Origin of the sequence: Rhodopseudomonas rhenobacensis (assembly GCF_014203125.1) — a bacterium.
Taxonomy (GTDB): Bacteria; Pseudomonadota; Alphaproteobacteria; order Rhizobiales; family Xanthobacteraceae; genus Rhodopseudomonas_A; species Rhodopseudomonas_A rhenobacensis.
This window is the reverse complement of sequence record NZ_JACHIH010000001.1, coordinates 1-56,196: the sequence shown is the minus strand read 5'-3', so window position 1 is coordinate 56,196 and position 56,196 is coordinate 1. Positions and strand designations below refer to the sequence as shown.

52 protein-coding genes, 1 tRNA gene and 1 riboswitch are annotated in these 56,196 nt (G+C 67.0%); of the genes, 33 read left to right on the top strand and 20 right to left on the bottom strand.

The window, feature by feature from the left end; translation table 11 throughout:
- The first annotated feature begins 209 nt into the window (after positions 1-209).
- The 3 genes from HNR60_RS00265 (at position 210) to HNR60_RS00255 (ending at position 3,602) form a co-directional block, all read left to right on the top strand.
- The gene (locus tag HNR60_RS00265) at positions 210-1,427 is read left to right on the top strand and encodes an aspartate aminotransferase family protein (RefSeq protein ID WP_184253025.1); all 1,218 of its coding nucleotides are present in this window, start codon (positions 210-212) and stop codon (positions 1,425-1,427) included.
- The gene (gene argF / locus HNR60_RS00260) at positions 1,424-2,356 is read left to right on the top strand and encodes an ornithine carbamoyltransferase (protein WP_184253023.1); all 933 of its coding nucleotides are present in this window, start codon (positions 1,424-1,426) and stop codon (positions 2,354-2,356) included. The genes HNR60_RS00265 and argF overlap by 4 nt, the downstream gene beginning before the upstream one ends.
- Before the next feature lie 247 nt (positions 2,357-2,603).
- Positions 2,604-3,602: an Hsp33 family molecular chaperone gene (locus HNR60_RS00255; RefSeq protein ID WP_184253021.1), complete on the top strand. Its 999-nt coding sequence runs from the start codon at positions 2,604-2,606 to the stop codon at positions 3,600-3,602.
- A 243-nt stretch (positions 3,603-3,845) separates the two neighbouring features.
- Here HNR60_RS00255 and apaG read toward each other — a convergent pair whose 3' ends face one another.
- Entirely contained in the window at positions 3,846-4,238 is a 393-nt protein-coding gene (gene apaG, locus HNR60_RS00250; protein WP_184253019.1) for a Co2+/Mg2+ efflux protein ApaG, read from the bottom strand.
- Positions 4,239-4,515: 277 nt separating this feature from the next.
- Between apaG and HNR60_RS00245 the strand changes: the two genes are divergently transcribed.
- The 3 genes from HNR60_RS00245 to HNR60_RS00235 are packed head-to-tail and all read left to right on the top strand — an operon-like array spanning position 4,516 to position 7,534.
- Positions 4,516-5,769 carry an OpgC domain-containing protein gene (locus HNR60_RS00245; protein WP_184253017.1) on the top strand — a complete coding sequence of 418 codons (1,254 nt, stop codon included), beginning with the start codon at positions 4,516-4,518 and terminating at the stop codon, positions 5,767-5,769.
- The gene (locus HNR60_RS00240) at positions 5,766-6,530 is read left to right on the top strand and encodes an SGNH/GDSL hydrolase family protein (protein WP_184253015.1); all 765 of its coding nucleotides are present in this window, start codon (positions 5,766-5,768) and stop codon (positions 6,528-6,530) included. Before HNR60_RS00245 ends, HNR60_RS00240 begins: the two co-directional genes overlap by 4 nt.
- Complete coding sequence (locus tag HNR60_RS00235; RefSeq protein ID WP_184253013.1) at positions 6,530-7,534, top strand: SGNH/GDSL hydrolase family protein; 1,005 nt, start codon at positions 6,530-6,532, stop codon at positions 7,532-7,534. The genes HNR60_RS00240 and HNR60_RS00235 overlap by 1 nt, the downstream gene beginning before the upstream one ends.
- A gap of 333 nt (positions 7,535-7,867) precedes the next feature.
- Here HNR60_RS00235 and HNR60_RS00230 read toward each other — a convergent pair whose 3' ends face one another.
- A complete protein-coding gene (locus tag HNR60_RS00230) occupies positions 7,868-9,073 on the bottom strand; it encodes an O-succinylhomoserine sulfhydrylase (RefSeq protein ID WP_184253011.1) in 1,206 nt (401 codons plus the stop codon).
- A gap of 68 nt (positions 9,074-9,141) precedes the next feature.
- Positions 9,142-9,221, bottom strand: a riboswitch (SAM riboswitch).
- Positions 9,222-9,331: 110 nt separating this feature from the next.
- Here HNR60_RS00230 and HNR60_RS00225 point away from each other — a divergent pair.
- A complete protein-coding gene (locus tag HNR60_RS00225; RefSeq protein ID WP_184253631.1) occupies positions 9,332-10,438 on the top strand; it encodes a 2'-deoxycytidine 5'-triphosphate deaminase in 1,107 nt (368 codons plus the stop codon).
- Between the two features lie 13 nt (positions 10,439-10,451).
- On the opposite strand, the gene HNR60_RS00220 is transcribed toward HNR60_RS00225, so the two are convergent.
- From HNR60_RS00220 to HNR60_RS00205, 4 genes are all read right to left on the bottom strand, one after another.
- Positions 10,452-10,865 carry a DUF5615 family PIN-like protein gene (locus HNR60_RS00220; RefSeq protein ID WP_184253009.1) on the bottom strand — a complete coding sequence of 138 codons (414 nt, stop codon included), beginning with the start codon at positions 10,863-10,865 and terminating at the stop codon, positions 10,452-10,454.
- Positions 10,862-11,125 carry a DUF433 domain-containing protein gene (locus tag HNR60_RS00215; protein ID WP_184253007.1) on the bottom strand — a complete coding sequence of 88 codons (264 nt, stop codon included), beginning with the start codon at positions 11,123-11,125 and terminating at the stop codon, positions 10,862-10,864. Before HNR60_RS00215 ends, HNR60_RS00220 begins: the two co-directional genes overlap by 4 nt.
- An 81-nt stretch (positions 11,126-11,206) precedes the next feature.
- Complete coding sequence (locus HNR60_RS00210) at positions 11,207-12,553, bottom strand: PQQ-dependent sugar dehydrogenase (protein ID WP_184253005.1); 1,347 nt, start codon at positions 12,551-12,553, stop codon at positions 11,207-11,209.
- Between the two features lie 99 nt (positions 12,554-12,652).
- The gene (locus HNR60_RS00205; protein ID WP_184253003.1) at positions 12,653-13,228 is read right to left on the bottom strand and encodes a methylated-DNA--[protein]-cysteine S-methyltransferase; all 576 of its coding nucleotides are present in this window, start codon (positions 13,226-13,228) and stop codon (positions 12,653-12,655) included.
- 64 nt (positions 13,229-13,292) lie between these two features.
- Here HNR60_RS00205 and HNR60_RS00200 point away from each other — a divergent pair, with 64 nt between their 5' ends.
- The 3 genes from HNR60_RS00200 (at position 13,293) to HNR60_RS00190 (ending at position 14,096) form a co-directional block, all read left to right on the top strand.
- Positions 13,293-13,607, top strand: a complete 315-nt coding sequence (locus HNR60_RS00200; protein WP_184253001.1) for a hypothetical protein — start codon at positions 13,293-13,295, stop codon at positions 13,605-13,607.
- A complete protein-coding gene (locus tag HNR60_RS00195) occupies positions 13,604-13,876 on the top strand; it encodes a type II toxin-antitoxin system RelE/ParE family toxin (RefSeq protein ID WP_184252999.1) in 273 nt (90 codons plus the stop codon). Before HNR60_RS00200 ends, HNR60_RS00195 begins: the two co-directional genes overlap by 4 nt.
- 146 nt (positions 13,877-14,022) lie before the next feature.
- A tRNA-Gly gene (locus tag HNR60_RS00190) sits at positions 14,023-14,096 on the top strand.
- A gap of 74 nt (positions 14,097-14,170) precedes the next feature.
- Here the strand turns inward: HNR60_RS00190 and HNR60_RS00185 are convergent.
- The gene (locus HNR60_RS00185; RefSeq protein ID WP_184252997.1) at positions 14,171-15,064 is read right to left on the bottom strand and encodes a LysR family transcriptional regulator; all 894 of its coding nucleotides are present in this window, start codon (positions 15,062-15,064) and stop codon (positions 14,171-14,173) included.
- Between the two features lie 123 nt (positions 15,065-15,187).
- Between HNR60_RS00185 and HNR60_RS00180 the strand changes: the two genes are divergently transcribed.
- Positions 15,188-16,183, top strand: a complete 996-nt coding sequence (locus HNR60_RS00180; protein WP_184252996.1) for an aldo/keto reductase — start codon at positions 15,188-15,190, stop codon at positions 16,181-16,183.
- Positions 16,184-16,236: 53 nt separating this feature from the next.
- Positions 16,237-17,292 carry an NAD(P)-dependent alcohol dehydrogenase gene (locus tag HNR60_RS00175; protein WP_210313141.1) on the top strand — a complete coding sequence of 352 codons (1,056 nt, stop codon included), beginning with the start codon at positions 16,237-16,239 and terminating at the stop codon, positions 17,290-17,292.
- A 316-nt stretch (positions 17,293-17,608) separates the two neighbouring features.
- Here HNR60_RS00175 and HNR60_RS00170 read toward each other — a convergent pair whose 3' ends face one another.
- Positions 17,609-18,205, bottom strand: a complete 597-nt coding sequence (locus HNR60_RS00170) for a hypothetical protein (protein WP_184252994.1) — start codon at positions 18,203-18,205, stop codon at positions 17,609-17,611.
- A 409-nt stretch (positions 18,206-18,614) separates the two neighbouring features.
- On the opposite strand from HNR60_RS00170, the gene HNR60_RS00165 reads away from it, so the two are divergent.
- The 3 genes from HNR60_RS00165 (at position 18,615) to HNR60_RS00155 (ending at position 22,769) form a co-directional block, all read left to right on the top strand.
- Positions 18,615-20,231 (top strand): alpha-amylase family glycosyl hydrolase, encoded by a 1,617-nt coding sequence (locus HNR60_RS00165; protein WP_184252992.1) that lies wholly within the window; start codon positions 18,615-18,617, stop codon positions 20,229-20,231.
- 76 nt (positions 20,232-20,307) lie between these two features.
- Positions 20,308-21,303, top strand: coding sequence for a glycosyltransferase family 9 protein (locus tag HNR60_RS00160; protein ID WP_184252990.1), 996 nt, complete (start codon positions 20,308-20,310; stop codon positions 21,301-21,303).
- 299 nt (positions 21,304-21,602) lie between these two features.
- On the top strand, positions 21,603-22,769 hold the full coding sequence (locus tag HNR60_RS00155) for a type I restriction endonuclease (protein WP_184252988.1): 1,167 nt from the start codon (positions 21,603-21,605) through the stop codon (positions 22,767-22,769).
- A gap of 99 nt (positions 22,770-22,868) precedes the next feature.
- Here the strand turns inward: HNR60_RS00155 and HNR60_RS00150 are convergent, their stop codons facing one another.
- Positions 22,869-23,531: a DNA-3-methyladenine glycosylase family protein gene (locus HNR60_RS00150; protein WP_184252986.1), complete on the bottom strand. Its 663-nt coding sequence runs from the start codon at positions 23,529-23,531 to the stop codon at positions 22,869-22,871.
- 36 nt (positions 23,532-23,567) lie between these two features.
- Between HNR60_RS00150 and gluQRS the strand changes: the two genes are divergently transcribed.
- The gene (gene gluQRS / locus HNR60_RS00145) at positions 23,568-24,446 is read left to right on the top strand and encodes a tRNA glutamyl-Q(34) synthetase GluQRS (RefSeq protein WP_184252984.1); all 879 of its coding nucleotides are present in this window, start codon (positions 23,568-23,570) and stop codon (positions 24,444-24,446) included.
- Positions 24,447-24,533: 87 nt separating this feature from the next.
- Positions 24,534-25,793: an ATP-binding protein gene (locus HNR60_RS00140; RefSeq protein ID WP_184252982.1), complete on the top strand. Its 1,260-nt coding sequence runs from the start codon at positions 24,534-24,536 to the stop codon at positions 25,791-25,793.
- Here the strand turns inward: HNR60_RS00140 and HNR60_RS00135 are convergent.
- Positions 25,720-26,613 (bottom strand): YhjD/YihY/BrkB family envelope integrity protein, encoded by an 894-nt coding sequence (locus HNR60_RS00135; RefSeq protein ID WP_184252979.1) that lies wholly within the window; start codon positions 26,611-26,613, stop codon positions 25,720-25,722. The genes HNR60_RS00140 and HNR60_RS00135 overlap by 74 nt on opposite strands.
- Positions 26,614-26,765: 152 nt before the next feature.
- Between HNR60_RS00135 and HNR60_RS00130 the strand changes: the two genes are divergently transcribed.
- From HNR60_RS00130 to HNR60_RS00105, 6 genes are all read left to right on the top strand, one after another.
- On the top strand, positions 26,766-26,960 hold the full coding sequence (locus tag HNR60_RS00130) for a twin transmembrane helix small protein (protein ID WP_184252977.1): 195 nt from the start codon (positions 26,766-26,768) through the stop codon (positions 26,958-26,960).
- A gap of 33 nt (positions 26,961-26,993) precedes the next feature.
- Positions 26,994-27,566, top strand: a complete 573-nt coding sequence (locus tag HNR60_RS00125) for a cob(I)yrinic acid a,c-diamide adenosyltransferase (RefSeq protein ID WP_184252975.1) — start codon at positions 26,994-26,996, stop codon at positions 27,564-27,566.
- A gap of 108 nt (positions 27,567-27,674) precedes the next feature.
- Positions 27,675-28,424, top strand: coding sequence for an electron transfer flavoprotein subunit beta/FixA family protein (locus HNR60_RS00120; RefSeq protein WP_184252972.1), 750 nt, complete (start codon positions 27,675-27,677; stop codon positions 28,422-28,424).
- Entirely contained in the window at positions 28,424-29,377 is a 954-nt protein-coding gene (locus HNR60_RS00115) for an electron transfer flavoprotein subunit alpha/FixB family protein (protein WP_184252970.1), read from the top strand. The genes HNR60_RS00120 and HNR60_RS00115 overlap by 1 nt, the downstream gene beginning before the upstream one ends.
- Positions 29,378-29,551: 174 nt before the next feature.
- Positions 29,552-30,433 (top strand): 3-hydroxybutyryl-CoA dehydrogenase, encoded by an 882-nt coding sequence (locus HNR60_RS00110; RefSeq protein WP_184252968.1) that lies wholly within the window; start codon positions 29,552-29,554, stop codon positions 30,431-30,433.
- A 134-nt stretch (positions 30,434-30,567) separates the two neighbouring features.
- Positions 30,568-30,768: a putative motility protein gene (locus HNR60_RS00105; protein ID WP_184252967.1), complete on the top strand. Its 201-nt coding sequence runs from the start codon at positions 30,568-30,570 to the stop codon at positions 30,766-30,768.
- A gap of 3 nt (positions 30,769-30,771) precedes the next feature.
- On the opposite strand, the gene tlpA is transcribed toward HNR60_RS00105, so the two are convergent.
- Complete coding sequence (gene tlpA / locus HNR60_RS00100; protein ID WP_184252965.1) at positions 30,772-31,443, bottom strand: thiol:disulfide interchange protein TlpA; 672 nt, start codon at positions 31,441-31,443, stop codon at positions 30,772-30,774.
- Between the two features lie 102 nt (positions 31,444-31,545).
- Between tlpA and argH the strand changes: the two genes are divergently transcribed.
- The 4 genes from argH (at position 31,546) to HNR60_RS00080 (ending at position 37,428) form a co-directional block, all read left to right on the top strand.
- On the top strand, positions 31,546-32,943 hold the full coding sequence (gene argH / locus HNR60_RS00095) for an argininosuccinate lyase (protein ID WP_184253627.1): 1,398 nt from the start codon (positions 31,546-31,548) through the stop codon (positions 32,941-32,943).
- Between the two features lie 87 nt (positions 32,944-33,030).
- Positions 33,031-33,288 carry an LPS translocon maturation chaperone LptM gene (gene lptM / locus HNR60_RS00090; protein ID WP_184252963.1) on the top strand — a complete coding sequence of 86 codons (258 nt, stop codon included), beginning with the start codon at positions 33,031-33,033 and terminating at the stop codon, positions 33,286-33,288.
- Positions 33,289-33,297: 9 nt separating this feature from the next.
- Positions 33,298-34,563 (top strand): diaminopimelate decarboxylase, encoded by a 1,266-nt coding sequence (gene lysA / locus HNR60_RS00085; protein ID WP_184252961.1) that lies wholly within the window; start codon positions 33,298-33,300, stop codon positions 34,561-34,563.
- A gap of 315 nt (positions 34,564-34,878) precedes the next feature.
- The gene (locus HNR60_RS00080; protein ID WP_184252958.1) at positions 34,879-37,428 is read left to right on the top strand and encodes a TIGR02302 family protein; all 2,550 of its coding nucleotides are present in this window, start codon (positions 34,879-34,881) and stop codon (positions 37,426-37,428) included.
- 179 nt (positions 37,429-37,607) lie between these two features.
- Here HNR60_RS00080 and HNR60_RS00075 read toward each other — a convergent pair whose 3' ends face one another.
- The 4 genes from HNR60_RS00075 to HNR60_RS00060 form a co-directional block, all read right to left on the bottom strand.
- Entirely contained in the window at positions 37,608-39,068 is a 1,461-nt protein-coding gene (locus tag HNR60_RS00075) for a pyridoxal-dependent decarboxylase (RefSeq protein ID WP_184252956.1), read from the bottom strand.
- Positions 39,065-40,303 (bottom strand): ATP-grasp domain-containing protein, encoded by a 1,239-nt coding sequence (locus HNR60_RS00070; RefSeq protein ID WP_184253625.1) that lies wholly within the window; start codon positions 40,301-40,303, stop codon positions 39,065-39,067. Before HNR60_RS00070 ends, HNR60_RS00075 begins: the two co-directional genes overlap by 4 nt.
- Positions 40,304-42,087: 1,784 nt before the next feature.
- The gene (locus HNR60_RS00065; protein ID WP_184252954.1) at positions 42,088-42,456 is read right to left on the bottom strand and encodes a response regulator; all 369 of its coding nucleotides are present in this window, start codon (positions 42,454-42,456) and stop codon (positions 42,088-42,090) included.
- 2 nt (positions 42,457-42,458) lie between these two features.
- On the bottom strand, positions 42,459-43,379 hold the full coding sequence (locus HNR60_RS00060; protein WP_184252952.1) for an MJ0042-type zinc finger domain-containing protein: 921 nt from the start codon (positions 43,377-43,379) through the stop codon (positions 42,459-42,461).
- A 207-nt stretch (positions 43,380-43,586) separates the two neighbouring features.
- Here HNR60_RS00060 and ftsE point away from each other — a divergent pair, with 207 nt between their 5' ends.
- The 4 genes from ftsE (at position 43,587) to HNR60_RS00040 (ending at position 46,886) form a co-directional block, all read left to right on the top strand.
- Positions 43,587-44,246, top strand: coding sequence for a cell division ATP-binding protein FtsE (ftsE, locus tag HNR60_RS00055; RefSeq protein ID WP_184252950.1), 660 nt, complete (start codon positions 43,587-43,589; stop codon positions 44,244-44,246).
- Positions 44,239-45,210 (top strand): cell division protein FtsX, encoded by a 972-nt coding sequence (locus tag HNR60_RS00050; protein WP_184252948.1) that lies wholly within the window; start codon positions 44,239-44,241, stop codon positions 45,208-45,210. The genes ftsE and HNR60_RS00050 overlap by 8 nt, the downstream gene beginning before the upstream one ends.
- Positions 45,211-45,357: 147 nt before the next feature.
- Positions 45,358-46,083, top strand: a complete 726-nt coding sequence (locus HNR60_RS00045; RefSeq protein WP_184252945.1) for a YdcF family protein — start codon at positions 45,358-45,360, stop codon at positions 46,081-46,083.
- Positions 46,084-46,094: 11 nt separating this feature from the next.
- Positions 46,095-46,886: a lysophospholipid acyltransferase family protein gene (locus HNR60_RS00040; protein ID WP_184252943.1), complete on the top strand. Its 792-nt coding sequence runs from the start codon at positions 46,095-46,097 to the stop codon at positions 46,884-46,886.
- 13 nt (positions 46,887-46,899) lie between these two features.
- Here HNR60_RS00040 and HNR60_RS00035 read toward each other — a convergent pair whose 3' ends face one another.
- A complete protein-coding gene (locus tag HNR60_RS00035) occupies positions 46,900-47,496 on the bottom strand; it encodes a gamma-glutamylcyclotransferase (RefSeq protein WP_184252941.1) in 597 nt (198 codons plus the stop codon).
- Between the two features lie 30 nt (positions 47,497-47,526).
- On the opposite strand from HNR60_RS00035, the gene HNR60_RS00030 reads away from it, so the two are divergent.
- A complete protein-coding gene (locus tag HNR60_RS00030) occupies positions 47,527-48,714 on the top strand; it encodes a DUF2125 domain-containing protein (RefSeq protein ID WP_184252939.1) in 1,188 nt (395 codons plus the stop codon).
- Positions 48,715-48,923: 209 nt separating this feature from the next.
- On the opposite strand, the gene HNR60_RS00025 is transcribed toward HNR60_RS00030, so the two are convergent.
- Entirely contained in the window at positions 48,924-51,440 is a 2,517-nt protein-coding gene (locus tag HNR60_RS00025) for a glycogen/starch/alpha-glucan phosphorylase (protein WP_184252937.1), read from the bottom strand.
- A gap of 361 nt (positions 51,441-51,801) precedes the next feature.
- Between HNR60_RS00025 and HNR60_RS00020 the strand changes: the two genes are divergently transcribed.
- Positions 51,802-52,233, top strand: a complete 432-nt coding sequence (locus tag HNR60_RS00020) for a hypothetical protein (protein WP_184252935.1) — start codon at positions 51,802-51,804, stop codon at positions 52,231-52,233.
- Between the two features lie 90 nt (positions 52,234-52,323).
- Here HNR60_RS00020 and HNR60_RS00015 read toward each other — a convergent pair whose 3' ends face one another.
- The 3 genes from HNR60_RS00015 to polA all read right to left on the bottom strand — a co-directional run.
- The gene (locus HNR60_RS00015) at positions 52,324-53,112 is read right to left on the bottom strand and encodes a DUF2865 domain-containing protein (RefSeq protein WP_184252933.1); all 789 of its coding nucleotides are present in this window, start codon (positions 53,110-53,112) and stop codon (positions 52,324-52,326) included.
- 107 nt (positions 53,113-53,219) lie between these two features.
- Positions 53,220-53,783 carry an orotate phosphoribosyltransferase gene (gene pyrE / locus HNR60_RS00010; RefSeq protein WP_184252931.1) on the bottom strand — a complete coding sequence of 188 codons (564 nt, stop codon included), beginning with the start codon at positions 53,781-53,783 and terminating at the stop codon, positions 53,220-53,222.
- Positions 53,784-54,033: 250 nt separating this feature from the next.
- Positions 54,034-56,196 (bottom strand): DNA polymerase I (gene polA / locus HNR60_RS00005; RefSeq protein ID WP_430694843.1); only part of this gene is annotated, 2,163 nt, incomplete at its 5' end.

Genomic DNA, 56,196 nt, shown 5'->3' with positions numbered 1-56,196 from the left:
ACTCGGTGGAGAGGCGGTGGTGACGCGGTGTCGCGCCGCGACGATTGCGGGAACTCTGACGCAGTCACAGGTTGACAGTCATCGCAGCGCACATAGAATAATGCCACGTGCCGCCTGGAAAGGCGGCACGTTTCGTTTCCGGGGTCCCTCAGCCCGATCGCGCGATCGCCGCGGATCGAGCCGCACCCCAACTTCCGATCGGATCAGCCATGTCGAAGAGCGCTGCGACCTCCCATCTTTTGCCGGTATTTGCCAGGGCGGATCTCGCCTTCGCGCGCGGCGAAGGGGTTTGGCTGATCTCGACCACCGGCGAGCGCTATCTGGATTTCACCAGCGGCATCGCGGTGAACGCGCTCGGCCATTGCCATCCGCATCTGGTGGCGGCGCTGCAGGAGCAGGCGACGCAGCTCTGGCACATGTCGAATTTGTTCAAGAGCCCGGACGGTGAGCGCTTGGCGGCGCGGCTGTGCGAGCAGAGCTTCGCCGACTTCGTGTTCTTCGCCAATTCCGGCGCCGAGGCGATGGAATGCGCGATCAAGATCACCCGCAAGCATCACGCAGCCTTGGGTCATCCCGAGCGCTACCGCATCATCACCTTCGAGGGCGCGTTTCACGGCCGCACCCTGGCGACGCTGGCGGCCACGGGCTCGGCGAAGTACCTCGACGGCTACGGCCCGCCGATGGACGGCTTCGACCAGGTGCCGCTCGGCGATCTCGATGCGGTGAAGGCCGCGATCGGCCCCGGCACCGCCGGCATCCTGATCGAGCCGCTGCAGGGCGAGGGCGGCGTGCGCTCGCCGCCGCACGCGTTCTTCCGCGCGCTGCGCGAATTGTGCGATCAGCACGGCCTGCTGCTGATCTTCGATGAGGTGCAGACCGGCATGGGCCGCACCGGCGCGCTGTTCGCGCATCAGCGGATCGGCGTGACGCCGGACGTGATGGCGCTCGCCAAGGCGCTGGGCGGCGGATTTCCGATCGGCGCTTGTCTTGCCACCGCTGACGCCGCCGCCGGCATGACGCCCGGCTCGCACGGCTCGACCTTCGGCGGCAATCCCTTGGCGATCGCCGCCGGCAACGCGGTGCTCGACATCATGCTGAAGCCGGGCTTCTTCGAGCGCGTGCAGCAGATCGCGATATTGGCCCGGCAGAAGCTCGCCTCGGTGGTCGACCGCTATCCGCAGGTGCTCGCCGAAGTGCGCGGCGAAGGTCTGCTGATCGGCTTGAAGGCGGTGGTGCCGTCGACCGATCTGGTGGCGGCGCTGCGCGAGCAGAAACTGCTGACCGTCGGCGCCGGCGACAATGTGGTGCGGCTGCTGCCGCCGCTGATCGTCTCGGAGGCCGAAATCGACGACGCGGTGGAGCGGATCGAGCGCGCCTGCGTGGCGTTGTCGGCGGCGCCTGCGTTGCAGCGGGAGGCCGGACGATGAGCACGCCGCGCCATTTCCTCGATCTCACCGAGCTGCCGACCAAGGAGCTGCGCCGCATTCTCGACGCCAGCGTGGCGATGAAGGCGAAGCTGAAGGCCAAGGATCCCAACGACAAGCCGGGCAAGCCGCTCGAGGGCAAGACGCTGGCGATGATCTTCGAGAAGCCCTCGACCCGCACAAGGGTGTCGTTCGACGTCGGGATGCGGCAGCTCGGCGGCGAGGCGATCATGCTGACCGGCGCCGAGATGCAGCTCGGCCGCGGCGAGACCTTCGCCGACACCGCGAAGGTGTTGTCGCGCTACGTCGATGCGATCATGATCCGCATCCTCAACCACGAGGCGCTGCTGGAATTGGCCGCGCACGCCACCGTGCCGGTGATCAACGGCCTGACCCGGCGCTCGCATCCCGGCCAGGTGATGGCCGACCTGATGACGTTCGAGGAGCATCGCGGCCCGATCGAAGGCCGCACCATCGCCTGGACCGGCGACGACAACAACGTGCTGGCGTCCTGGGTGCATGCCGCCGAGCGCTTTCACTTCAACCTGCGGATCGCCACGCCGCCGCAGCTCGCGCCGAACAAGGCGATGAAGGACTGGATCAAGGCCACCGGCGCTTCGATCCAGATCGGCAACGATGCCGAGGCCGCGGTGAAGGGCGCCGATTGCGTCCTCACCGATACCTGGGTGTCGATGGGCGACAAGGAAGGCGAGCATCGCCACAACCTGTTGAAGCCGTTCCAGGTCAACGCCAAGCTGATGTCGCTGGCCGACAAGGACGCGATCTTCATGCACTGTTTGCCGGCGCATCGCGGCGAGGAGGTCACCGACGAGGTGATCGACGGCCCGCAATCGGTGGTGTTCGACGAAGCCGAAAACCGCCTGCACGCCCACAAGGGCATCCTGGCCTGGTGCTTCGACGCGGTGGGGTGAGGCGGCGCTGAATTCAGCGTGCCCCGGACGCAGCGCAACGCGTCAGCGTTGCGGTGCGAGCCGGGGCCGTTCCAAGCGCAACATCGTCAAGCGCGGCGCTCCAGCGCAACATCCGTAACGGTCCCGGCTCACGGCGCGGCGCAGATGCGCCGCTCCGCGTCCGGGACACGATTGCCGCCAATGCCCTGCTTCACATTTCCCCGCCCCGGGGTTTTCATCGCCATAGCCCGACCCCAGATAGAGCGCCATGACCGAACAATCCCCCGATCCGAAAATCCATGTCGCGCCCCCCGAGCGCGCGCCGTCTCCGGTTCCCGTCGATGATGAGGTGCTGCCGTTCGAGGTGGGCTCGCTCGATCTGCGCGGCCGGCTGACGCGGCTTGGCCCGGCGCTCGACGACATCCTCACCAAGCACGATTACCCGGCCCCGGTCGGCAAACTGCTCGGCGAGGCCATCGTGCTGACCACGCTGCTCGGCTCGCAGCTGAAATTCGACGGCCGCTTCATCCTGCAGACCCAGACCGACGGCCCGGTGTCGTTTCTGATCGTGGATTTCCAATCGCCCGACCGCATCCGCGCCTATGCGCGGTTCGACAAGTCGCGGCTCGCCGAGGGACAGGATTCTGCGGCGCTGCTCGGCCGCGGCCATCTCGCCATGACCATCGACCAGGGCGCCGACATGAAGCGCTATCAGGGCCTGGTGGCGCTGGAAGGCGGCGACCTGGAAGACGCCGCGCATGAATATTTCCTGCGCTCCGAGCAGATCCCCACCAAGGTGCGGATCGCGGTCGGCGAGGAATGGCGCGGCGGCGAGGGGCCGAAACATCGCTGGCGCGCCGGCGGCATGCTGCTGCAGTTTCTCCCCAAGGCCGCGGCGCGGGCGCAGCGCGACCTGCATCCCGGCGATGCGCCGGAGGGCGCCGCGGTGAACGAGGTGCCGGAGGACGACGCCTGGGTCGAGGGCCAGTCGCTGATCTCAACCGTCGAAGACATCGAGCTGATCGATCCGGACCTCTCCGGCGAGCGCTTGCTGTATCGGCTGTTTCACGAACGCGGCGTCCGGGTGTTCGCGCCGCAGTCGATGCGGGCGAAATGCTCGTGTTCGCGCGAGGCGGTCTCGACCATGCTGTCGAACTTCGAAGCCAACGACCGCGCCGAAATGGTCAAGGACGGCAAGGTGGTGGTGACCTGCGAGTTCTGCTCGTCGGTCTATGAGTTCACGCCTGCGGAAGCCGGGGTGGAGTAAGCAGCTTCGCCGCGCTCGCGTCAGAGGCGACGCGACGGCGGAATGCCTTCGCAATTGTCAGGCGTCATTCCGGGGCACGAGCGGCGTGAGCCGCGAGTGAACCCGGAATCTTGCTGCGGGTGCAAGCGCCGGACCTGTTGCGAGATTCCGGGTTCGCTCGGCCTATCGGCCTCGCGCCCCGGAATGACAACCTGGTAGCGCTGCCCCGCCCATGAAACGCAAAGCCGCTGATCCAACGGCCCGCTAATTCAACGTCCGTTTCGCTTCCGGGCTGTCCAGCGAGAACGCCGGGACGTCGATCTCGAACGGCTCGCCGCTGGCGGTGACCATTTGATAACGCCCGGCCATGAAGCCCGAGGCGGTCGGCAGCGGCACGCCCGAGGTGTATTCGAAGCGCTGGCCCGGCTCCAGCACCGGCTGTTCGCCGACCACGCCTTCGCCGCGGACTTCCTGCTTGCGGCCGGACGCGTCGGTGATGATCCAGTGCCGGGTGCGCAGCTGCACCGTCTCGTCGCCGGAATTGATGATGACGATGGTGTAGGACCAGAAGAACTGGCGGTTTTCCGCCGAGGAGCGCTCCGGCAGGAAGTTCGGCTCGACGGTCACCTCGATCTGGCGGGTTACGGCACGGTACATAGCGGTGGTCTTTCGGTTTTTTGTCATCTTACGCCAAATCGGGTGCCGGAACCAGATTTGGCGACGCCGTCGTCGGGGCCGGATCGCCGTTTCAACACAGTTGCGTGGTAGCCGACGTCACATCAAATGATCCGGTCCGGTTCGGTTCCCTGACGCGTCGGGATCGGCACGGCCGGTGCCGACAAACCTTGCAAATCGCGGGCCGATCCGGGCATTTTGGCGCGGCCGCGCGATGCCAAAGGTCGCGCGCGACCCTGATCTTTCCCAACGGTGCCCCATGACGTCCGTCGCCGAATCCCCTGCCGGAGCGCCGTTCGGCCCCGTCGCCACCGACGCGGTGCAAGCTCAGCCCGCCAAGCCGCGCGCCGCCAGGCCGGAGAGCGCCGCCAGCAAGCGCGAGCTGCGGCTCGATCTGTTTCGCGGCCTGGCGCTGTGGCTGATCTTCATCGATCACCTGCCGCCGAACCTTTTGACCTGGCTCACCATCCGCAATTACGGCTTCAGCGACGCCACCGAGATTTTCATCTTCATCTCCGGCTACACCGCCGCCTTCGTCTATGGCCGCGCCATGGTGGAGCAGGGGTTTGTGGTCGCCGCGGCGCGGATCCTGAAGCGGGTCTGGCAGATCTATGTCGCGCACGTGTTCCTGTTCACGATCTTTCTCGCGGAGATTTCCTACGTCGCGACCTCGTTCGAGAGCCCGTTGTATTCCGAAGAAATGGGCATCCTCGATTTCCTCAAGCAGCCCGACGTCACCATCGTGCAGGCGCTGCTGCTGCGGTTTCGCCCGGTCAATATGGACGTGCTGCCGCTCTATATCGTGCTGATGTTCTTCCTGCCGCCGATCCTGTGGCTGATGCTGCGCAAGGCCGACCTGGCGCTGACGCTGTCGGTGGCGCTGTATGCGGCGACATGGCACTTCGATCTGTATCTCAGCGCCTATCCGAGCGGGGTGTGGGCGTTCAATCCGTTCGCCTGGCAATTGTTGTTCGTGTTCGGGGCATGGTGCGCGCTCGGCGGTGCACAACGGATGGCGCGGATATTGTCGTCCAACATCACCTTGGCGCTCTCTATCGCCTATCTTCTCGCGGCATTTTTTGTCACGTTGACCTGGTATGTGCCGCAACTGCATCCTCTGATGCCCCGGCTGATCGAACAGTGGATGTATCCGATCAACAAGACCGACCTCGACGTGCTGCGTTTCGCGCATTTTCTGGCGCTGGCTGCGATCACCGTGCGGTTTCTGCACCGCGATTGGCCCGGCCTGAAATCGCCGTGGCTGCGCCCGGTGATCCTGTGCGGCCAGCATTCGCTGGAGATCTTCTGCCTCGGCATCTTCCTGGCGTTCGCCGGCTACTTCATCCTGGCCGAAATCGCCGGCGGCACGCTGATGCATTTCGTGGTCAGCATGTCCGGCGTGGTGCTGATGTCGGCCGCGGCCTGGCTGTTCTCCTGGTACAAGCGGGTCGCCGCCAAGGCCGGACCGCGCGCGGCCAGCAACGACGCCGACCTGGCGGGAGGGGCAGCATGAGGGCGATATCGCGCGTCGGGCTCGGGCTGTGCCTGCTCGCCATGCTGGCGCCGGGCGTAGCGCTCGCCGACGACGCGCCCGGCAGCTGCAACGTGCCGGCCTATCTGTTGACCAGCGACGCCTCGCTGCCAAAGGTCGCGGAGGCCTTGAAAGCGTCCCGCCCGCTGGACATCTTGGTGGTCGGCAGCCGCTCCTCGACCATCATGACCGCCGACGCCACCTCGTATCCCTGGCGGATGCAGAGCGCGCTGCAGGAAAAGCTGCCGGCGGCGACCGTCAACGTGGCCGTCGAACTGAAGGTCAAGAAGACCGCCGAGGAGGCGATCGCCGGCTTCGCCAAGATGCTCGAGGAGCGCAAGCCGGTGCTGGTGGTCTGGCAGACCGGGACCTTCGACGCCACGCGCTCGGTCGATCCCGACGAGTTCCGCGACGCCGTCGACGAGGGCGTCGCGCTGATCAAGACGGCCGGTGCCGACGTGATTTTAATGAATCTGCAGTACAGCCCGCGCACCGAAACGATGATTTCGTCCGCGCCGTATTTGGACAATCTGCGCGTGGTCGCCCAGAAGCACGAGATTCCGCTGTTCGATCGTTTCGCGATCATGCGGGAATGGAATGAGAAGGGCGAATTCGACCTGTTCAGCCCGTCGCCCGGGATCGATTTGGCCAAGCGCGTGCACGACTGCATCGGTCGCGCGCTGGCGAGTTTGGTGATCGAAGCCGCCCGGATCAATCCGGGTGAATTGAGGATACAGCGTTAATGTTGCGTGATGGCGTGAAACAGGCGAGGGCGGTCGCGGCGGTTGCCGCGCTGCTGTTGCTGACGTGCGCGTCGCAAGCCGGCGCCCAAATGGCGCATGCGGCGACGCCGCCCGATCATTCGGCGATCTCCGCGGCCGCGGAACCTCAGGGGCCGCAGGCCCAGGCGCCCGACAAGGCGCAGGACCGTTTCCCCGACAAGGGCCTCGCCGACAAGGGCCTCGCCGGCAAGGCGGTCGACCGCGTCAAGGACGCCGCCAAACAGGCCGGCGATATTCTGACCCGGGTGCCCTGCCTGCCGCCGAAGGGCGGGCTGAAGCCGATGGGATCGCTGCCGCACGTCGCCGCCAAGCTGATTTCCGGCGCGCCGGTGGTGATCGTGGCGTTCGGCTCGTCGTCGACCCAGGGCTACGGCTCGACCTCGCCGGCCTTCAACTATCCGAACCGGCTCGCCGCGCAGCTGCACCGGCGCTACCCGACCGCCGACATTTCGGTGGTCAACCGCGGCCAGGGCGGCGAAGACGCCCCCGAGATGATGGCGCGGCTGAAGAGTTCGGTGCTGGATCTGAAGCCCGATCTGGTGATCTGGCAGGTCGGTACCAACGCCATCCTGCGCAATCTCGATCCGGCGGACACCGCCAAGATGGTCGGGGACGGCATCACCACGATCCAGGCCGCCGGCGCCGACCTGGTGCTGGTCGATCCGCAATACGCCCCGCGCGTCAACGAAAAGGCCGAGAAGGCCAGCCGCATGGTGCAGCTGCTCGGCCGCGTCGCCGAGTTGCGCAAGGTGGGCTTTTTCCCGCGCTTCGAAGTGATGCGGCAGTGGCACGAGAACCAGGCGATCCCGTTCGAGAGCTTCGTGATCGCCGACGGCCTGCACATGAACGACTGGGGCTACGCCTGCTTCGCGCAATTGCTCGGCGACGACATCATCCGCTCGGTCGGCCAGATCAAGCTCGGCGTCAACGTGCCGGCCGACGTGCGGACGTATCGGCCGATGTAGTAGCTCGCGCGGCGCTTGTCCCTCATGGTGAGGAGCATCGCGCAGCGATGCGTCTCGAACCATGAGCCGCATCCCTCGAGACGCCCGGCTTCGCGCTTCGCGCTGCGCCGCGCTCCTCGGGATGAGGGACGTACATGCCGATAAGGCGTGCATCCCGATAAAATGTTGAGTGCCGACAAAGTGAATCGCGTCCCGGACGCGGGGCGGCGCTTTGCGCCGCGCCGTGAGCCGGGACCGTTACGGAGACTGCCTTCGCGATGGCCCCGGCTCGGCCGCATCGCGCCGCTCGCGCGGCGCGCCGCATCCGTCCGGGGCAGGCGATAGCTCGCCTGCCTACGCCTTCTCCAGCGCCGCCAAGAGATCCGCGATCAGGTCGTCCTGGTGCTCGATGCCGGCGGAGTAGCGGATGAAGCCCTCGCTGATGCCGAGTTCGGCGCGCACCTCCGGCTTCAGCCTTTGATGCGTGGTGGTCGCCGGATGGGTGACCAGGCTGCGCGCATCGCCGAGGTTGTTGCTGATCAGCGTCAGCTTCAGCGCGTTGAGGAAGCGGAACGCGCTTTCCTTGCCGCCCTTGACGTCGAGGCCGACCAGCGTCGAGCCGGCGCGCATCTGCTTCTTCACGGTGGCGGCCTGCGGATGGTCGTCGCGGCCGGGGTAAATCAGCCGGGCGATCTTCGGATGGCCGGCCAACGCGTCGGCCACCGCGGCGGCGTTGCTGGTCTGCTTCTCGACCCGGATCGCCAGCGTCTCCAGCCCCTTCAACAACACCCAGGCGTTGAACGGCGACAGCGACGGTCCGGTCTGCCGCAGATACATCTGGATGTGTTCTTCGATGAAGGCGGTCGACGACAGCACCACGCCGCCGAGACAGCGGCCCTGGCCGTCGATGTGCTTGGTCGCCGAATACACCACGACGTCGGCGCCGAGTTCGAGCGGGCTCTGCCACAGCGAGGTCGCGAACACGTTGTCGACCACGAGGCGCGCGCCGCCGGCGTGCGCGATCTTGGCGATCTCGGTGATATCCAGCACGTCGAGCGTGGGGTTGGTCGGGCTTTCGAGAAAGAACGTCTTGGTGTTGGGCCGCAGCGCCTTTTCCCACTGCGCGAGGTCGAGGCCGTCGACCAGCGTGGATTCGATGCCGTAGCGCGGCAGCAGGTCTTCCACCACGTAGCGGCAGGAGCCGAACATCGCCTTCGAGGCGACGACGTGGTCGCCGGCGCGCAGCGGCGCCAACAACGCCGCGGTCACCGCCGCCATCCCGGTGGCGGTGGCGCGGGCGGTTTCGGCACCTTCGAACTCCGCCATGCGCTGTTCGAACGCCGACACCGTCGGATTGGAGAATCGCGAATATTGGAAGCCGGGGTCGTCGCCGGTGAAGCGCGCCTCGCATTGCTCGGCGGACTCGTAGACGAAGCCCTGGGTGAGAAACAGCGCGTCGGAGGTCTCGCCATATTGCGAGCGCAGCGTGCCGGAATGCACCAGCCTGGTCTCGCGGCGATAGGCGGAGGTCGATGGTGCGGTGGTCTTGGTCTCGGACATGTGGTCTCCCTCGTGACCGCATCTCCGCGGGCACAAAAAAACCGGCCTGGAAAATTCCACAGGCCGGGATCACACTGTCCCCGGCCTGTTTAGCGATTTATTTAACGTGGCTGCAAGCCGGCCGGCTCAAATCACCACGGGATAAGTCTTGCTCTTAATCCTGAGCGCTCTTTCCGTCAAGCCGGGCATCGGATAACCGATAAAAGCGCGTGATTTAAGCGCCAGGAGGGCATGGCTGCCATCCGAAGGATCGACACCGTGCCATTTACATTACCAGCCGACGCCAACGGAATTCTGCCCGACCGCATGATCGCGGCGATGGCCGATGCCGGGCTGATCCTGCCGGACTATCCGTTCGTGGAAAGCCAGATCCAGCCCGCCAGCCTCGACCTGCGGCTCGGCGACATCGCCTATCGGGTACGCGCCAGCTTCCTGCCGGGGCCGGATTGCACCGTCGCCGAGCGGATCGACGAGCTGAAGCTGCACGAGATCGACCTCTCCGACGGCGCGGTGCTGGAGACCAACTGCGTCTATATCGTGCCGCTGTTGGAGAGCCTGGCGCTGCCGAAGAACATCGTCGCCGCCGCCAATCCGAAAAGCTCGACCGGCCGGCTCGACGTGTTCACCCGGGTGATCGCCGACGGCACCAGGCGCTTCGACATGATCGGCGCCGGCTATCACGGCCCGCTCTACGCCGAAATCAGTCCGAAGACCTTTCCGGTGCTGCTGCGCGAGGGCTCGCGGCTGTCGCAGGTGCGCTTCCGCACCGGCGCGGCGGTGCTCGATGCCGACGAATTGCAGGCGCTGCACGATACCGAGCGGCTGGTCGATTGTGACGACGCCGACCTCGTGGGCGGCGTGGCGGTGAGCGTCGATCTGTCCGGCGAGAATGCCAACGGCTTCGTCGGCTATCGCGCCAAGCGCCACACCGGCGTGGTCGATATCGATCGCCGCGGCGGCTATCCGATCGGCGAGTTCTGGGAGCCGATCGCGGCGCGTCCCGACGGCGCGCTGATCCTCGATCCCGGCGAGTTTTACATTCTCGCCTCGAAAGAAGCCGTGCAGGTGCCGCCGGACTACGCCGCCGAGATGGTGCCGTTCGATCCCTTGGTCGGCGAATTCCGCGTGCATTACGCCGGCTTCTTCGATCCCGGCTTCGGCTACGAGGGCGCCGGCGGGCTCGGCTCCCGCGCGGTGCTGGAAGTGCGCTCGCGCGAGGTGCCGTTCATCCTCGAGCACGGCCAGATCGTCGGCCGCCTGATCTACGAGAAAATGCTGGCGCGCCCCGCCGCACTGTACGGCCAGCGCATCGGCTCGAACTATCAGGGCCAGAGTTTGAAGCTGAGCAAGCATTTCAAGGCGTAGGCCAGCAAAGCGATCACCAGAGCGGCTTGGCGATATGGCCGATATCGTGACCCTCAGCGTTCCAGCTGCGGAGATGGACGCTGCCGTCCGACGCGACTTCAATCAGCGTGTTGATCAAGTCCGCGTTTCTGGCGATGAACACCTCCAACACTTTGCCGAACAATCTGATCTGCTCGTCGCGCTTGGCCAGGGGAATCAACACCACCAAGCCATCATGGATCTCCAGCTTGGCATATTGTTTCAGGAAGTCGCGGCGGTTGTTGGTCACCATGACGTAGTTATGGGCGACCGCAAAGCGCACCAAATTCCAGTCCTGCCAGCCGGCTTTCCCGATATGCGTCACGTGGTCGGCCTCGAAGCCGCGCGCCTTTGCAGCGGCGACCAGCGCCACGCTCAAGCATTCGTCGATCAGAAAACGCGCGTTCAATGCGCAGCCGGGTTCGGCACGATGGATTTCCAGCCGGGTCCGTAGGTCGCCTCGGCCCAGCGGATCACTGCATCGATGCCGTCGATTGGCAGGCTGGGATAATCTTCAAAAATCTCGTGAGCGCTATGGCCGCCGCGCAGATAGGCGACGATGGTCTCGGCCGGCACGCGCGTGCCCTTGACGACCGGATCGCCGCTCATGATCGACGGGTCGCTCGTCACCTCAGCTTGTATCGGCGGGGCTTGGCGCAAAACGCTCATCATTTCGCTCCGGCAGGCGGCCGCACGCGCGACCGGCAAGCCCGCACGTTATATCAATTGCCGGGGTCGGGGAATGGCAGCCTACTGCCCCGCCTCCGCCGCCTTCGCGGCGGTGTCCGGCGTCACCCGCCACACCACATTGCCGACGTCGTCGGCGACCAGCAGCGCGCCGGTTTTGTCGATCTTGACGCCGACCGGGCGGCCCTGGGCTTCGTCCTGGTCGTTGAGGAAGCCGGTCAGCACGTCCTGCGGCTTGCCCGACGGCTTGCCGTCCTTGAACGGCACGAAGATCACCTTGTAGCCGCTATATGGATTGCGATTCCACGAGCCGTGCTGGCCGATGAAGGCGCCGCCCTTCATGGCTTCCGGAAACAGCTCGCCGGTGTTGAAGGTCAGCCCCAGCGACGCCGTATGGGCGCCGAGCGCGTAGTCCGGTACGATCGCCTTGGCCACCAGGTCCGGTCGTTGCGGCTCGACCCGGACGTCGACATGCTGGCCGTAGTAACTGTGGGGCCAGCCGTAGAAGCCGCCGTCCTGCACCGAGGTCATGTAGTCCGGCACGAGGTCGCTGCCGATCTCGTCGCGTTCGTTCACGACGACCCACAGTGCGCCGCTTTGCGGCTGCCAGGACGGGCTGTTCGGGTTGCGCAAGCCCGAGGCGAACACCCGCGTGGCGCCGCTCGCCCGGTCGATTTCCAGAATCCCGGCGCGGTCTTTTTCGGCCGCGATGCCGTTCTCGCCGACATTGCTGTTGGAGCCGACGGTGGCGTAGAGCTTGGCCCCGTCCGGGCTTGCGGTGAGATCCTTGGTCCAGTGATGGTTGATCGGCCCGCCGGGCAGGTCCGCGACCTTCACCGCGGCCGCCGTGATCTTGGTATCGCCGCTGCGGTAGGGGAATTTCACCATCGCGTCGGCGTTGGCGACATAAAGCTCGTCGCCGACCAGCACCATGCCGAACGGCGACTTCAACCCCTCCAGAAACGCGCTGCGGGTTTCGGCGGTGCCGTCACCGTCGGCATCGCGCAGCAGGGTGATGCGGTTGGCGCTCGGCGTCGCCGCGCCGGCGCGCTTCTGGAACAGCCGCTGCACCCAGGCGCGGATGCCCTTGCCGTCCTCCGGCTTCGGCGGCGCGTTGCTCTCCGCCACCAGCACGTCGCCGTTGGGCAGCACGTAGAGCTGGCGCGGATGGTCGAGCCCGGTCGCGAAGGCGTTGACCGCCATGCCGGCGGCCGGCGTCGGCTTGGCGCCGTCGGGCCAGCGATTGACGGTGGCGACGTTGATGGTGGGGATCAGCGAGGACTTCGGCTGCACCAGCGTCGGCGAGGGGCCGAAATCCTGTCCGTCGGCGACGGTGGCCTTTTCATTGCAGGCGGCGAGCGGCAGCGTCAGTGCGGCAAGGCAGCTCGCGACAAGATACTTGCGATGCATCGGGGCGATCCTCGGGTTGCCGACACAAATGCCGCAACGCCACGAATGTTCAGCGCAACGGCGTGAACTTGCTGTGACAAGTTGCGGCAGGGGAATGAGCTATCCGGGCGCGCGCGGCGGCGCGAACAATAGTGCGTCGAACAGCGTCGGGCCGCGGCCGGCCAGCGCGCCCTCGATCGACAGCAGCCGGTAGCGGCTGACGATGCCGCCGCAGGCCGGCGCGCCGCCGGTGTCGCCGCGCGCCGGCACCGCGCGGTGGCACGGCACCAGCAGGGCGAACGGATTTTTCGAAAGCGCCTGGCCGACCGACAGCACCGCGCCGGAAGCGCCGAGCCTCGCCGCGATCTCGGCGACGGTCAGCGTCTCGCCGCGCGGGATCGTCCGCACCAGCTCGTAGATCCGGCGATGCAACGGCGCGACGTCGCTCATATCGAGCGCCAGGTCGGACAGATCGACCGGCTCGCCGCGCAACAGCGCCTTGAGGCCGTCGATCGCGGCTTCGATCTCCGCCGAGGGCTTGGTGTCGCGGGCGTCGGGAAAGCGTCGCAGCAGATGGCGGCGGGTGTCGATCTCGCGGGCGTCGGCGAGCTGCACGCCGACAATGCCGGCCACGCTCCAGGCGATGGCACATCGCCCGACCACGGTGTCGAAAACTGTGTACGCCCGCCCACCCATTCTACGACTATAGCAGGGGGCCCGGTCGGCGCATCAGGAAAATTGTCAGAAAAGTGTCGGGAAAATGTTGACGATGGGTGTGCTGAGCCCGGCAGCCAGCCGGTCGGCTGTAACCGCGCTGAACTCGTGCTATTCTGCGAGCATGAGCAGCAAGGCGCTTCAAGAGATGATGCAGCGGGCTGAGTCCTGGCCGGAGGCGGCTCAGGCGGAGCTCGCCCAGATCGCCAGGGAAATTGACGCCGGGCTATCGGCAGGTTCCTACCACCCGACCGCGGCCGAGCGCGACGGCATCGCCCGCGGCCTGAACGACGCCCGGGCTGGCCGGTTCGCTTCCGACGACGAGGTCCGGCGGGTTCTGGAAAAGCGTCGGCCGGCATGAGGGTGGTGTTCACCGCCGCCGCGTTGGACGACCTCGACCGGATTCTCGATCATATCGCCGAAAATTTCCCCACTGTGGCAGAGCCATTTCGAACCCGGCTGACGGCGGTGTTGGCTCGGATCGGCGAGTGGCCGCAGAGTGCTCAGCACGTGGCGGACGATCCTGGCGTGCGCCTGGCGCCTCTCATCCGCTATCCTTACAACGTCTTCTATCGCGTCACCGCAGATGCGGTTGAAATCTTGCATATCCATCACGTCGCGCGCGAGTGATGGCAGCGTCCCGCGACTGGCACATTTGGCACAAGGGGATGGCCGTCATCGGAAATTGCCAACGCCGCCAGCTTTGTCTATCGTTGCCCCGCAATCGATGATGCGCCGCCGGCATTCGTTACGGATGCTGGTAACTCATTGATTTCGCGGGCGTAGTTCAATGGTAGAACGGCAGCTTCCCAAGCTGCATACGAGGGTTCGATTCCCTTCGCCCGCTCCAGCCCGCCGCATCACCCACGCCATCGCCAGATCGCGCATCGCGTCGTCTGGCGGCTGTGGTGGCAAGTCCCTCGCTCACCCCTTATACCGCAGCGCCTCGACCAGCAGGGCGAAGGCCGGGGTCGGCTTCCGGTTCGGGTAATACAGATGATAGCCCGGAAACGGCGGGCACCAGTCCCCGAGCACACGGACCAGCCGCCCCGCGGCGAGATGGGACGTTGCCAGATCCTCCGGCATAAAGGCGATGCCGAAGCCGTCCAGCGCCGCCTGCAGCGCCAGCGGCAAAGTGTTGAACACCAATTGGCCTTCGACCCTTACCTTCAGCTCGCGGCCGGCCTTCTCGAACTCCCAGGCATAGAGGCTGTGATAGGTCGGCAGCCGGATATTGATGCAGGCGTGAGCGGTGAGGTCCTGCGGACGCTTCGGCTTCGGCCGCTGCGCGAAATAGCCGGGTGCTGCGACCGCCGCCATCCGCATGTCGGGGGCGATCCGCAGTGCGATCATGTCCTTGGAGACCTGTTCGCCGAACCTGACGCCAGCGTCGAAGCGCTCGGCGACGATGTCGGTGAAGGTGTTGTCGGAGCAGATCTCCACCTTGATCTCGGAGTAATCCTTCAGCAGCCGCGCCAGCGCCGGCCACAGCACGGTTTCGGCGGCGTGTTCGCCGGCGGTGATGCGGATGCTGCCGGCGGGCTTCTCGCGCAGATCGTTGAGGCCGGCGAGTTCGGCGTCGATCTCGGCCAGCCTTGGCGCCACGGTGCGCAGCAGCCGTTCGCCGGCCTCGGTCGGCGCCACGCTGCGGGTGGTGCGGGTCAACAGCCGGATGCCGAGCCGGGCTTCCAGCTCGCGGATGGTGTGGCTCAGCGCCGATTGCGACACCCCGAGCGTGGCGGCGGCGCGGGTGAAGCTGCGCTCCTCGGCGACCGCCACGAACGCCGCAAGGTCGCCGAGCGAGGCCCGGTTATTCATGAAATATCCTCATAAGCACATGCCGATTATAGCGGCTAGTCGCACAGCGGCAAAGCGCTAGATTGCCCGCAACGCCGCCGGCGAGGCTGCCGCGGCGCGCCATCGAAGCGACAGGAGACGACAATGCAGACACGCAAACTCGGCAACAGCGGCCTTGAGGTCTCGGCGTTGGGGCTCGGCTGCATGGGGATGAGCTTTTCCTATGGCCCGCCGAAGGACAAGGCCGAGATGATCGCGCTGCTGCGCGCGGCGGTGGAGCGCGGCGTCACGTTGTTCGACACCGCCGAGGTCTATGGCCCATTCACTAACGAAGCGCTGCTCGGCGAAGCCTTGGCGCCGCTGCGCGACCGCGTGGTGATCGCCAGCAAATTCGGCTTCAAGCTCGATCCCACCGGCCGCGAGCGCTGGACCGGGCTCGACAGCCGGCCGCAGCACATCAAGGAGGTCGCCGAGGCCTCGCTGAAGCGGCTGAACACCGACCGCATCGACCTGTTCTATCAGCACCGCGTCGATCCCGAGGTGCCGATCGAGGACGTCGCCGGCGCGGTGAAGGATCTGATCGCGGAAGGCAAGGTCAAGCATTTCGGGCTGTCCGAAGCCGGCGCGCAGACCATCCGGCGGGCGCATGCGGTGCAGCCCGTCACCGCGCTGCAAAGCGAATATTCGCTGTGGTGGCGCGGCCTGGAAGCCGAAACGCTGCCGCTGCTCGCGGAGCTCGGCATTGGCCTCGTGCCGTATAGCCCGCTCGGCCGCGGCTTCCTCACCGGGGCGATCGACGCCTCGACCAGTTTCGACAGCAGCGACTTCCGCGCCTCGTTGCCGCGTTTTACCCCGGAAGCTCGCGCGGCCAACCAGGCGCTGGTCGATCTCTTGGGCCGCATCGCCGCGCGCAAGCAGGCGACGCCGGCACAGATCGCGCTGGCCTGGCTGTTGGCGCAGCAGCCGTGGATCGTGCCGATCCCCGGCACGACCAAACTCAACCGACTGGACGAAAACCTCGGCGCGGTCGCAATCGAACTGACCGCCGACGATCTGCGCGAGATCGACAGCGCGGCCTCGCACATCACCGTGCAGGGCGAGCGCTATCCCGAACAGATGGAAGTTCTGACCGGCCGCTGACGCGGCCGGTTCGCCCCGCAAGTCCCCCTGCAAGATTTCTTGGAAAGTCAAACATGATTCACGTCAAAGCCTATGCCGCGCAGAGCGCGGCTTCGCCGATCGCGCCGTTCAGCCTCGACCGCCGCGATCCCGGTCCGCACGACGTGCAGATCGACATTCTGTATTGCGGCGTCTGCCACTCCGACCTGCACCAGGCCCGCAACGACTGGGGCAACTCGCTGTACCCGATGGTGCCCGGCCACGAGATCGTCGGCCGCGTCAAAGCCGTCGGCGCCCACGTCAAACGGCTGAAGATCGGCGATCTCGCCGGCGTCGGCTGCATGGTGGATTCCTGCCGGCATTGCGCGCCGTGCGAGGCCGGGCTCGAGCAATATTGCGTCGAGGGCGCCACCTGGACCTACAACGCCCATGAGCGCGGCTCGCAGCAGCTCACCTTCGGCGGCTATTCGGAAGCGATCGTTTCCGACGAGCGCTTCGTGGTGAAGATCCCGCCCACCATGGATCTCAAGGCGGTGGCGCCGTTGCTCTGCGCCGGCATCACCACCTATTCGCCGCTGCGGCACTGGAAGGTCGGTCCCGGCCAGAAGGTCGGCGTGATCGGGCTCGGCGGCCTCGGCCATATGGGCGTGAAGTTCGCCAAGGCGTTCGGCGCCCATGTGGTGATGGTCACCACCTCGCCGGGAAAGGGCAAGGACGCGATCCGGCTCGGCGCCGACGAGGTGCTGGTGTCGAAGGATCTCGATGCGATGGCCAAAGCCAAGGGCTCGTTCGACTTCCTGCTCAACACCATCCCGGTCGGCCACGACGTCAATCCGTATCTGGAATTGCTGAAGCTCGACGGCGCCATGGTGCTGGTCGGCGCGTTGACGCCGCTCGATCCGGTGCTCGGCGGCAACCTGATCCACGGCCGCCGCAGCCTCGCCGGTTCGGGGATCGGCGGCATGCCGGAGACCCAGGAGATGATCGATTTCTGCGCCGAACACGGCATCGTCTCCGACGTCGAAATGATCCGCATCCAGGACATCAACAAGGCCTACGAGCGGCTGCTGAAGAACGACGTGCACTACCGCTTCGTCATCGACATGGCGTCGCTGAAGGACGCGGGCTGATCGTGACCGCACGCGGCGTCTGCTGATAGAGCCATCAGCAAACACCAAGCGTCATTCCGGGGCGCGAGAGCGATAGCTCGCGCGAACCCGGAATCTCGCAACAGCCGCGGACGCTTCATCGCGGCTTTGTCTCTGCAGCAAGATTCCGGGTTCGCTCGCAAGTGCTCGCGCCCCGGAATGACCGGCTGTGAATTGTGACGCGCATCGAAAACCAATCGAGCGAGCCCACACCGCAAAACGCCGGGGGAATCCCCCCCGGCGTTTTGTGACGTCGTCCGCTGAGTTCGCCTCGGCACGCGCGAGGCGAGGGTCCCGCTTAGCCGCGCAGCAGCACCGGCAGGCCGAGCATCGAGGAGAACGGCGCCGGGTCGTTGATCAGCGAGGCCGAGCCGCGCTGGTTTTCCGACAGCGAGGAGAACGGCGCCTGGCTCTCGGTCAGCGAGGAGAACGGCTTCTGGCTGTGGCTCAGCGACGAGAATGCCTGCTGGCTCCTGGTCAGCAGCGGAAAGCCGGAGAAGAAGCTGTCGGAGCTGATTATTTCCGGCAGACCCAGCCACGACCCGGTGGTCTTGGATTCGGTGATGCGCGGCGCGCCGGTCAGTCTGGTCGACGACGAGGTCAGCGTCGGGGCGCCGACCGCGCTCGACAGCGGCGCGGCGGTATCGGGATGTGCGTGACCATTGCCGGTGCGGGCATAGCCGTTGCCGCTGCCGTTGGTCGCCTTGCTCGGCCCGGCGCTGTTGAGGATCTGCTCCGCCTTGGCACCGCGGCCGAACGGCGCGCTGACCGCCACCACGCTGCCGCCCTTGCCGTCGGACACCAGCTCCACGTCATCGTAATCGGCGGCCTTCAGCTGCGCGACGACCGCTGAAGCGGTGCGGGGGTTGTCAAACGTCCTGATCATCTGCGCCATTAGTCTTCCACTCCTTGGTTGGGTGCGGGCACGTTATCGGCCCGATGTGAAATTCGTTGTGTCTGCTGGCCGCGAGAGTAAGTTTCGCGGGAGTAAATCGGTTCTGTGGCGATCGGTTCCAGCCTCACGCGCTTGTCATTGCAGTGCAAGGCTTTTCGGGAACTGGATACCGCCATCTGCGTTTAAGGGTCGGCTTTGACGCGCCTCCGGTAACCGCCTCTTCCTTAAGCCGCCGTTAAATCCGGAAATTCCCGCCCAACTCGCGCGTGGTTGTCGGGCCGTCACGGCTCGCCGCTACACCGCCGTGTCGAGACCGAACGGCGCGGTGCTGAGTTCTGAGTGCCAACAAGCCAACCGGCTTGGAACCGGGACCACGCCTGCGACGTCATCTCCGGGGAGGAAGCTGAGGATGCCGAGTCCTGCGATCACGTCCTGGTGGGCCCTGGGCGTGCTGTACCAGATCTATCCGCGCTCGTTTCAGGACGCCGACGGCGACGGCGTCGGCGATCTCAAAGGTATCATCGCCCGGCTGCCCTATCTGGTCGACCTCGGCGTCGACGCCATCTGGCTGTCGCCGATCTTTCCCTCGCCGATGGCGGATTTCGGCTACGACATCGCCGACTATGTCGGCATCGATCCGCTGTTCGGCACCATGGACGATTTCGACGCGCTGGTCGCCGCCGCGCATGGCGCCGGGCTGAAGCTCATCCTCGACCTGGTGCCGAACCACACCTCGGATCAGCATCCGTGGTTTATCGAAAGCCGGTCGTCGCGCGACAACCCGAAACGCGATTGGTATCTGTGGCGCGATCCGGCGCCGGATGGCGGCCCGCCGAACAATTGGCTATCGGAATTCGGCGGCTCCGGCTGGCAGTACGACGAGCGCACGCAGCAATATCACTACCACGCCTTCCTGGCACAGCAGCCGGACCTCAACTGGCGCAACCCCGACGTGCGCGCGGCGGTCTATCAGGTGATGCGGTTTTGGCTGCGCAAGGGCGTCGACGGCTTCCGCGTCGACGTGATCTGGCACCTGATCAAGGACGACCAGTTCCGCGACAATCCGCCGAACCCCGACTTCAGGCCGGGGATGCCGCCGCACGCCGCGCTGCACCCGGTGTATTCCGCCGACCGGCCGGAAACGCTGCAAGTGGTGGCCGAGATGCGCCGGGTGATCGACGAATTCGACGCCCGCGTGCTGATCGGCGAGATCTATCTGCCGATCGAGCGGCTGGTGGCGTATTACGGCGAAGGTCTCGCCGGCGCGCAGCTGCCGTTCAATTTCGCGCTGCTGTCGGCGCCGTGGCACGCCCGCACGCTGGCGGCGCTGATCGAGCGCTACGAGGCGGCGCTGCCGCCGGGCGCCTGGCCGAACTGGGTGCTCGGCAATCACGACCGGCCGCGGGTCGCCAGCCGGGTCGGTCCGGCGCAGGCCCGCGTCGCCGCGATGCTGCTGCTGACGCTGCGCGGCACGCCGACGATGTATTACGGCGACGAAATCGGCATGCAGCAGGTGCCGATCGCGCCCGATCAGGTGCGCGATCCGTTCGAGAAGAACGTGCCCGGCATCGGGGTTGGCCGCGACGGTTGCCGCACCCCGATGCAATGGGATGCGACCGAGCACGCGGGATTTTCGTCGGCCGAGCCGTGGCTGCCGCTCGCCGCCGACTCCGCGCAGGAGAACGTCGCCAATCTCAACCCCGACGCGCAGTCGATCCTGAACCTCTATCGCGCGCTGATCGCGCTGCGCAAACGGCTGCCGCAGCTCGCCCATGGCGACTACGCGCCGCTCGCCGCCGACGGCGACCTGTTGCTGTATCGCCGCCACGACGCCGAAGGCTCGGTGCTGATCGCGCTCAATCTCGGCGCCGAGCCGGTGTCGGTGGTGTCCGAAACCATCGGGCTCGACGGCGAGATCCTGCTGTCGACCGCGATGGACCGCGGCGGCGAGCGGGTCGGTAGCGAACTCAGCCTGCGTGGCCATGAGGGCGTGATCGTCGGCCCGGCGCCGGACGACGTCGTGTAGGCAACGACAACGCGCCGCGATTGCCTGCGGCCGGACTTGGCTTATAGAAGGACATCCGCAACGCCCGGCCTTCGCCATGACCTCCACCGCCGTGATCCAGACCAAGCAGGGCATCGGCGACGTGATGTGGCATCTGCCGTTCATCCGCGCCATCGCGGCGTCGACGCCCGAGCGCGCGGTGACCTTCCTGACGCTGCCCTCCAGCTTCGCCCGCGATCTGTTGAGCGGCGAAGCCTGCGTCGCCGAGACGATCTATTATGAAAATCGCGGCTCGGAGTTCGCGCGCGGGCTGCATCTGGCTCGACTAATAGGCACGCTGCGGGCGCGGCGCTTCAAAGCGCTGTGGATCCTCGACCGCTCGGTGCGGCCGGCGATCGCCGCCCTCGCCGCCGGCATTCCGAACCGGATCGGGCTCGGCTTCGGCCAGCAGCAGCTGTTCATCACCAACCCCGGCATCGACGCGCGCTACCGGCCCGAACACCCGATCGAATGGCTGAAGGCGCTGATGGCGGCGATGGCGCTGCCCTTGCCCGACACCGAGCCGAACCTGACGCTGCCGCCTTCGCTGCTGGCCGACATGCTGCAGCGTTACGGCGATCGGCCGCGGCCGTGGACCGTGCTCGGCATCGGCGCCTCGCGGCCGAACCACGACTGGTCGGACGCGCAATGGAGCGCGTTCCTCGAAGGCCTGCGCGCGCGCAGCCGCGGCACGGTGTTTCTCGTCGGCGGTCCCGCCAATGCCGCGCGCGCCGAGGCACTGATCGGCGCCGGCGGCGGCGCCGAGGTCAATGCCTGCGCGCTGTCGATCGTGCAGTCGGCGGCGCTGATCCGCCACGCCGATCTCTATGTCGGGCCGGATTCCGGGCCGCTCAACGTCGCCGCCGCGGTCGGCACGCCGGCCTACGGCCTGTTCGCCACCACCTCGGTGCTGAACTACTCGCGCTTCATCCACCCGATCCTGCCCGACGACGGCCGCTGCGCCCCCGACGGCATGACCCGCACCTCGCCGTCCCGGGTGCTCGACGCCATCGCGCCGCAGCTCGCCAGCCCGGCGGCGTCGACGCCGGGCTGAGCGGCGGGCGCCGCTTCGTCACAACAGAAGAGGTGCGGCAAACTACGCGCCGTGTCCCGGACGCGGGGCAGCGTGCTTACGCTGCCACGCGAGCCGGGACCGTTCCAAAGCCGGCATCCGTAACGGCCCCGGCTCTGCAGCGCATCACGCCGCCAATGCGGCGCGATGCACTGCGTCCGGGGCGCTTTCCCCGAGCAAGGCCGGCATCTGACTAATGACGCAACAACCCATGGTTGCCGACGCCGGTGATTCGCCATAGATTGCCGTGTCGGCGGCATTCATGGTGGGGGAGACGTACAATGTCTGATGAGTTCGGTGACAAGTTGATTGCGTTTGCAAAGCGCTACGTCGGAATTGCTGAGCGGTGCAATAACGAAGAATCCACCAAGATGTTTCTGGTGCTTCCTTTCATCAGTTTTCTTGGGTTTGACGTCCAAAACCCATTTGAAGTCTGCCCCGAGCACGCCGCGGACTTTTCCGATAAGTACAAGAATCGAGTCGACTTCGCGATTCTGCAGAACGATCTACCGATCGTCGCCATCGAGTGTAAGTGTTGCGGGGCGGCGCTGAAGGACGAACGCGGGCAGCTTCGCAGCTATTTCAACGCGGCGCCAACGGTGAAAATGGGGCTTCTGACCGATGGCGTCGTGTTTGAGTTCTATGCAGATTCTGACGAACCCAACATGATGGATGAAAAGGCCTTCCTCACCGTCAACCTTCGCGACATCGCAAACGGCAGACTGGATGAAAGCGTCGCCGATGGGTTGAAGTCACTCCAGAAGGGGCAGTTTAATCCCGAGAACATCGGCGCAGAGGCCAAGCGCAAGCTCGTATTCCAGAAATTCTTGCAGGAGATCACGCTGCTCGCGGAGCGGCCGAGTGAGTCATTTACGCGAATGCTGCTGAAAGCCGTCAATATTCAACACGTGCGCGATAAGTCGTTGCCTGAATATCAGGACCTGGTCGGGACGGCATTTCGCGAATTTGTTAACGTGAAGATCCTGCAGCGCCTGGAATTGACCAAGGCGACGCCACCGGCGGCTTTGGTGCCGGCGGAAGCAACTGCGGCCCCTGAGAGCGCGAAGGAATCGGGCGTTGTTTTGCCGTCCGATACAGAGCTGGAGGTGCTCGCCTTCGTGAAGCGTCGGCTCTCCTATTTGGCGGAAGACGAGCTGCTTTTCGATGCCGCGCAGAAGATTGAGTTCAGCAATTATAAGGGCAAATTGGTCGTCTTCTTTGGTCGCGAACGCCGCGGACGCCTCTTCGACTTTTTTGAAGGCGGGGCTAGGGGGCCGAAGTATTGCTTTGTATTCGCTGATAATCCGGAATCAGTTGCAACTGATAAGCTCGCCGGCTCGATACTCGATGGACCACTGCTTCAGGTCTTCAAGAAGCGAGTTATTGGTGAGGCCGCGCCGCAGCCCGATGCACCGACGTCAACGGTCATCGTCATGAATCCACGTTGAAGAGTTCTGCATCGCGCCGCGTCACCGGGTTTGCGGAGCGGCGTGAAGAACGCTGCACCGCGCCCGGGAGCCAGCCGCATCTGGGAGTAATTTTGCGCTTCAAGCTGTGCCGGCAGCCTTCCCGATCACGCCTTCGCGCTGCTTGAGCACGTGGTAGTACGCCCACCACAGATGCGCGGCGGCGCCGCGCAGCGGACGCCAGGGCTCGGCCAAAGGCGCCATCTGCTTCGGCGTCGGCCGCGTCGCAAGCCCGAGCCCGACCCGCATCGCCTCCTGCAGTGCGAGGTCGCCGGCCGGCCAGGCGTCGCCATGGCCCAGACAAAACAGCAGATAGATGTCGGCGGTCCACGGCCCGATGCCGTGCAGCGCGATCAACCGGGCGTGCGCGGCGTCGGCGTCCTGATCGGCCAGCGCGTCGAGGTCGAGCCGCGCGGCGGCGAGCTCGCGCGCCAAATTCTTCAGCGTCTTGATCTTGGCCACCGACAGCCCGAGCCGGCCGAGCCGGTCGGCGCGGGCGCGGCGCAGCGCGTCGTGGTGGAACGGATCGAACGCCGCCGACACCCGCGTCCAGATCGCCGCCGCCGAGGCCACCGACAATTGCTGGCCGCAGACGATCGCCGCCAAGCCGGCGAAGCCCGGCTCGCGCCGCCGCAGCGCCGGCATCCCGGCCCGCTTCAACACCGGCTTCAGCCGCGGGTCCTGCTTGACCAGCGCCTTGATGGCGGCGTCGAGGTCGGCCTGGCTGTTGAGGTGAACGGTCATCGCGGATTAAACCATCATGTCCGCGGAAAGAGATCAATGCCACCCGTTTTCCGTTTCGCGCCGTCGCCCAACGGCCTCTTGCATCTCGGCCACGCCTTTTCGGCGTTGCTGAATTTCGACCTGGCGCGAGCCGCCGGCGGGCAGATGCTGCTGCGGATCGAGGACATCGACGCGACGCGCTGCCGGCCGGCGTTCGAGACCGCGATCCGCGGCGACCTCGGCTGGCTCGGCGTTTGCTGGGACGGCGAGGTGCGGCGGCAGTCCGAGCATTTCGAGCTCTATCGCCAGGCGGTGACCCGGCTCTCCGAGATGGGGCTGCTGTATCCGGCGTTCGAGAGCCGCAGCGAGATCTTGCGGCTGGTGGTCGAGCGCGAGCGCTCCGGGCCATGGCCGCGCGACCCCGACGGCGCGCCGCTCTATCCGGGCGACGCCAAGGCGCTGTCGGCCGCCGAGCGCGCGCGCTTGATCGGCTCCGGCGCGCCCTATGCGTTGCGGCTCGACATGCAGGCTGCGGTCGCCCGGGCCGGCGATCTGAGCTTCATCGAACACGGCGCAGGCCCCGACGGCGAGACCGGCTCCGTGCCGGCCCGCCCGCAGGCCTGGGGCGACGTCGTGCTGGCGCGCAAGGACACGCCGACCAGCTATCACCTCGCGGTGGTGCTCGACGACGCGCTGCAGGGCGTCACCGAGGTGGTGCGCGGCCGCGACCTGTTCTTCGCCACCAGCGTGCACCGGCTGCTGCAGCAGTTGCTCGGTCTGCCGCGGCCCTCCTACCGGCATCACCGGCTGATCGTGGACGCGGCCGGACGCAAGTTGTCGAAGTCGAATCGCGCAACCTCGTTGGCCGAGTTGCGAGGTAGCGGGGTCACGCCGCAGGCGATCCGGCGCCAATTGGGGCTGCCGCCGTCTGCCTGAAGTTTGCCGCAAGCCGAAAAACCTGCTGGCTTCGTGACTTCAACCCTCGTGTCGTGGCATGGTGCGCGCGGGGCGGTCGGGGGATTGATGGCAGTAACATCGCGCCAGCTGCGAAGCGGGCGGACGCTGGTGAAGCGGACGGCGAACAAGCGCGTGCGCAAACCCGCGGCGAAGTCGCCGAAGCGCCGCGCCGCGCCGCGCCCCGATCCGGGCATCGTCGAATTGGCGCTGGCGGCGTTTGCGCACGAAGTCCGCACCCCGCTGACCGGCATTCTGGCGGTCAGCGACCTGCTCGCCACCTCCGATCTCGACGCCCGCGAACGCCGCTGGGTCGACACCATCAAGGCCGGCGCCGAGCATCTCGCAGGCCTCGCCACGCTGTTCGTCGACGCCGCGCGCTCCAGCGCCTCCGGCCTCGGCGTGCGCGAGGACTTCTTCGATCTGCGCGCGCTGGCGCGCAACGCCGCCGACTCGCTGGCCGGTCGCGCCGCCGCCAAGGGCCTGCAGGCGACGGCCAAGATCAGCGAAAAGCTTCCCTCCTTCGTGGTCGGCGACGCGGTCCGGCTACGCGCCGCGCTGGAAAACCTGGTCGACAACGCGGTGAAGTTCACCGAGCAGGGCTCGGTCGCCATCAAGGTGTCGACCACGCGCGCGACCCGCGGCAAGGTCGGCATCGTGTTCGCGGTGTCGGACAGCGGCATCGGGCTGTCGCTCACCGAGATCAAGCGGCTGTTCCGGCCGTTCTCGCAGGCCAACGTCACTATCGCGACGCGGTTCGGCGGCGCCGGGCTCGGGCTGTCGTCGGTGCGGCAGATCGCGCGGGCGATGGGCGGCGACATCGCGGTGGCGCAACGCCCCGGCGGCGGCACCACGTTCACGCTGACGGTGGCGCTGACCCGTGCCAGCGGTGCGCCGTCGATCACGCCCGGTGGCGTCGCAGATGGCGAGAGCCCGGAGGATCGCGGGGAGCCGCTGCATATTCTCAGCGTCGAGGACAATCCGTTCGGCCGCGTGGTGCTCAACGCGGTGCTCACCGAACTCGGCCATCGCACCGAATTCGTCGGCCGCGGCGAGCTCGCGGCGAGCCGCGTCGCCGATGGTCAGTTCGACGCGGTGCTGATGGACATGGTGCTGCCCGGCATCAGCGGCATCGAGGCGATCCGTCAGATCCGCGCGCTGCCAGGCTCCGTGGGCCGCATCGCCATCATCGGGGTGTCCGGCCGCGACGACGACGAGATCGCCTCGCGCGCCGCTGGCGCCGACGCGTTCCTGCTCAAACCGGTGTCTCCTCGGGGGCTAGCGACTGCGCTGCTTGAAGCGACACGCCGTGAGGCAGTCGCGACTTGATGATCGCGGCGTTGAGTTCGCCGCCGAACACGAAGATCGCGGCGATGAAATACAGAAACACCAACGCGATGATCACCGAGGCGAGCCCGGCATACATCGACACGTAGTTGCCGGCAAAGCGCGCCAGATACATCCCGAACACGATGCTGGAGGCGAGCGACGCCACCAGCGTGAAGATGATTCCCGGGAAGATCTGCACCAGCGTGCGCCGCCCGGCCGGCAGCCTGGCGTGCAGGATGAACAGCGCGGCCACCAGCGCGATGATGGTGATGCCGTAGCGCGCGACGTTGAGCAGCGGCACATTGTCGTCGACCACCAACGGCAGAAAGTATCGCGCCGTCGCCAACAGCAGCGGTCCGAGCACGATCAGGAACGCCATCGCCAGCGCGGTGAAGGCGGCAACCAGCGTGTAGCCGATCGATTCCAGCCGCAGCCAGTACCAGCTCCGCGGTTCGATCACCGCATAGGCGCGGTTCAGCGCCACCCGCAGGCTCTCGACGCCGTTGGAGGCGAAGTAGATCGCCAGCAACAGGCCGATGGTCAACGCGTCGCCGCGCGTCGTGGTCAGTACGTCGTGAATTTCGCTGGACAGCGCGTCGGCGACCTGGATCGGCCACACCTGCAGCATCAGTTCCGCGGCCTGGTCGGCCAGCCCCTTGGATCCGAAAAACCCCGCCAGCGAGGTCAGCACGATGAGGAACGGGAATAGCGCCATCAGGCTCGACAGCGCGATATGGCTGGCGATCGCCCAGCCGTCATCGGCAAGGAACGTGTAGAAGGCGTCCATCCCGACCAGATAGGCGTAGCGCAATTGCCTCACGATTCACCTGGGTCTGAAGCGGGTTGAGGCCGCACAATACTATCATCCGACGCCAAGAGGGAAGCAGACCGAGCAAAGTAGACCAGAGCCCCGGCGCCTCGGTGCACGAGGTCGGCATTGGCTCAGTGGGCTCTGTGGTGTTATGAGACCCCATGGCAACGTTCCTGAGCACGATTCTCCTTCCCGTCGCAGTCGGCGCCGTGGCGATCGTTCTGCTGCTTGGCCTCGTCAATATGATGCGGGGCGGCTCGCCCAACCGCTCGCAGACGCTGATGCGATGGCGGGTTCTGCTGCAGTTTGTCGCGATCGTGATCACCATGCTGGCGGTCTGGGCGTTGGGACGCTAAGCGGAACCTGAGGCGAAGCAACAAGGGACGGCCATGGTAGTGCTCAACCGGATCTATACCCGCAGCGGTGACGACGGCACCACGGCGCTGGCCAATGGCGAGCGCAGGCCGAAATACGATCTGCGGATCTGCGCCTATGGAACCGTGGACGAGACCAACGCCGCAATCGGCGTGGTGCGGCTGCATCTGGCGGGCGCGCCCGCGGTCGACGCCATGCTGGGGCGGATCCAGAACGATCTGTTCGATCTCGGCGCCGACCTCGCGGTGCCGCAGCGCCAGGGTAGCGCCGAACGGCTGCGCGTGCTGGAAACCCAGGTCGAACGGCTGGAGCGCGAGATCGATGATCTCAATGCGTCGCTGGCGCCGTTGAATTCCTTCGTGCTGCCGGGCGGCTCGCCCGCCGCGGCGCACCTGCATGTCGCCCGCACGATATGCCGCAGGGCGGAACGCGCCATGGTGGAACTGGCAGCGCGCCCTGATGAGACGCTCAGTCCGGCCGCGATCCACTATATCAACCGCTTATCGGACTTCCTGTTCGTCGCCAGCCGCACCGCCAACGACAACGGCGCCGGCGACGTACTTTGGGTGCCGGGGCAAAACCGCTGATCTTTCCCCGACCCGACTTTTTGGCTTTGCCGCGTTGACCGCTGATAGCGGGCGCTTTAGGTTCCGCGGCCACGAGATTCAAACTTAACTTAACACGAAAGAGGATCGATGAAGGTTCTGGTGCCGGTTAAGCGGGTCGTCGATTACAACGTCAAGATCCGGGTCAAGAGCGACGGCTCGGGCGTTGAACTCGGCAACGTCAAGATGTCGATGAATCCGTTTGACGAAATCGCGGTCGAGGAAGCGCTGCGCCTGAAGGAAGCCGGCAAGGCAACCGAGGTGGTGGTGGTATCGATCGGCCCGGCCCAGGCCTCCGAAACCATCCGCACCGGCCTCGCGATGGGCGCCGATCGCGGCATCCTGGTCAAGGTCGAGGGCAACGTCGAGCCGCTGGCGGTCGCCAAGATCCTCAAGGGCATCGTCGACGAGGAGAAGCCCGGCCTGGTGATCCTCGGCAAGCAGGCGATCGACGACGACTCCAACCAGACCGGCCAGATGCTGGCCGCGCTGCTCGGCTGGTCGCAGGCCACCTTCGCCTCCAAGCTCGAGGTCGACGGCACCGATTTCCAGGTCGCCCGCGAGGTCGACGGCGGCTCGCAGATCGTCAAGCTGAAGGGCCCGGCGATCGTCACCACCGACCTGCGGTTGAACGAACCGCGCTATGCCAGCCTGCCCAACATCATGAAGGCGAAGAAGAAGCCGATCGCAGAAGCGACCGCCGAGCAATACGGCGTCGACCTCACCCCGCATCTGGAGATTCTCAAGACCGTCGAACCCGGCGGCCGCAAGGCCGGCGTCAAGGTCAAGGACGTCGCCGAGCTGGTGTCGAAACTCAAGAATGAAGCCGGGGTGATCTGATGACGACGCTGCTGATTGCCGAACACGACCACGCCATCCTCAAGGACTCCACCAACAAGGCGCTGACCGCGGCGAGCCAGCTCGGCGCCGAGGTTCACGTCCTGGTGGCCGGCGGCGGCGAGGGCACCAAGGCCGCGGCGGAAGCAGCCAGCATGCTCGCCGGCGTGACCAAAGTGCTGGTCGCCGACGACGCGCTCTATGCCCATGATCTGGCGGAGCCCTTGGCCGCGCTGCTCGTCGCGCTGGCGCCGAACTACGACGCCTTGGTGGCGCCGGCGACCTCGCGGTTCAAGAACGTGATGCCGCGCGTCGCAGCCCTGCTCGACGTCATGCAGGTGTCGGAAATCATCAAGGTGATTGCGCCCGATACCTATGAGCGGCCGATCTATGCCGGCAATGCGATCCAGACCGTGAAGTCGAAGGACGCCAAGAAGGTCATCACGGTGCGCACCTCGACTTTTGCGGCTGCGCCCGGCGAGGGCGGCAGTGCGGCGATCGAGAGCGTGGCGGCGGCGGGCGATCCCGCGGTGTCGAGCTTCGTCGGCGAGGAGGTCGCGAAAAGCGACCGCCCCGAACTGACCTCGGCCAAGATCATCGTCTCCGGCGGCCGCGCGATGCAGAGCCGGGAGAACTTCACCAAATATATCGAGCCGTTGGCCGACAAGCTCGGCGCCGGCGTCGGCGCCTCGCGCGCCGCGGTCGATGCCGGCTACGCCCCCAACGATTGGCAGGTCGGCCAGACCGGCAAGGTGGTGGCGCCGGAGCTCTACGTCGCGATCGGCATTTCCGGGGCGATCCAGCATCTCGCCGGGATGAAGGATTCCAAGGTGATCGTGGCGATCAACAAGGACGAGGATGCGCCGATCTTCCAGGTCGCCGACTATGGTCTGGTCGCCGACCTCTATCAGGCGGTCCCCGAACTGACCGAGGCGCTCGGCAAGCTCGGAAAGTGACGTTGAGGCCAGCGCGTCGGCCCATCGCCGATGGACGACGCGCTGGTTTTGTTTGAAGGTGCTTCGCGCGCCGCCGCCGTGACCCCGGCTTGGCGGCGCGACGGACACCGACTTGGATCTGTGCGAGGATGCGATGTCGCGAGCCGCGGCACGGCCCTCCGGTGAGATGACAATATGGCGGTAGCAATCAAGAAAGTCGGCGTCATCGGCTCGGGCCAGATGGGCAACGGCATCGCCCATGTCGCGGCATTGGGCGGATTCGACGTCGTGCTGAACGACATTTCCGCCGATCGCACCAAATCGGCGATGGCCACCATCAACGGCAACCTGTCGCGGCAGGTGGCCAAGAAGATCATCACCGAGGAGGCCCGCAAGCAGGCGCTTTCGCGAATCACCGGCGCCGACCGGCTCGAGGGCCTGGCCGATTGCGATCTGGTGATCGAAACCGCGGTCGAGAAGGAAGAAGTCAAGCGCAAGATCTTCCACGATCTGTGCGCGGTGCTGAAGCCGGAGGCGATCGTCGCCTCCAACACCTCGTCGATCTCGATCACAAGGCTCGCCGCCTCCACCGACCGCCCGGAGCGCTTCATCGGCATTCACTTCATGAATCCGGTGCCGCTGATGGAGCTGGTCGAGCTGATCCGCGGCATCGCCACCGACGACGCGACCTTCGAGGCCGCCAAGACCTTCGTCGCCAAGCTCGGCAAGCAGATCGCGGTGTCGGAGGATTTCCCGGCCTTCATCGTCAACCGCATCCTGCTGCCGATGATCAACGAGGCGATCTACACGCTGTATGAAGGCGTCGGCAACGTCGAGGCGATCGACGCTGCGATGAAGCTCGGCGCGCATCACCCGATGGGGCCGCTCGAGCTCGCCGATTTCATCGGTCTCGACACCTGCCTGTCGATCATGCAGGTGCTGCACGAAGGCCTCGCCGACTCGAAGTACCGGCCGTGCCCGCTGCTGGTGAAATACGTCGAGGCCGGCTGGCTCGGCCGCAAAACCAGCCGCGGCTTCTACGATTATCGCGGCGACAAGCCGGTGCCCACGCGCTGAGGCGCGGACCGGAATCGCTATAATTATCATAGATTTAGCTTCGTCTTGCAGGCCGAATTATGGCTCCGTGGGTGAATCCCGCAGAGGGATCGTTAACCCCGCCCGGCTAGACTGCCGGCTCGGAGTATCAGTCGATGGACATGAGTTTGATCAGCGCCGCGCTCGGCGCAAAGGCTGGCCAGGTGCAGATGCAGGTGGCCGCCAGCATCATGAAAACCAACGCCGACGCGGAGAAATTCGCGGTGTCGACGCTGCTCGGCGCCGCCCAGCAGAGCGCCGATTCGCTCGCCAATGTCGCCTCCGGCATCGGCGGCAATCTCGACATCTCGGCCTGAATTTTACGGCGCCGTCGCCGCGTTGATCAGCTTCAGCGCGTCGTCGCTGTCCCATTCGGCCGGGCCGGCGATAGTGGCGATCTCGCAGCCGGCGCCGTCGACCAGCACCGAGGTCGGCATCCCCAGCGCGCGGCCGACCGCCTTGAGATCCTGGAACACTTTTGCGTTCGGATCGGCGAAATAGCCGAGTTTGGTGAGCCCGCCGTCTTTCAGGAAATTCTTCGGCTTGTCGGGGTCGCGGGTGTCGATGTTGATCGCCACCACTTCGAATTTGTCGTTGCCGAGCTTGCCCTGCAGATTGTCCAGCGCCGGCATTTCCTTGCGACACGGCACGCACCAGGTCGCCCACAGGTTGACCAGCACCGTCTTGCCGCGCCAGTCCGCCAGCGTCTTCGGCTGCCCTGCGGCGTCTGAGAACGCCAGTTGCGGCAGCCGCAGCGGCGCCGTCGCCATGGTCAGCGCCGCGACCTCGCCCTTCGCCAAGGGCGCGAGTTTCTGCGCCAGATCGACCGCCGGGCGGCACGCCGGATCGCCCGGCGCATTGCGCTTCATGGCGCCGATCCCGTATACCCCGGCAAATCCCAGCACCGCGCCAAGCAGGATCGCGGCGAGGATGATCGGGACGCGGCGGGATGCGCGGCGCGGCGCGGCGGATGGCTGATTGTCGTCGGTCATGGGAGATCGATATTCCGGGACGCAGGCGCCGGCGGGATGCGGCGGGTGACGGGTTCAGGCATACAACAAGACACGCAACAGGACATGATCGTGGCGAAAGACATGAGTAACAAGATGTGGGGCGGCCGGTTCAGCGAGCGCCCCGACGCGATCATGGAAGAGATCAACGTCTCGATCGATGTCGATCGCCACCTCTATGCCCAGGACATCGCCGCCTCGAAGGCGCACGCCGCCATGCTGGCCGCGCAAGGCATCATCGCGGCGAAAGATGCGAAAAATATCGCCAAGGGTCTAGACACGATCTTGTCAGAGATCGTCGCCGGATCGTTCGACTTCAAGCGCGCGCTGGAAGACATCCACATGAACGTGGAAAGCCGGCTCAGCGAGCTGATCGGCCCGGCCGCGGGGCGGCTGCACACCGCGCGCTCGCGCAACGATCAGGTGGCGACCGACTTCCGGCTGTTCGTGCGCGACACCATCGACGGCATCGACGCCGCGCTGGCCGGCTATCAGCACGCGCTGGCGGAGCGGGCGCTGCAGCACGCCGATACCGTGATGCCCGGCTTCACCCATCTGCAGACCGCGCAGCCGGTGACCTTCGGGCATCACCTGATGGCTTACGTCGAAATGGCGGCGCGCGACCGCGGCCGGTTCCGCGACGCCCGCAAGCGGCTCAACGAAAGCCCGCTCGGCGCAGCAGCTTTGGCCGGCACCTCGTTTCCGATCGACCGCGACGCCACCGCAAAGGCGCTCGGCTTCGAGCGGCCGATGGCGAATTCGCTGGATGCGGTGTCGGATCGCGATTTCGTGCTGGAAACGCTGGCGGCGGCCTCGATCGCCGCGGTGCATCTGTCGCGCTTCGCCGAGGAGATCGTGCTGTGGACCTCGCCGCTGGTCGGCATGGTGCGGCTCTCCGACAAGTTCACCACCGGCTCCTCGATCATGCCGCAGAAGCGCAATCCGGACGCCGCCGAACTCGCCCGCGCCAAGACCGGCCGGGTGATCGGCGCGCTGACCGGGCTGTTGATCGTGATGAAGGGCCTGCCGCTGGCCTATCAAAAGGACATGCAGGAAGACAAGCAGGGCGCGATGGAAGCCTTTGCCGCGCTGTCGCTGGCGATCCGGGCGATGAGCGGCATGGTCAGCGACCTGGTGCCGGACGAGGCGCGGATGAAGGCCGCCGCCGGTGAGGGCTACGCCACCGCCACCGATCTCGCCGATTGGCTGGTGCGCGAATTGAAGATGCCGTTCCGCGACGCCCACCACGTCACCGGGCGGATCGTCGCCGCGGCGTCCACGCAAAACCTGCCGCTGCACGAATTGCCGCTGGCCGAGATGCAGGCGATCGAGCCGCGCATCACCCAGCAGGCGCTGTCGGTGCTGAGCGTCGAATCGTCGGTGAAAAGCCGCGTCAGCTATGGCGGCACCGCGCCGAAGAACGTCCGCGCGCAGGCCAAGGCCTGGCTCAAGCGGTTGGAAAAAGAACAGAATTCAGGCTGAACCGGGTCTTGCGAAATTGCTCCCGTTCGGCCTCTCGCCAGAGCGCGGCAATCTTTGTATGGTGCCCGCGCAATTGGGGACTTCGCCGTGAACCGCTCGATCCGCCCGACCTGGGCCGTGCTTGCTCTGACCCTTGCCGCCCTGACGCTGGCGGGCTGCGGTCGCAAATCCGGGCTGGATCTGCCCCCGGGCGCGTCCGCGCAAGTGTTGCCGACCGAGCCGCTCGACAACAATCCGGCCGCGCAAAGCGGGCTGTTCGACCAGTCGCCGAGCTCGAGCGCGCCGCCGGTCGCCTCCAAGGGGCGCAAGAAGCCGTTCATCCTCGATCCGCTCCTCAACGACTGAGCCATCCCGATGCATCACTTCGACTATCGCAACGGCGTGCTGCACGCCGAGGCGGTGAATTTGTCATCGCTGGCGGAGGCCGTCGGCACGCCGTTCTATTGCTACTCGACCGCGACGCTGGAGCGGCACTACCGGGTGTTCAGCGAGGCCTTCGCCGGCGTCGATGCGCTGGTGTGCTACGCCATGAAGGCGAATTCCAACCAGTCGGTGCTGCGGACCCTGGCCAAGCTCGGCGCCGGCGCCGACGTGGTCTCCGGCGGTGAGTTGAAGCGCGCGATCGCCGCCGGCATTCCGCCGCAAAAAATCCTGTTCTCCGGTGTCGGCAAGACCGCGACCGAGCTACGCGCCGCGCTCGCGCACGACATCCTGTGCATCAACGTGGAATCCGAGCCCGAGCTGGACTTGCTGTCGCGGATCGCCAGCGAGATGGGCCGCACGGCGCGGATCTCGGTCCGGGTCAATCCGGATGTGGACTCAGGAAGTCACGCCAAAATCTCCACCGGCAAATCCGAAAACAAATTCGGCATTCCGATCAGCCGCGCCCGCGCGGTCTATGGCCGCGCCGCGCAACTGCCGGGCATCAAGGTCACCGGCGTCGACATGCATATCGGCAGCCAGATCACCGATCTGGCGCCGCTGGAAGTCGCGTTCCGGCTGCTGGCGGATTTCGTCACCGTGCTGCGCGGCGACGGCCACACGATTTCCCATGTCGATTTCGGCGGCGGCCTCGGCATTCCCTATTTCGAAGAGCCAGGCTTACCGCCGGAGCCGCAGGCCTACGCGGCCATGGTCAAGCGGGTGACGCACAATCTCGGCTGCACGCTGATGTTCGAGCCCGGCCGGCTGATCGTCGGCAATGCCGGCATTCTGGTGGCGCGGGTGACCTACGTGAAGCGCGGCGACGCCAAGAATTTCGTCATCATCGACGCGGCGATGAACGATTTGATCCGGCCGACGCTGTACGAGGCCTATCACGACATTCTGCCGGTGCAGCAGGCGGCGCCGGGATCGCGCGAGATCGTTGCCGACGTGGTCGGGCCGGTGTGCGAGAGCGGCGACTATCTGGCGCTGGCGCGCTCCATGCCGGAGCCGAAACCCGGCGACCTCGTCGCGATCATGACCGCGGGCGCCTATGGGGCGGTGCAGGCCGGCACCTACAACACCCGCGCGCTGGTGCCGGAGGTGCTGGTCAAGGACGATCAGTACGCCGTGGTGCGCCCGCGGCTCGAGGTCGAGCAACTGATCGCGCTGGACCAGCCGGCGCCGTGGCTGTGAGCTCAACGGGCGCGCCGCGCACGAAAGCGAAGTGGGACCGCCAGACGCAACGAAACAACCGGCGGTCCCGATCGCGCCATTGAAATCTTGGACGGGAAGGGCGGCTTCGCCGTCCAACTGCGCGATGAAGCTACGCTAGCAAAGCGCGGGTGCCCCGCAACGCAATCCGCCGCTTAACCTAACCAATCAACCTTACCGGCGCTGTTCCGCGCTGCGCCTGTGGGCTTGCGGCGTCACGCTATCGTGTTGGTTGCCGCAAGGTGCCTCATTGCCGCCGTTGTGGTAGGCTGCAGTTCGCACAACCCGGAGAGCTCATTGAGCGGCGCACCCCCCGACCCCGCACAGAAGGCGCGCGATCCCGAGGCCGCCACAGGTCTGCATCTGGCGCAAGCGTTGCGGCGGGCCAAGTGGGCGATCGCCTGGGAGCGCGGTTGGCCGTCGCTGGCGCGGCTGCTGAGCGTCGCCGGGCTGTTCCTGGCATTGTCCTGGGCCGGGCTGTGGCTGGCGCTGCCGTTCGTCGGTCGCGCGATCGGGCTGGCGCTGTTGCTGGTCGCGGCGCTCGCCGTGTTGATCCCGCTGATCAAATTCCGCTGGCCGCGCCGCGACGAGGCGCTGAGCCGGCTCGACCGCGGCACCGGCATCAAGCATCGCCCGGCCACCGCGCTGGCCGACACGCTGGCGTCGAAAGATCCGGTGGCGCAGGCGCTATGGCAGGTGCAGCGGCAGCGCACTTTGGCCTCGTTGAAAACGGTGCGCGCCGGGCTGCCGTCGCCGCGGCTGGCGATCCACGATCCCTGGGCGCTGCGCGCGCTGGTCGCGGTGCTGTTGGTGGCGACGTTCATCGCCGCCGGCGACGAACGTACCGCGCGGGTGGCGGCGGCGTTCGACTGGAACGGCGTGCTGACCCCGGCGACGACCCGCGTCGATGCCTGGGTGGCGCCGCCGCTCTACACCAGCAAGCCGCCGATCATCCTGACTGCGAGCCGCGAGGCGGCCGGCGATGCGCCGGTGCTGCCGGTTCCGGCCGGCTCGACGCTGGTGGTGCGCGCCAGCGGCGGCTCGCTCGACGTCGCGGTGTCGGGCGGCATCACCGAAACGCCGCCGACCGCGCCGCCGCCCACCGGCACCAGCGAGCGGCATTTCAGCATTGCGGGCGATGGCTCGGCGCAGGTCCGCTCGCCCTCCGGCCAACCGCTGTGGAAATTCACCGCCGCCGCCGATCGCGCGCCCGGCATTGCGCTCGCGAAAGATCCGGAGCGCCAGGCCCGCGGCTCGCTGCAGCTGTCCTACAAGCTCGAAGACGACTACGGCGTCACCGAAGCCCACGCCAAATTCGTCGCGCGCCCCGGTGAGACCCAGGGCGGCGCCGCGGCGCGGCCGCTGTTCGAGCCGCCGCAATTCTCGCTGGTGCTGCCGAATGCGCGGACCCGCAATGGCGTCGGCCAGACCGTGAAGGACCTCAGCGAAGATCCCTATGCCGGCGCCGAGGTGACGCTGACGCTCGCCGCCAAGGACGAGGCCGGCAACGAAGGCAAGAGCGAGCCGTTCGAGATGCGGCTGCCGGAGCGGCTGTTCACCAAGCCGCTGGCGCGCGCCTTGATCGAGCAGCGGCGGATTCTGGCGCTCGACGGCGGCCGCAACGCCGACGTCTATGCGGCGCTCGCCGCGCTGATGATCGCGCCGGAAGTATTCACCCCGGAGCCCGGGCAGTATCTCGGGCTGTTCACGGTCTCCAACCAGCTGGAACGCGCGCGCAGCGACGACGCGTTGCGCGAAGTGGTCGGCAGCCTGTGGGCGCTCGCGGTGACGATCGAGGACGGCAATATCAGCGACGTCGACAAGGCGCTGCGCGCCGCGCAGGAGGCGTTGAAGCAGGCGCTGGAACGCGGCGCCAGCGACGAGGAGATCAAGAAGCTCACCGAGAATCTGCGCGCCGCGCTGGACAATTTCCTCAAGCAACTCGCCGAGCAGATGCGCAACAATCCGCAGCAGCTCGCCCGTCCGCTCGACCAGAACACCAAGATGCTGCGGCAGCAGGATCTCAACAACATGATCGAGCGCATGGAGCGGCTGTCGCGCTCCGGCGACAAGGACGCCGCCAAGCAATTGCTCGAACAGATGCAGCAGATGCTGGAGAACCTGCAGATGGCGCAGCCCGGCCAGCAGGGCGACGGCGACATGCAGCAGGCGCTGAACGAACTCGGCGACATGATCCGCAAGCAGCAGCAATTGCGCGACAAGACCTATCAGCAGGGCCAGGACCAGCGCCGCGAGCGCGGCAAGAAGCCCGGCGAACAAAGCCTCAGCGATCTGCAGCAGGATCAGCAGGGGCTGCGCGACCGGCTGAAGAAGCTGCAGGAAGAATTGGCCAAGCGCGGCATGGGGCAGGCGCCGCGCGGAGACAAGGGCGAACAAGGCCAAGGCGGCGAGCCGGGCGACCAGGGCCAGGGCGACCAGGGCCAGGGCGGCGAGGGGCTCGGCGACGCCGACAGCGCGATGGGCGATGCCGGCGGCCGGCTCGGCGACGGCAATGCCGAGGGCGCGGTGGATTCTCAAGGCAAGGCGCTGGAGGCGTTGCGCAAGGGCGCGCAAAAACTCGCCGAGGCGATGCAGCAGGGCGAGGGCGAGGGTGACGGCCCCGGCAATCGTCCGGGACGCCAGCAGAGCGGCGGCAATGACGCCGATCCGCTCGGCCGGCCGCTGCACGGCCGCGAATTCGGCGACGACGCCACGGTGAAGATCCCCGGCGAGATCGACGTGCAGCGGGTCCGCCGCATCCTCGAAGAGCTGCGCCGCCGGCTCGGCGACACCCAGCGCCCGCAGATCGAACTCGACTACATCGAGCGGCTGCTGAAGGATTATTAGGCCAACGCCGTGTCCCGGACGCGAGCAGCGCCCTTGCGCTGCGACGCGAGCCGGGACCATTCCAAGCGCTGCGTCCGTAACGGCCCCGGCTCTGCAGCGCACCACGCCGCAAGAGCGGCGCGGTGCGCTGCGTCCGGGGCACGCTTTACGTAGGCGCAATCAACTCCAAAGATCGGCCGCTACTTCGCCCGCGCCGTGCCGAACCGCAGCACCGCCTCGACCAGCGCATCTACATCCTGCACGTCGGTGCGGTGGTTGACGATCGCCGCGCGGATCGCCAGCGCGCCGTGGATCGTGGTGGTCGAGGGCGCCACGATGCCGGATTCGTGCAGGTCGGCGACGATCTCGGCGTTGAGAGGGTTGGGGTCGTCGCCGCGGAAGCGGAAGCAGACGATGTTGAGCGCGACCGGCGCCAGCAATTCCAGCCGCGGCTCGGCCAAAATCGTCGCCTCCAGATACTTCGCCAGCGCGCAGGTGCGCTCGATCATCGCGCCGAGCTTGTCGGTGCCGTAGGTCTTCAGCGTGAACCAGGTCTTCAGCGCGCGGAAGCCGCGCGACAAATCAGGGCCGAAATCGCACGGCCACGGCGAGCCGGCGGCAAGCCCGCGGGTCTCGCGGCGGAGATAAGCGACGGGGGCGGCGAAGGTCTCGCGGTGCCGTTCGCCGTCGCGCACCAAGAGAAAGCCGGCGTCGTATTGCACCTGGCCCCATTTGTGGAAATCGAACGCGATGGAATCCGCGCGCTCCAGGCCCTTGAGCCGCGGCGCGATCTGCGGCGACAGCATGCCGAGCGCGCCGAACGCGCCGTCGATGTGAAACCACAGCTTTTCCGCGCGGCACAACTCAGCCAGCGCGTCGAGGTCGTCGATCGCGCCGGTGTCGACCGCGCCCGCGGTGCCGATCACCAGGAACGGCCGCCGCCCGGCGGCGCGATCCTCGGCGATCCGCGCCCGCAACGCGGCAAGGTCCATGCGATGAGCATGGTCGCTGCCGATCCGCCGCAGCGCGTCGCGGCCCAATCCTGCGAGGTCCATCGCCTGCGCGATGCAGCCGTGTGCCGCGACCGATGTGTAAGCCGTGAGACCGGCGTCGCCGAGGCCGCGCTGCCGCACTTCGGTGCCGAGCGTCGCGGTGCGCGCCACCAGCACCGCCATCAGATTGGCCATCGAGGTGCCGGTGACGAATACGCCGCTGGCGGTCTCCGGAAAGCCGAACAGCTGCCGCACCCAGCGCACGATCTGGCGTTCGACCTCGATCGGCATGTGGTTGCGGCCGCCGCAATTGGCGTTGAGCCCCGCCGCAAGCATCTCCGCCAGTAGCCCGACCGCGGTGCCGCCGCCATGCACCCAGCCCATGAAGCCGGGATGCACATTCCCCGTCGCGTAGGGCGCGATCAGCTCGCTGAATTCGCCATAGACGTCGCCCAGCGCAGACGGCGCCCGCGGCAGCGCCTGCTGGAATTGGCCGCGCACCGCGTCCGGGATCGGCTGCCACACCGGCCGCTCGCGCACTTCGGCGATGTAATCGATCATGTCGTCGAGCATACGGTGGCCCTGGGCGCGCAACTCGTCCCAGTCCTGCGGATCCAGCGTTTCGCTGGCGCCCAAGATATCCGCGGCCTCGCGCCGCGCCACGCTCACGCCGCGCGGTCCGCGTGCTGCGCCACGCGGCGCGCGAGCATCGCCGCGAAGGCGTCGAAGATCTTGTGCATCTGCGGCGGCTTGTAGGGATAGAGCTCCGGCGAATCCATGTTGTGCACCACCGCGGTGTTGTCGGCCTCGAAGATCAGCAGGTCGCCCGCCTTGGTCTGCGCGCAGTCCACCATGAAGTAGTCGAGCCCGACGCGCTCGCTCATCGTGGCGAGTGCGGAGCGGTGGCGCAGCGCGAAGCCGAAATCGAAGGTGTACATGAAGGTGGCCTCTTCCAGCCGCTTCTCCGCGCTCTCGGACATTCCGGCGTTGAGGTACCAGATGTTCCACTGGTCGGCGATCGCCATGTGGCACGCATAGGCCTTGCCGTCGGCGATCACGATCCGGTACTTGCGGAACAGGCCGTCTTCGCTGGAATAATCCACGAAGGGAGAGACGAAGAACTCCTGCTCGCGGCGTTCGATCAGATAGTTCGCCAGCGCGACCGAATCGTCGAGCTTGACGAGGCCGACGCCGGCGTGCGAGCCGCGCGGCCGGATGATCACCGGGAAGTCGGCGCCGGCGGCGACGTCCGCCAGCGTCTGCGACATCAGCAGGACTTCGACCAGCTGCGCGCGGCTCACCGAAGCGGTGGCGGGAATCTCGAGCCCGTCGATGCCGCGCAGCAGGCGATGCAGCTTGTCGCGATCGAGATTGCCGATGCGGTCCGGCGGATTGAGCAGCGGCCGCGGCCAGCTCGGCGCGCGCTTGGCGATCTCGGCCAGCGCATAGCGGCACTCCTCGGAATCCGAGGCGATGACGATGGCGACGTCATGCTCGGGAAGTTGATCGGGGATGCCGGCGCCTGGCACCACGTAGAGCGTGGTCAGTTCGATGCCGCTGTTTTCCAGCAGAAATTCGATCGGCGTGTTGCCGCCCATGTCGATCGCCGCCGCCAGCGCCAGCACCCGCAGCCGCGGCTGCTCGGCCGAGCAGGGCGAGCGGAACAGCTGGTGCAGCGCCAGCACCTCGTCCTGAACCGCGAGCCCGGTTTCCTTCTGGCCGAGCAGCTGCGCGATCAGCGACAGGTCGAGGCCTTCGCCGGCGCTGGCGGTGCCGTTCGTCACCTTGCCGATCAGCTCCTGCCACAGCGGCAGCAGGCTGACGCCGTCGAACGCCATCTTGGTCAATCGCGCGAAACCGATGCGGTCGGCGGCGGCACTCGTCGTCTCGGGCTGTGTGGCCATGGGGCTCCTCGAAAAAATTGTGGTTTCGTGGTGCTGCCGCAGCAGCCATTCGGTTCTGGCGACGATGGTCGCGACGTGGGCGAGCTGGCGCTGCAGGTTGCGCTTGGCGAGCGAAGCGTCGGCCGACCAGGCGTCGCTGACGTGGCGCGCGCCGATGCAGATTCGCAGCGCGGCGATGGATTGGCCGGCGGCGCCCTGCCACTCCACCGGCTGGCCGACCAGGCAGCTCGCTTCGGTGACGAGGTCGTCGACCCCGCCGGAATGGGAATCGGCTTCGGCGCGGGCCAGCGCGCGGTGGATCCCCTTGCAGGCTTGCGATGCGAGCGGAACGCCGTCCGGCTCGAGCGTAAACGCAAAGATCGTCGGCAGCGCCATCTCGTCATCGCCGGGATGTTGCTGCGGCGGAAGCAGCCGCAACGACGGCGACGCCGCGATCATCCGCGCAATGCCGACGCCGAGCTCGTGCAGCGCGGTGCGGCGAAACTGGTCCGGCACCGCGTAGTAGGCGCGGATCTCTTCAAGGGCTGCTTCCCAGCGCAGCCATTGCCCGACCTTCAGCCGCGGCGCAAATTGTCCGCGCAACGCGGTCCAGGCTCGCGGCCAGTCGCTGCGGACATTGTAAGCGTGCAACCCGGAGAGGTCGGCGTCGCGCGCACTCAGTGTTTGCGCCAACGGCGGCGGCAGCAGCAGCGCCCCGCTGAACGCCGGGCCGGTGAAGAATTTCGAGCCGGTCAGCAGCACCATGGCGCCGCGATCGAGGTACCAGGCGATTCGGCGCCGCGACAGCCGCATCTGGCAGGCGTCGACCACGAGCTGCACCTGGGTCGGCCAGCGCGTCGCGATCTCGGCGATCAGAAGGTCGCTCGGCGCCCGCCAGCCGAGCTTCGAGCAATCCATCAGTTGCAGCAGCACGCGGTCGCCGCTCGCCACGGCGCGCGTCACCGCGGCGAGTACTTGCGCGTCGACCTCGCTCTCCGACAAACGCTCACCGGCGGTGTCGCGCAGCGACAGCGCGATGGACTTGATCGATGGCAGTCCGGCGAGCGGGGTGCCCTTTGCGACGGTCTGACCATTCGAGGTTACGTCGCCGAAATGCCGGCCGCGCGCGGTGTGCACGGTGCCGCTGCCGGTCTGATCGGCGCCGACGATGATGCTGGTCAGCCGCTCCCCGAGCAGCGCGCGGGTCAGCGCCAGCGCCTGCAGCTGCGCGTCGGTGCCGGAGGCGGAGAACACCACCTCGGTCGCCGATCCGTCGAGCCCGAGCAGCGCCTTCAGTTCATAGCGCATCTGGTCGATGCGAGTCTCGTAAGCGGCTTCGAGGCCGTGCTGGATCGCGGCCTGCATCAGCGCGCCGCGGGCTCGCCCCGCCGCTTCATAGCCGCGTCGCGAAATCGAACTGGCGGTGCTCGAGGAAAATTCCAGCGCGTCGGGACACGGCGTCGGCCGGCAGTAGTAAGCGTTGGCGCCGCCGGCGGTGAGCGCGAGCCGGCCGTCGCCGTCGGCGAGTAGCAGCCGATGCAGCGGCACGAACAGGTCGCGAAGCTGCACTGCGGGGCCGTCCTGCCGTTGCGCCCGGGGCCTGGGATCATCCACCACGGGCAGTCGAAGCCTGCCGTACGACATTGCTCACCCTCTCGCCCGGCGCGGCCACCATCGAGGGTTTTCGGACGGTCGTGTGATCGCGACGCACGCCGCGAACTCCGCGGAACGGTAGATGGTGTATGGTTAACAACACCTTAGCGGATGGGTCGGTAGTATTTCGGGGCGGGCTCGTCGCGGCGAGCTTACGACCGGCCGGCGAGCGCCTTGGCGACCGCGGCGCGGATCTCGGCCACCGAGAACGGCTTGCGGATGACGTCGCTGACGATGGCGTCGAGCCCGGAGGCGCGCTCGCGCTGATCGGCAAAGCCGGTCATCAGCACGATCGTCAGTCCGGGAAACTGCTGTGCCGCGGCGAGCGCCAGCGCGATGCCGTCCATGATCGGCATCTTGATATCGGTCAGCAGCAGATCGAACGCGCCTTTGTCGTTGAGGATTTCCAGCGCCTCGGCGCCGTCCTGCGCGGTGACGATGTCATGACCGTCGAGCGCAATCGCGCGGGCGACCATCACCCGCATCGATTCCTCGTCGTCGGCGATCAGCACCCGCGCCATGGCTACGCGCCTCCGCCGTTGAGGTCGCGGCGGTTGAAGAAGCGCACGTCGATACTGCGGGCTTCCGGCGGCGGCGACGCCAGCCGCGACCGGAACCAGGCCTTTTCGCCGGGGTTCAGCACGGCTTGTTCGAGCACCGCGTTCCAGGCGTAGATCTCGGTGCCGCGCTCGTCGCGGACCACGAAGCGCAGCCGCGGCAGCTCGACCGGCTTCCTGGCCTGATCGATCACCACGCCCTCGATCACCAGCACCGGCTTGCCGTCGACGGCCTCGGTGGTGATCTTGACGTCCTTGATCGCCAGCCCGCGCAGATTCACCTCGAGGCCGGCCAGTTGATAGAATGTCGCGGTCTGCGGCAGCGCGCGGACCACGTCGGCGCGCCAGATCACCAGCGCCATCAGCAGCGCGGCCATCGCCGCGCAGGCCGAGGGCAGGCTGAAGATCGAACGCAACGGCTGCGGCAGCCGGGCGAGCGGGTTGCGCGGCAGCGGCAGCCAGGCCGGAAGCTTCGGCAGCGTGGCGCGCGGCAATTTCACCCGCGACGGCGGCGCGGGAGGCGGCAGGTCGGCGTCTTCATCGTGTTGCGCCAGCGCCGCCCAGGCGGCCTGCGCGGCCAATTTCTGCCGCATCACCGGGTCTTCTTCGGACGCCGGCATTTCGGTGGAGATCGACGGGCTGTCGACCTGCGGCGTGTTCCACTCGGCCTCGGCTGCCGGTTCCGGCGGCGGCGGAGCCGGATCTGGCTCGGCGTGTTCCGCGGCGCCCGCCATGCTCGGCTGCCTGGCGTCGGCCGCGATGGCGTCTTCCGGCCGTGCCAGCCAGACCTGCTTGCAGCGGGCGCAACGCACGCTGCGGCCGGCCGCACCCAGGGTGTTCGGGCCGATCGCATAGGATGTCGTACAATGCGGGCAAACGATGTGCATGGAGCGAATCGTACCTATGATGCTAAGCCGATCCTATCCTACGTCCGTTAACGAACTGGAAACCATAAACGGTTCACAACCGATGCAAGGAACGGGGTTGGTCCGCGCAGCCGCGCCGGGGCCTTTTCGCGGTGCCCGGCGGCGCCGATGGCGGCAGATGTGGCGCCGTGCAATCCGCTGTCGCGCCAGCGTCGAACGGAGCTGAATGTGGTTCGGTTCGAAAATGTCGGCCTGCGCTACGGGCTCGGTCCGGAGATCTTGCGCGATCTCAATTTCCAGATCCCGGCGCACTCGTTCCAGTTTCTCACCGGGCCGTCGGGCGCCGGCAAGACTTCGCTGCTGCGGCTGTTGTTCCTGTCGTTGCGGCCGACCCGCGGCCTGGTGACGCTGTTCGGCAACGACGTCTCGCAGCTCGGCAAGGACGAGATCGCGCAATTGCGCCAGCGCATCGGCATCGTGCTGCAGGATTTCCGCCTGCTCGACCACATGACCACGTATGAAAACGTCGCGCTGCCGTTCCGGGTCACCGGCCGCGAGGAATCCAGCTATCGCCGCGAGGTGATCGACCTGTTGAAATGGGTCGGGCTCGGCGAGCGGATGGACGCGCTGCCGCCGGTGCTGTCGGGCGGCGAGAAGCAGCGCGCCGCCATCGCGCGGGCGGTGATCGCGCGGCCGCATCTGTTGCTGGCCGACGAGCCGACCGGCAACGTCGATCCGACGCTGGGGCGGCGGCTGCTGCGGCTGTTCATCGAGCTCAACAAATCCGGCACCGCGGTGATCATCGCCACCCATGACATAACCTTGATGGATCAATACGAAGCGCGGCGCCTTGTGCTGCATCAGGGGCGGCTGCACGTCTATGAATAGGACCGACAAAGAGCGCGGCGTGCTGATGGACCTCGGACACGATCGTCCGCAGGTGCCGGCGCGCGCGCGCAATCTGTCGCCGATCGTGCCGCGCGCCTCGATCGCCGGCCGCGCGCTGGTCGCGGTGGTGGCGATGATGACCTTCCTGGCCTCGATCACCACCGGCGCGGTGCTGCTGATCAGCGCGTCGGCGGCGGAATGGCAATCCGAGGTCGCCAGCGAAATCACCATCCAGGTCCGCGCGGTCGCCGGCCGCGACATCGAGCGCGACGTGGTGGCGGTCGCCGAGGCGATGCGCACCCAGCCCGGCATCGTCGAGGTGCGGCCGTTCACCAAGGCGGAATCCGGCAAGCTGTTGGAGCCGTGGCTCGGCGCCGGGCTGTCGCTGGACGATCTGCCGGTGCCGCGGGTGATCATCGCCAGGCTGTCACCGGGCACGCCGCTCGATCTCGCCGAATTGCGCCGCCGGGTCAGCGCCGCGGCGCCGTCCGCCAGCGTCGACGACCACCGCGCCTGGATCGAGCGGATGCGATCGATGACCGGCGCCACGGTGATCGCCGGGCTCGGCATTCTGGCGCTGGTGATCATCACCACCATCATCTCGGTGTCGTTCGCCACCCGCGGCGCGATGGCGGCGAACCGGCCGATCGTCGAGGTGCTGCATTTCGTCGGCGCCGGCGACCGCTACATCGCCAACCATTTCCTGCGGCATTTTCTTCGGCTCGGGCTGGAGGGCGGGGTGATCGGCGGCGGCATCGCGATGCTGGTGTTCGGCTTTTCGGAATCGATCGCAAGTTGGTTTTCCGGCACCCCGGTGGGCGACCAGTTCGCAGCTTTGCTCGGGACCTTCTCGCTGCGGCCGCAGGGCTATCTGGCGCTGGCGGTGCAGACGGTGCTGATTGCGGCGATCACCGCCTGGTCGTCGCGTCGCACGCTGTTCGCCACGCTCGATGAAATCGATTGAGGCGGCGATGCGGGAGGCCTTGCAACAAGCGGTTGTCGCGGTGCGCCGCCGCCGGGGCGATGTGCTTACGCCGCGCGACTTCAATTCGCCCGAAAAACTTCTACTGTGCCGGGATGAAACAGAGCCGATGAGACCGATCGCCCTCGCATGACGCTGCCGAACGACCAGGATCCGCCGACCCTCGCAGAGGGGGCACCAAGCCCGCGCTGCAGCAGCCTGCGCGCGGCCATCGTGGCGACGCTGGCGCTCGGCTTCGTCGGCATGGCCAGCGGCTTCGTGATGTTTCTGTCGCAATTGCGCGGCGCCGAGATTCAGCCCGGGCACAGCGCCGACGGCATCGTGGTTTTGACCGGCGGCTCCTCGCGGGTGTCGGATGCGATCGAACTATTGGCGGCGGGCTACGGCCGGCGGCTGTTGATCTCCGGCGTGCATCCGACCAACGGCGTCAGCGACATCTCGCGGTCGCTGCCGGACAGCCAGCCGCTGCTCAGCTGCTGCGTCGACCTCGACCGCTCCGCGGTCAATACCCGCAGCAACGCCGCGGAGGCGCGGCGCTGGGCGCACGAGCGCGGCTTCCGCTCGCTGATCGTGGTGACATCGAACTACCACATGCCGCGCGCGATCGTCGAAATGTCACACGCGATGCCGGATATCGAACTGATCCCGTTCGCGGTGGTCGGCGACAAATGGCGCGATGATCCGTGGTGGACCAGTGGCGCCACCTTCCGGCTGCTGTTATCTGAATATGCCAAGTACATCGCCGCCGAGGCCCGGGTCCGGCTGGCCGGCCTCGGGGTGGATTTTACGGCGGACGGCGAGCCCGCGATCGAATGGGTGGCACGCCGCAAGCCGGCGACGACCGTCGCCAACTGAACGGATGCTCCATGGTTGCGATTTTTCTGCGCTCGCTGGTCTTCAATATCCTGTTCTACATCCTGCTGGTGTTCTGGGTGCTGGTCGGTATCCCGACCTTTCTGATGCCGCGTTGGGCGATCATCAACATCGCGAAATATTGGGGGATGAGCAGCATCTGGCTGATGCGCCTGATCTGCAACACCAAGGTGGAGTTTCGCGGGTTGGAGAAGATCCCGGCCGGCCCGCTGATCGTCGCGTCAAAACATCAGTCGATGTGGGAAACCTTCGCGCTGCTGCAGTTCTTCGATCAGCCGCTGTACATCCTGAAGCGCGAATTGCTGTGGATCCCGTTCTTCGGCTGGTATCTGTCGAAGGCCGACATGATCGGCGTCAATCGCGCCAATGGCGGCCGTGCGCTGGTCGACATGGCGCGCCGCGCCGGCGAGGAAGTCCGCCGCGGCCGGCAACTGATCATCTTTCCGGAAGGCACCCGCACCGCGGTGGATGCCGAGCCGCGCTACAAGACCGGCGTCGGCCAGATCTACGCCGATTGCGAGGTGCCGTGCATTCCGGTGGCGTTGAATTCCGGGCTGTTCTGGCCGCGCCGCACCTTCCTGCGCTATCCCGGCACCATCGTGGTCGAGTTTCTCGATCCGCTGCCGGCCGGATTGCCGCGCAAGGAATTCTTGGTGCAGGTCAGCGAGGTGATCGAGGCCGCGACCAACCGTCTGATCGAAGCCGGCCGCAAGGAGCAGGCGCAGCTGTTCGGCCGGGTGCCGAGCCGGGTGCCGCCGCTGAAGGCCAAGCCGCCGGCGGCTTAGCAGCCATAGCGCTTTAACGGTGCAGCGGGGTATCGTCGCGCAACCGGATCGCCAGCCGATGCAGCTGCGCATCGCGGCAGCCTTGCGCCTCCAGCGCTTCGACCGTCGACAGCACATAGTCGCGGTTCGGGCCGGACTGGCCGTGGCCCTGCCGCACGTAGCGCAGCTGCTCGGCCTCGGTGAGCCGCCCGGCATATTGCGCGTGGCCGCGGTCGACCACATAGGCCAACGCGCTGACCCGGCGGCGGGCGTCGTCCTGCAGCCAGACCGAACGCATCACCTCGCGATAGACGCTGGTGACCTGCTCGCGTCCGCGCAAATACTCGATGGTGTCGGCGCGGTTCGCCGCCGCGACCCGGAACGCGACGCCGCGGCAGGCGCCGCCGCGGTCCAGTCCGAGCACCAGGCCGGGCTGTTCGGGGGTGCCGCGATGCACGAAGGAATAGACGCAGAGCGCGCGGTGCTCGCCGATCAGCCGCGCCGGCACCTGTTCGAGAAAGCCGAAGCCCGGGTTCCACATCAGCGAACCGTAGCCGAACACCCAGAGGTCGCCCGCGGCGGTCGCGGCATCGGGCAGGTTATTCGCCGACGTGATATGGGGATCGCTCAATTGACAAAATCTCGGGTCTAGGGTCGCCGCATGTCCGAAATGCTTCTCACGCCGCGCCGACGGCTTTGGCCGGTTTTCGTGTTGCCGATTGTGCTGCTGGCGGCGGCCGCGGCCTGGAGCGGCTTCTGGTTTTACACCGCCGGCAGGCTCGATCAATCGGTCGACGCCTGGCGCGCCCGCGAAGCAGCGTCCGGCCGGGCCTATGATTGCGGCAGCCGTTCGGTGGCCGGGTTTCCGTTCCGGCTGGAAGTGCGCTGCAAGGACGCCAGCGTCGCTTTGACCTCGCAGGCGGCCTCGCCGCAGCAGACGCCGATGATCGCCAAGCTCGGCGAAATATTGGTGGTCGGGCAGATCTACGATCCGCGGCTGTTGATCGCCGAATTCGCCGCGCCCGCGGTGCTGGCGGGGCCGGGCCAGCCGCCGTCGCTGGCGGTGAGCTGGAGCGTCGCCCGCGCCAGCGTGGTCGGACTGCCCGGGGTGCCGCAGCGCGCGTCCATCGTGTTCGACGACGCCGCGGTGGATCGGCTCGCCGGCTCGGCGCAAACCCCGCTGGGCCGCGCCCGCCACGCCGAACTGCACGGCCGCCTGCTCGACGCGATGCCGCCGGCGTCGCGGCAGCTCGAGGCGGTGCTGCAATTGGCAGGCGCCAGCCTGCACGATCTGCATCCGCTGTTGGCCGAGCCGTTCGACGCCGACGTCCGCGCGGTGCTGAGCGGGCTGCAGGATTTTTCGCCAAAGCCCTGGCCGCAGCGGTTTCGCGAGCTGCAGGCCGCCGGCGGCAAGGTCGAGATCAGCCGCGCGCGAATCCAGCAGGGCGAGCTGGTGGCGGTTGCGACCGGGACGCTCGGGCTCAGCCCGAACGGCCGGCTCGACGGCGAATTGCAGATGACGGTGGCGGGCATCGACAAGGTGGTCCCGGCGCTCGGCATCGACAAGATGCTGGAGCAGGGCGTGCCGCAGGCGACGCTCGACCGGGTGGCGCCGGGGGTGCGGGCCAAGGACGTCAACAGCGTGCTCGGCGCGCTCGACCGCGCCATCCCCGGGCTCGGCAAGGCGGTGCGGCAGAACGCCAATGCCGGCGTCGCCGTCGGCATCAACGCGCTCGGCAAGGACGCCGTGCTGGAGGGTCGCCCGGCGCGGGCCTTCCCGCTGCGCTTCGTCGACGGCGCGGTGTTCATCGGGCCGCTGCAGGTGGCGCAGATCCCGCCGCTGTTTTAGCGCGACAAGGTTTTTTAGCGCGGCCAACCTCCGAGCGTGTCATTCCGGGGCGCGAACGGCGACAGCCGTGAGCGAACCCGGAATCTTGCAACACGTGGAAGACTCTCGCGCCCGCAGCGAGATTCCGGGTTCGCTCGGCCTTTCGGCCTCGCGCCCCGGAATGACTCGGTGCGTGGGGCGGGCGAGCCCGCCCCACGCACGGCTCCGAACTACCGCTTGGCCTGGCGGACCGGCGCCGGCTGCGCCGCCGGCGTGGTCGGGACGTCCCAGATGTCCTCGGCGTATTCCCGAATCGTGCGGTCCGAGGAGAACCACGCCATCCGCGACACGTTGAGAATCGCCGCCCGGGTCCAGGCCGGGCCGGCGCTCCAGCGCGCGTCGATGCCGCGCTGGGCTTCGTAGTAGGAGTCGAAATCGGCGCTGACCATGTAGTGGTCGAGATGGCGCAGCGCGTGCGCGATCGAGGCGAAGCGGCCGACGTCGTCCGGCGAGAACACCCCGGAATCGACGGCGCGGATCGCCCGCGCCAGATGCGGCGAGCGCCCGATCACGTCGGTGGCGTCGAGCCCCTGGGCCCGGCGCGCCACCACTTCGAGCGCTTCCATGCCGAAGATCGCGATGTTTTCGGCGCCGACGTGGTCGCGCATTTCGATATTGGCGCCGTCCAGCGTGCCGATGGTCAGCGCGCCGTTCAGGCCGAGCTTCATGTTGCCGGTGCCCGACGCCTCCATGCCGGCGGTGGAGATCTGCTCCGACAGGTCGGCGGCCGGGATGATCACCTCGGCCAGGCTGACATTGTAGTCGGCCAGGAACACCACCTTGAGCCGGTCAGCGATGTCCGGATCGTTGTTGATGGTCTCGGCGACGTCGTTGATCAGCTTGATGATCAATTTGGCGTAGCGATAGCTCGCCGCGGCCTTGCCGGAGAAGATCTTGACCCGCGGCACCCAATCGCGCTGCGGCTCGTCCTTGATCGCGTAGTACAGCGCGATGGTTTCCAGCACGTTGAGCAGCTGGCGCTTGTATTCGTGGATCCGCTTGATCTGCACGTCGAACAGCGCGCTGGCGTCGATCTTGATGCCGAGCCGTTCGCCGATCAGCCGGCTCAACGCCACCTTGTTGCGATGCTTGACGTTGCGGAACTGCTGCTGGAAGGCGCTGTCGCCGGCGTAGTCCTCCATCCGGTCGAGACGGCTCGGATCGTCCAGCACCTCGTCGCCGCAGGTGGCGCGCGCGAGCTCGGTGAGCCCGGGATTGGCCAGCATCAGCCAGCGGCGGAAGGTGATGCCGTTGGTCTTGTTGGTGATGCGGCCGGGATAGAGATGGTGCAAATCGTGAAACACCGTCTCCTTCATCAGGTCGGAGTGCATCGCCGAGACGCCGTTGATGCGGTGCGAGCCGATGAACGCCAGATGGCCCATCCGCACCCGCCGCCCGGCCTTCTCGTCGATCAGCGACACCGAGGCGCGGAAATCGACGTCGCCCGGGCAGCACGCATTGGCGAGGCCGAGATGCAGCTCGTTGATGCGGTAGATGATCTCGAGATGCCGCGGCAGGCAGCGCTCGAACAACTCGACCGGCCAGGTTTCCAGCGCCTCCGGCAGCAGCGTGTGGTTGGTGTAGGACAGCGTCGCGCGGGTGATTTCCCAGGCGTCGTCCCATTGCATGCCGTGGTGATCGATCAGGATCCGCATCAGTTCGGTGACGGCGAGGCTCGGATGGGTGTCGTTGAGCTGCACCGCGGCCTTCTTGGCCAGGCTGCGCAGCTGGCCTTCGGCGTGCAGATGCCGCTTGATCAGGTCCTGCAGCGACGCCGAGACGAAGAAGTATTCCTGCCGCAGCCGCAATTCGCGGCCGGCGGCGCTTTCGTCGTTGGGGTAGAGGAATTTGCAGATCGCCTCGGCGCGCGCCTCGTGGGCGGTGGCGCCCAAATAGTCGCCGGTGTTGAACACGTCGATCCGCAGCGGATCGGGCGCCCGCGCCGACCACAGCCGCAGCGCGTTGACGTGCTTGCCGCGCCAGCCGACGATCGGGGTGTCGTAGGCCACCGCCTGCACGGTCTCACCAGGATACCAGATCGCGCGTTCTTGGCCGCGGGAGTCGACCGAATGCTCGACGCTGCCGCCGAAATGCACCTGATAGACCACCTCCGGCCGCTGCAATTCCCACGGATTGCCGAAGCCCAGCCATTCGTCGGGATATTCCTGCTGCCAGCCCTGGGTGATGATCTGGCGGAACAGGCCGAAATCGTAGCGGATGCCGTAGCCGAACGCCGGGATCTCCAGCGTCGCCATGCTTTCCATGAAGCAGGCGGCGAGCCGGCCGAGGCCGCCATTGCCGAGTGCGGCGTCGGGCTCGCATTTGCGCAGCTCCGACAGGCCGACGCCGAGGTCGCCGAGGGCGGCGTCGAACAGCGGCAGCAGGCCCATATTGTTCAGCGCGTCGGTGAACAGCCGGCCGATCAGGAACTCCAGCGACAGGTAATACACCCGCTTGCGGCCGGCGTCGTAGCTGTCCTTCTCGGACATCAGCCAGCGATGCACGATGCGGTCGCGCAGCGCCAAGGCTGCGGCCTTGTACCAGTCGTGCTTGGTGGCAAGCGCGGCTTCCTTGCCGATCGCCAGCGTGAGCTTGGCGACGATGGCGGTTTTGATTTCGGCCAAAGCCAGCTCGTCGAGCGGCGGCTTGGCCAGGCGGAAGTCGTCGGTGGTCGATTGAATTGGCAAAATGTTACCCTAAAACTGGCGTTAGGCCTGATCATACGCGCATTCCCAGTGGATCGGAACCCGCGGTGCGGCGATCGTTTGGGCGCTGCGATGCATGGCTTTTAGGCATGCGTCGCGTTTGGCAACCTAGCACCGGAGTGTTGCGAGCAAATCACGAGGTGACAAGTTCGGTGGACACCGGAGGCGCCGGATACCGTTGGGCCGCACCCAAGCCCCGGCGGGCGCCGTCGCGGCGGCGACACGCCGCGGCCGAGGGCTTGCGAACAAATTGCGAACACTTTGCCAAGCCATTGATATAACATAGTGATTCGGGCCCTCGCGGCTACAACATCTGGGGCCTTTGGCAATTTGTGAGGACTACATGTCCACCACTGCTTTTGAGTCGTTCGCACTGACCCGAATCGCCGATTTCGCGCGGTCGCTGTCGCGGCTGCATCAGATGGCGGGTCGGCAGCAGGTCGACGACGACCAGCTCGACCGCGAATTCAACGCGGTGTGCCAGTCGATCTGGGGCTACAGCACCGATGATATCAGCGACGAACTCTTCTCTGCCGCCGACCACGCCTGGCTTGATTCGCTGGACGAGGCCGAAGCCCGGATCTTTGCCGCCCGGCAGGGCTACGACCTGATCGACGATCACGGCATGCTGACCGACTGGTGGGGCTATTGCTGGATGATTCTGGCCGAGCAGCGCGGCCTGCTGACGCCCGACAACCGCGCCGCAGCCCGCGCCCGGATCGAGGAGGCGTATCTGTCGGCGCCGAATGTGATCGGCATCGTCCGGGGACGCTAGACCAAGGCCGGTCATTCCGGGTTCGCTCAGCCTGCGGCTTCGCGCCCCGGAATGACGGCGTCGAAATTCCTCAAATCTTGAATGCTGATGTCACCGCGCTTCGGCGCGTTTGCCCTTGGCGGGCGCCGGTTTGGCCGGCTCCGGCGGCAGCGCCACGTCGGCGAGCGGTGCGGTCTCGGTCAGCATGTCGGCGCTGACCGGCGCCACCTTCATTTCGCCGAGCCTGGCGCGGACCTCGGCGGTGAGCCCCGGATAGGAATTCACCGGGGTGAATTCCGCGGTCTGGTTGGCGCCGACCCGCACCCCCGAATAGGCCACGAGACCATTGGTGGTGGCGATGATGTCGCCGGAGCGCAGCGAGGTGTCGAGCGTGAGGTCCACCGGGGCGAGGCCGGCGGGATCGCGGCCGTTGCAGGTGCAATCCGGCTTCAGCGCCTTGCGATAGGCGAAGGCGTTGTCGCTGTCGGCGTAGCGCTCGCCATTGCCGGCGGTGGCGCCGTCGATATTGCTGCCGAAATACACCTTGGTCGGGCTCGCCGGACAGAACGCCTGGCACATCTGCGCCGGGGTGGCGCCGCCGCGCGCGGTCAGCGGAAAATACCGGCCGTCGCAGCTGCGCACGCAGAACGCCGGGCCGGAGCCGGAGGCTGTCACCGGGCGGGGCGGCGGCGGGGCAGCCTGCTGGTTGAGGCCGAACGGATCGGCAAAGAAGTTCGAGGGTGTCGGCGCGCCGCGCTGCTGCGGCTTTGGCTGCAGTCCGCCGAACAGCGCCTCGAAGAAGTTCTCGGCGGCGGCGAATTGCGGGGCCAGCGCGACCGCCAAAGCGAGGGCCAGCGTCGCGCCGCGGCGCGCCCGCGCAAATTCGAACTGTTGACGCAACGCTCACTCCACCCAGGCCGTCGTGCCAGGCCGGATCGTTTGCCCGGCGTTGGCGCAACTTTAATGCGGGATGGTAAACGCCGAGTAAGCGCGCGACGCGGGAGGGGTCAGGCCTTGAGAAATTCGCTCGCCTTGTACAGCGAGCGGAACGGCAGCCCGGCGGCGGCGAAGGCTTCGGTGGCGCCTTCTTCGCGGTCGACCATGGTCAGCACCAGCACGATCACGCCGCCGGCCTCGCGCACCGATTCGGCGGCCTTGATCGCCGAGCCGCCGGTGGTGGTGACGTCCTCGACGATCACCACCCGCTTGCCTTGCAGGGTTTCCGTCTTTGACAGCCCCTCGACCGAGAGCCGGGCGCCGTGCTCCTTCGGCTTCTTGCGCACGAAGAACGCCGCGATCGGATGGTTCTTCAGCCAAGACAATTGCGCGATCGCGCCGGCCAGCGGCACCGCGCCCATCTCCAGCCCGCCGATATAATCGACGTTGTCTTCGCGCAGCGCCTCGAAGGTCAGTTCGGCCAGCAAGGCTGCGCCCTCGGGGTCGAGCATGGTCGGCTTCAGGTTGAAATAGAAGTCGCTCTTGCGGCCCGAGGCCAAGGTGATTTCGCCGCGGCCGAACGAACGGGCGCGGATGATGTCGGCGAGGCGGGCGCGGGAGGCGGATTTCGACACGATGATTCTCTTGGGCTTGAGATTGCGCCGCAATCTATCGGCGGCGGCCGACGAACTCCAGCGGAGATCGCGGGGTGAGGAAGGTCGGTCGGGCATTGCGCGTGTCCCGGACGCGGCGCAGCGCGAAGCGGTGCGCAGCGAGCCGGGACCGTTACGAAGGCCGCGTTCCGTTACGGCCCCGGATCTGCAGCGCACCACGCCGCAAAGCGCGGCGCGCTGCGCCGCGTCCGGGGCACGGCGCCATGAGCGCTCAATGCGCTTCGTCCCAGTTGGCCGCCGCCCGCGCGTCGACCTGCAGCGGCACCGACAGCAGCACCGCCGGGAACGGGGCGTCCTGCATGACGTGCTGCACCACCGGCAAGGTCGCCGCGACCTCGTCGTCCGGCACCTCGAAGATCAATTCGTCATGAACTTGCAACAGCATCTGCGCCGAGAGTTTCTTTTCGGCGAGCGCGTCCTCCATCCGCACCATGGCGCGGCGGATGATGTCGGCGGCGGTGCCTTGCAGCCGCGCATTGATCGCGGCGCGCTCGTTGAAGGCGCGCACCGAGGCGTTGCTGGCCTTGATGTCCGGGTAATGGCACTTGCGACCGAACAGCGTCTCGACATAGCCGTGGGCGCGGCAGAAGTCGCGCGTGGCGTCCATATAGGCGCGGATGCCGGGGAAGCGCTCGAAGTACTTCTTGATATAGGCGCCGGCCTCCTCGCGCGGGATGCCGAGCTGGTTGGCGAGGCCGAACGCCGAGATGCCGTAGATGATGCCGAAATTGATCGCTTTCGCCCGGCGACGCACCTCGCCCGGCATATCCTTGATCGGCACGCCGAACATTTCCGACGCGGTCATGGCGTGGATGTCGAGGCCGTCCTGGAACGCCTGTTTCAACACCGGGATGTCGGCGATCTCGGCGAGCAGCCGCAGTTCGATCTGCGAATAGTCCGCCGAGACGAGCTTGTGGCCGGGGGCGGCAATGAAGGCGCGGCGGATCTTGCGGCCGTCCTCGGTGCGCACCGGGATGTTCTGCAGGTTCGGCTCGTTCGACGACAGCCGTCCCGTGGTGGTCGCCGCCAGCGCGTAGGTGGTGTGCACCCGCTGGGTCTGCGGATGCACGTAAGTCGGCAGCGCGTCGGTGTAGGTGGAGCGCAGCTTCGACACCTGCCGCCAATCGAGGATCTTTCGCGGGAAGTCGTGGCCCTGTTCGGCGAGCTCTTCCAGGATCTGCGCCGAGGTCGACCACGCCCCGGTCTTGGTCTTGGAGCCGCCCGGCAGCCCCATCTTGCCGAACAGAATATCGCCGAGCTGCTTCGGGCTGCCGATGTTGATCTGTTCGCCAGCGATCTCGCGGATCTCGGCTTCGATCCGCGCCGCGGTCTGGGCGAAATCGCCCGACAGCCGCGCCAGCTCCTGGCGGTCGATCGAGATGCCGCGCCGTTCCATCCGCGCCAGCACGCCGATCAACGGCCGCTCCAGCGTCTCGTACACCGTCATCATCCGCTCGGCGACCAGCCGCGGCTTCAGCACCCGCCACAGCCGCAGCGCCACGTCGGCGTCTTCGGCGGCGTAGCAGGTGGCGCGCTCGATCGCGACCTGGTCGAACGACAGCTTGGCCTTGCCGCTGCCGATCACCTCGCCATAGCTCAGCGTCTTGTGGCCGAGCCAGTTCTCGGCGAGCGCGTCGAGCCCGTGGGCGTGGCGGCCGGCGTCGAGCGCATACGACATCAGCTGCACGTCGTCGGTGTTTTGCAGCGTGATGCCGTGCTGCGCCAGCAGCACCGCGGTGAATTTGATGTTGAAGCCGACCTTGAGCACGCCGGGCGACTCCAGCAGCGGCCGCAGCGCCTCCAGCGCCTCGCGGGTCGCGATCTGCTCGGGCGCCAGGCCTGCGGCGAACAGCCCCGCGGCGTCGCCGGATTGCCGGTGGCCGAGCGGGATGTAGCAGGCCTCATTGGGGCCCAGCGCCAGCGCCAGCCCGGTGAGTTCGGCCTGCATCGGATCGACCACCACGCTCTTGATGTCGAAGGTGGCCTTGGCCTCGAAAGCGACATGGCCGAGATCGTGGATCTTGGCGATCCAGCGGTTCAACTCGTCGCTCGTGCGCAGCGTGGCGTAGCCGTTGCGGTCGACCGGGATCTTCCGCGCCTCTTCGGCCCGCGCGGCGGCGAGGTGTTGCGGGGTGAGGGCATCGTTCGATTGCCGCGCTGACGAGGCAAGGCCTTGCCCCGTTTGCGGCGCGCTCCCTCCCCCCTTGCGGGGGAGGGTCGGGGAGGGGGGTGCCCCGAAAAGATCGCCGGCGTCCGTGGTGGCCCCCCCCCCCCCCCCCCCCCCCCCGGGGGGGGGGGGGGGGGGGGGGCGGCCCGCCCCCCCCCCCCCGCGCGGGGGGGGGGGGGGGGGGGGGGTGCGCGGCGGCCCGCCCCG

Excerpts from the sequence above, each read along its gene's own strand:
- HNR60_RS00265 (WP_184253025.1), top strand. The coding sequence starts at position 210 with ATGTCGAAGAGCGCTGCGACCTCCCATCTTTTGCCGGTATTTGCCAGG.
- argF (WP_184253023.1), top strand. The coding sequence starts at position 1,424 with ATGAGCACGCCGCGCCATTTCCTCGATCTCACCGAGCTGCCGACCAAG.
- HNR60_RS00255 (WP_184253021.1), top strand. The coding sequence starts at position 2,604 with ATGACCGAACAATCCCCCGATCCGAAAATCCATGTCGCGCCCCCCGAG.
- apaG (WP_184253019.1), bottom strand. The coding sequence starts at position 4,238 with ATGTACCGTGCCGTAACCCGCCAGATCGAGGTGACCGTCGAGCCGAAC.
- HNR60_RS00245 (WP_184253017.1), top strand. The coding sequence starts at position 4,516 with ATGACGTCCGTCGCCGAATCCCCTGCCGGAGCGCCGTTCGGCCCCGTC.
- HNR60_RS00240 (WP_184253015.1), top strand. The coding sequence starts at position 5,766 with ATGAGGGCGATATCGCGCGTCGGGCTCGGGCTGTGCCTGCTCGCCATG.
- HNR60_RS00235 (WP_184253013.1), top strand. The coding sequence starts at position 6,530 with ATGTTGCGTGATGGCGTGAAACAGGCGAGGGCGGTCGCGGCGGTTGCC.
- HNR60_RS00230 (WP_184253011.1), bottom strand. The coding sequence starts at position 9,073 with ATGTCCGAGACCAAGACCACCGCACCATCGACCTCCGCCTATCGCCGC.
- HNR60_RS00215 (WP_184253007.1), bottom strand. The coding sequence starts at position 11,125 with ATGAGCGTTTTGCGCCAAGCCCCGCCGATACAAGCTGAGGTGACGAGC.
- HNR60_RS00210 (WP_184253005.1), bottom strand. The coding sequence starts at position 12,553 with ATGCATCGCAAGTATCTTGTCGCGAGCTGCCTTGCCGCACTGACGCTG.
- HNR60_RS00205 (WP_184253003.1), bottom strand. The coding sequence starts at position 13,228 with ATGGGTGGGCGGGCGTACACAGTTTTCGACACCGTGGTCGGGCGATGT.
- HNR60_RS00200 (WP_184253001.1), top strand. The coding sequence starts at position 13,293 with ATGTTGACGATGGGTGTGCTGAGCCCGGCAGCCAGCCGGTCGGCTGTA.
- HNR60_RS00195 (WP_184252999.1), top strand. The coding sequence starts at position 13,604 with ATGAGGGTGGTGTTCACCGCCGCCGCGTTGGACGACCTCGACCGGATT.
- HNR60_RS00185 (WP_184252997.1), bottom strand. The coding sequence starts at position 15,064 with ATGAATAACCGGGCCTCGCTCGGCGACCTTGCGGCGTTCGTGGCGGTC.
- HNR60_RS00180 (WP_184252996.1), top strand. The coding sequence starts at position 15,188 with ATGCAGACACGCAAACTCGGCAACAGCGGCCTTGAGGTCTCGGCGTTG.
- HNR60_RS00175 (WP_210313141.1), top strand. The coding sequence starts at position 16,237 with ATGATTCACGTCAAAGCCTATGCCGCGCAGAGCGCGGCTTCGCCGATC.
- HNR60_RS00170 (WP_184252994.1), bottom strand. The coding sequence starts at position 18,205 with ATGGCGCAGATGATCAGGACGTTTGACAACCCCCGCACCGCTTCAGCG.
- HNR60_RS00165 (WP_184252992.1), top strand. The coding sequence starts at position 18,615 with ATGCCGAGTCCTGCGATCACGTCCTGGTGGGCCCTGGGCGTGCTGTAC.
- HNR60_RS00160 (WP_184252990.1), top strand. The coding sequence starts at position 20,308 with ATGACCTCCACCGCCGTGATCCAGACCAAGCAGGGCATCGGCGACGTG.
- HNR60_RS00155 (WP_184252988.1), top strand. The coding sequence starts at position 21,603 with ATGTCTGATGAGTTCGGTGACAAGTTGATTGCGTTTGCAAAGCGCTAC.
- HNR60_RS00150 (WP_184252986.1), bottom strand. The coding sequence starts at position 23,531 with ATGACCGTTCACCTCAACAGCCAGGCCGACCTCGACGCCGCCATCAAG.
- gluQRS (WP_184252984.1), top strand. The coding sequence starts at position 23,568 with ATGCCACCCGTTTTCCGTTTCGCGCCGTCGCCCAACGGCCTCTTGCAT.
- HNR60_RS00140 (WP_184252982.1), top strand. The coding sequence starts at position 24,534 with ATGGCAGTAACATCGCGCCAGCTGCGAAGCGGGCGGACGCTGGTGAAG.
- HNR60_RS00130 (WP_184252977.1), top strand. The coding sequence starts at position 26,766 with ATGGCAACGTTCCTGAGCACGATTCTCCTTCCCGTCGCAGTCGGCGCC.
- HNR60_RS00125 (WP_184252975.1), top strand. The coding sequence starts at position 26,994 with ATGGTAGTGCTCAACCGGATCTATACCCGCAGCGGTGACGACGGCACC.
- HNR60_RS00120 (WP_184252972.1), top strand. The coding sequence starts at position 27,675 with ATGAAGGTTCTGGTGCCGGTTAAGCGGGTCGTCGATTACAACGTCAAG.
- HNR60_RS00115 (WP_184252970.1), top strand. The coding sequence starts at position 28,424 with ATGACGACGCTGCTGATTGCCGAACACGACCACGCCATCCTCAAGGAC.
- HNR60_RS00110 (WP_184252968.1), top strand. The coding sequence starts at position 29,552 with ATGGCGGTAGCAATCAAGAAAGTCGGCGTCATCGGCTCGGGCCAGATG.
- HNR60_RS00105 (WP_184252967.1), top strand. The coding sequence starts at position 30,568 with ATGGACATGAGTTTGATCAGCGCCGCGCTCGGCGCAAAGGCTGGCCAG.
- tlpA (WP_184252965.1), bottom strand. The coding sequence starts at position 31,443 with ATGACCGACGACAATCAGCCATCCGCCGCGCCGCGCCGCGCATCCCGC.
- argH (WP_184253627.1), top strand. The coding sequence starts at position 31,546 with ATGAGTAACAAGATGTGGGGCGGCCGGTTCAGCGAGCGCCCCGACGCG.
- lysA (WP_184252961.1), top strand. The coding sequence starts at position 33,298 with ATGCATCACTTCGACTATCGCAACGGCGTGCTGCACGCCGAGGCGGTG.
- HNR60_RS00070 (WP_184253625.1), bottom strand. The coding sequence starts at position 40,303 with ATGGCCACACAGCCCGAGACGACGAGTGCCGCCGCCGACCGCATCGGT.
- HNR60_RS00065 (WP_184252954.1), bottom strand. The coding sequence starts at position 42,456 with ATGGCGCGGGTGCTGATCGCCGACGACGAGGAATCGATGCGGGTGATG.
- HNR60_RS00060 (WP_184252952.1), bottom strand. The coding sequence starts at position 43,379 with ATGCACATCGTTTGCCCGCATTGTACGACATCCTATGCGATCGGCCCG.
- HNR60_RS00050 (WP_184252948.1), top strand. The coding sequence starts at position 44,239 with ATGAATAGGACCGACAAAGAGCGCGGCGTGCTGATGGACCTCGGACAC.
- HNR60_RS00045 (WP_184252945.1), top strand. The coding sequence starts at position 45,358 with ATGACGCTGCCGAACGACCAGGATCCGCCGACCCTCGCAGAGGGGGCA.
- HNR60_RS00040 (WP_184252943.1), top strand. The coding sequence starts at position 46,095 with ATGGTTGCGATTTTTCTGCGCTCGCTGGTCTTCAATATCCTGTTCTAC.
- HNR60_RS00030 (WP_184252939.1), top strand. The coding sequence starts at position 47,527 with ATGTCCGAAATGCTTCTCACGCCGCGCCGACGGCTTTGGCCGGTTTTC.
- HNR60_RS00020 (WP_184252935.1), top strand. The coding sequence starts at position 51,802 with ATGTCCACCACTGCTTTTGAGTCGTTCGCACTGACCCGAATCGCCGAT.